At 45.5% G+C, this 53,207-nt stretch carries 38 protein-coding genes and 1 pseudogene (1 of these 39 only partly in view); 33 read left to right on the top strand and 6 right to left on the bottom strand.

Features of this window, described 5'->3' with window-relative positions; all coding sequences use genetic code 11:
• Together L6I86_RS25000 and L6I86_RS24995 are read left to right on the top strand one after the other, a co-directional pair.
• Nucleotides 1–957, top strand: a 957-nt coding sequence (locus L6I86_RS25000; protein WP_276574893.1) for an exosporium glycoprotein BclB-related protein, incomplete at its 5' end; no start/stop codon positions are given.
• A gap of 294 nt (nucleotides 958–1,251) precedes the next feature.
• Nucleotides 1,252–2,820 carry an exosporium glycoprotein BclB-related protein gene (locus L6I86_RS24995; protein WP_236291119.1) on the top strand — a complete coding sequence of 523 codons (1,569 nt, stop codon included), beginning with the start codon at nucleotides 1,252–1,254 and terminating at the stop codon, nucleotides 2,818–2,820.
• Nucleotides 2,821–2,952: 132 nt separating this feature from the next.
• Here the strand turns inward: L6I86_RS24995 and L6I86_RS24990 are convergent, their stop codons facing one another.
• Nucleotides 2,953–4,677, bottom strand: a complete 1,725-nt coding sequence (locus L6I86_RS24990) for a sigma-54 interaction domain-containing protein (protein ID WP_236291118.1) — start codon at nucleotides 4,675–4,677, stop codon at nucleotides 2,953–2,955.
• A 232-nt stretch (nucleotides 4,678–4,909) separates the two neighbouring features.
• Here L6I86_RS24990 and L6I86_RS24985 point away from each other — a divergent pair, with 232 nt between their 5' ends.
• Complete coding sequence (locus L6I86_RS24985) at nucleotides 4,910–5,824, top strand: proline dehydrogenase family protein (RefSeq protein WP_236291117.1); 915 nt, start codon at nucleotides 4,910–4,912, stop codon at nucleotides 5,822–5,824.
• 59 nt (nucleotides 5,825–5,883) lie between these two features.
• Nucleotides 5,884–7,455 (top strand): L-glutamate gamma-semialdehyde dehydrogenase, encoded by a 1,572-nt coding sequence (gene pruA / locus L6I86_RS24980; RefSeq protein WP_236291116.1) that lies wholly within the window; start codon nucleotides 5,884–5,886, stop codon nucleotides 7,453–7,455.
• 266 nt (nucleotides 7,456–7,721) lie between these two features.
• Here the strand turns inward: pruA and L6I86_RS24975 are convergent, their stop codons facing one another.
• The gene (locus tag L6I86_RS24975) at nucleotides 7,722–8,831 is read right to left on the bottom strand and encodes a CotH kinase family protein (RefSeq protein ID WP_236291115.1); all 1,110 of its coding nucleotides are present in this window, start codon (nucleotides 8,829–8,831) and stop codon (nucleotides 7,722–7,724) included.
• A 156-nt stretch (nucleotides 8,832–8,987) separates the two neighbouring features.
• On the opposite strand from L6I86_RS24975, the gene L6I86_RS24970 reads away from it, so the two are divergent.
• The 13 genes from L6I86_RS24970 (at nucleotide 8,988) to murI (ending at nucleotide 27,079) form a co-directional block, all read left to right on the top strand.
• On the top strand, nucleotides 8,988–10,235 hold the full coding sequence (locus L6I86_RS24970; protein WP_236291114.1) for a collagen-like protein: 1,248 nt from the start codon (nucleotides 8,988–8,990) through the stop codon (nucleotides 10,233–10,235).
• Nucleotides 10,236–10,409: 174 nt separating this feature from the next.
• On the top strand, nucleotides 10,410–11,498 hold the full coding sequence (locus L6I86_RS24965) for a lactonase family protein (RefSeq protein WP_236291113.1): 1,089 nt from the start codon (nucleotides 10,410–10,412) through the stop codon (nucleotides 11,496–11,498).
• Complete coding sequence (locus L6I86_RS24960; protein WP_236291112.1) at nucleotides 11,495–11,809, top strand: MGMT family protein; 315 nt, start codon at nucleotides 11,495–11,497, stop codon at nucleotides 11,807–11,809. The genes L6I86_RS24965 and L6I86_RS24960 overlap by 4 nt, the downstream gene beginning before the upstream one ends.
• A 263-nt stretch (nucleotides 11,810–12,072) precedes the next feature.
• Entirely contained in the window at nucleotides 12,073–13,824 is a 1,752-nt protein-coding gene (locus L6I86_RS24955; protein ID WP_236291111.1) for a sensor histidine kinase, read from the top strand.
• Nucleotide 13,825: 1 nt separating this feature from the next.
• Nucleotides 13,826–15,433, top strand: coding sequence for a response regulator (locus tag L6I86_RS24950; RefSeq protein ID WP_236291110.1), 1,608 nt, complete (start codon nucleotides 13,826–13,828; stop codon nucleotides 15,431–15,433).
• Between the two features lie 112 nt (nucleotides 15,434–15,545).
• Nucleotides 15,546–16,967 (top strand): ABC transporter substrate-binding protein, encoded by a 1,422-nt coding sequence (locus L6I86_RS24945; protein ID WP_236291109.1) that lies wholly within the window; start codon nucleotides 15,546–15,548, stop codon nucleotides 16,965–16,967.
• Nucleotides 16,968–17,053: 86 nt separating this feature from the next.
• Complete coding sequence (locus L6I86_RS24940; protein WP_056610057.1) at nucleotides 17,054–17,956, top strand: carbohydrate ABC transporter permease; 903 nt, start codon at nucleotides 17,054–17,056, stop codon at nucleotides 17,954–17,956.
• 14 nt (nucleotides 17,957–17,970) lie between these two features.
• Nucleotides 17,971–18,870, top strand: coding sequence for a carbohydrate ABC transporter permease (locus L6I86_RS24935; protein ID WP_236291108.1), 900 nt, complete (start codon nucleotides 17,971–17,973; stop codon nucleotides 18,868–18,870).
• Between the two features lie 24 nt (nucleotides 18,871–18,894).
• Nucleotides 18,895–20,832: an alginate lyase family protein gene (locus tag L6I86_RS24930; protein WP_236291107.1), complete on the top strand. Its 1,938-nt coding sequence runs from the start codon at nucleotides 18,895–18,897 to the stop codon at nucleotides 20,830–20,832.
• Nucleotides 20,833–20,929: 97 nt separating this feature from the next.
• Nucleotides 20,930–24,607: a 3-keto-alpha-glucoside-1,2-lyase-like domain-containing protein gene (locus tag L6I86_RS24925; protein WP_236291106.1), complete on the top strand. Its 3,678-nt coding sequence runs from the start codon at nucleotides 20,930–20,932 to the stop codon at nucleotides 24,605–24,607.
• 240 nt (nucleotides 24,608–24,847) lie between these two features.
• A complete protein-coding gene (locus tag L6I86_RS24920) occupies nucleotides 24,848–25,378 on the top strand; it encodes an ATP-dependent Clp protease proteolytic subunit (RefSeq protein WP_056610039.1) in 531 nt (176 codons plus the stop codon).
• 126 nt (nucleotides 25,379–25,504) lie between these two features.
• Nucleotides 25,505–26,275, top strand: a complete 771-nt coding sequence (locus L6I86_RS24915; protein WP_236291105.1) for a Cof-type HAD-IIB family hydrolase — start codon at nucleotides 25,505–25,507, stop codon at nucleotides 26,273–26,275.
• Nucleotides 26,276–26,305: 30 nt separating this feature from the next.
• Entirely contained in the window at nucleotides 26,306–27,079 is a 774-nt protein-coding gene (gene murI / locus L6I86_RS24910) for a glutamate racemase (protein WP_236291104.1), read from the top strand.
• 57 nt (nucleotides 27,080–27,136) lie between these two features.
• Here murI and greA read toward each other — a convergent pair whose 3' ends face one another.
• Together greA and L6I86_RS24900 are read right to left on the bottom strand one after the other, a co-directional pair.
• Nucleotides 27,137–27,607, bottom strand: coding sequence for a transcription elongation factor GreA (gene greA / locus L6I86_RS24905; RefSeq protein ID WP_171635061.1), 471 nt, complete (start codon nucleotides 27,605–27,607; stop codon nucleotides 27,137–27,139).
• A 98-nt stretch (nucleotides 27,608–27,705) separates the two neighbouring features.
• The gene (locus L6I86_RS24900; RefSeq protein ID WP_236291103.1) at nucleotides 27,706–28,488 is read right to left on the bottom strand and encodes an SDR family NAD(P)-dependent oxidoreductase; all 783 of its coding nucleotides are present in this window, start codon (nucleotides 28,486–28,488) and stop codon (nucleotides 27,706–27,708) included.
• A 200-nt stretch (nucleotides 28,489–28,688) separates the two neighbouring features.
• Between L6I86_RS24900 and L6I86_RS24895 the strand changes: the two genes are divergently transcribed.
• A complete protein-coding gene (locus tag L6I86_RS24895; RefSeq protein ID WP_236291102.1) occupies nucleotides 28,689–30,440 on the top strand; it encodes a sensor histidine kinase in 1,752 nt (583 codons plus the stop codon).
• A gap of 54 nt (nucleotides 30,441–30,494) precedes the next feature.
• Here the strand turns inward: L6I86_RS24895 and L6I86_RS24890 are convergent, their stop codons facing one another.
• Nucleotides 30,495–31,016, bottom strand: a complete 522-nt coding sequence (locus L6I86_RS24890; RefSeq protein WP_236291101.1) for a metal-dependent hydrolase — start codon at nucleotides 31,014–31,016, stop codon at nucleotides 30,495–30,497.
• 228 nt (nucleotides 31,017–31,244) lie between these two features.
• On the opposite strand from L6I86_RS24890, the gene L6I86_RS24885 reads away from it, so the two are divergent.
• From L6I86_RS24885 to cysI, 12 genes are all read left to right on the top strand, one after another.
• Entirely contained in the window at nucleotides 31,245–33,950 is a 2,706-nt protein-coding gene (locus L6I86_RS24885) for an alpha-L-rhamnosidase (RefSeq protein WP_236291100.1), read from the top strand.
• A 51-nt stretch (nucleotides 33,951–34,001) separates the two neighbouring features.
• The gene (locus L6I86_RS24880) at nucleotides 34,002–34,271 is read left to right on the top strand and encodes a late competence development ComFB family protein (RefSeq protein ID WP_056610014.1); all 270 of its coding nucleotides are present in this window, start codon (nucleotides 34,002–34,004) and stop codon (nucleotides 34,269–34,271) included.
• 193 nt (nucleotides 34,272–34,464) lie between these two features.
• On the top strand, nucleotides 34,465–34,875 hold the full coding sequence (locus L6I86_RS24875) for a hypothetical protein (RefSeq protein WP_236291099.1): 411 nt from the start codon (nucleotides 34,465–34,467) through the stop codon (nucleotides 34,873–34,875).
• A 249-nt stretch (nucleotides 34,876–35,124) separates the two neighbouring features.
• Nucleotides 35,125–35,292, top strand: coding sequence for a hypothetical protein (locus L6I86_RS24870; RefSeq protein WP_157256816.1), 168 nt, complete (start codon nucleotides 35,125–35,127; stop codon nucleotides 35,290–35,292).
• Nucleotides 35,285–35,455, top strand: coding sequence for a sporulation histidine kinase inhibitor Sda (gene sda, locus L6I86_RS24865; RefSeq protein ID WP_082595238.1), 171 nt, complete (start codon nucleotides 35,285–35,287; stop codon nucleotides 35,453–35,455). The genes L6I86_RS24870 and sda overlap by 8 nt, the downstream gene beginning before the upstream one ends.
• A 118-nt stretch (nucleotides 35,456–35,573) precedes the next feature.
• The gene (locus tag L6I86_RS24860; protein ID WP_236291098.1) at nucleotides 35,574–37,376 is read left to right on the top strand and encodes a sensor histidine kinase; all 1,803 of its coding nucleotides are present in this window, start codon (nucleotides 35,574–35,576) and stop codon (nucleotides 37,374–37,376) included.
• A gap of 6 nt (nucleotides 37,377–37,382) precedes the next feature.
• Nucleotides 37,383–38,972, top strand: a complete 1,590-nt coding sequence (locus L6I86_RS24855) for a response regulator (protein ID WP_236291097.1) — start codon at nucleotides 37,383–37,385, stop codon at nucleotides 38,970–38,972.
• A gap of 126 nt (nucleotides 38,973–39,098) precedes the next feature.
• The gene (locus L6I86_RS24850) at nucleotides 39,099–40,436 is read left to right on the top strand and encodes an ABC transporter substrate-binding protein (RefSeq protein ID WP_236291096.1); all 1,338 of its coding nucleotides are present in this window, start codon (nucleotides 39,099–39,101) and stop codon (nucleotides 40,434–40,436) included.
• Between the two features lie 81 nt (nucleotides 40,437–40,517).
• Nucleotides 40,518–41,396: a carbohydrate ABC transporter permease gene (locus L6I86_RS24845; RefSeq protein WP_236291095.1), complete on the top strand. Its 879-nt coding sequence runs from the start codon at nucleotides 40,518–40,520 to the stop codon at nucleotides 41,394–41,396.
• 54 nt (nucleotides 41,397–41,450) lie between these two features.
• On the top strand, nucleotides 41,451–42,293 hold the full coding sequence (locus L6I86_RS24840) for a carbohydrate ABC transporter permease (RefSeq protein WP_236291094.1): 843 nt from the start codon (nucleotides 41,451–41,453) through the stop codon (nucleotides 42,291–42,293).
• A gap of 209 nt (nucleotides 42,294–42,502) precedes the next feature.
• Nucleotides 42,503–44,329, top strand: a complete 1,827-nt coding sequence (locus L6I86_RS24835) for an assimilatory sulfite reductase (NADPH) flavoprotein subunit (RefSeq protein ID WP_236291093.1) — start codon at nucleotides 42,503–42,505, stop codon at nucleotides 44,327–44,329.
• Nucleotides 44,330–44,367: 38 nt separating this feature from the next.
• A complete protein-coding gene (gene cysI, locus L6I86_RS24830) occupies nucleotides 44,368–46,089 on the top strand; it encodes an assimilatory sulfite reductase (NADPH) hemoprotein subunit (protein WP_236291092.1) in 1,722 nt (573 codons plus the stop codon).
• A gap of 585 nt (nucleotides 46,090–46,674) precedes the next feature.
• On the opposite strand, the gene L6I86_RS24825 is transcribed toward cysI, so the two are convergent.
• Nucleotides 46,675–47,871 (bottom strand): Stk1 family PASTA domain-containing Ser/Thr kinase, encoded by a 1,197-nt coding sequence (locus L6I86_RS24825; RefSeq protein ID WP_236291091.1) that lies wholly within the window; start codon nucleotides 47,869–47,871, stop codon nucleotides 46,675–46,677.
• Nucleotides 47,872–48,107: 236 nt separating this feature from the next.
• Here L6I86_RS24825 and L6I86_RS24820 point away from each other — a divergent pair, with 236 nt between their 5' ends.
• The 3 genes and pseudogenes from L6I86_RS24820 to L6I86_RS24810 all read left to right on the top strand — a co-directional run.
• Nucleotides 48,108–50,252 carry a methyl-accepting chemotaxis protein gene (locus L6I86_RS24820; protein WP_236291090.1) on the top strand — a complete coding sequence of 715 codons (2,145 nt, stop codon included), beginning with the start codon at nucleotides 48,108–48,110 and terminating at the stop codon, nucleotides 50,250–50,252.
• A gap of 189 nt (nucleotides 50,253–50,441) precedes the next feature.
• Nucleotides 50,442–52,088 carry a hydroxysqualene dehydroxylase gene (locus tag L6I86_RS24815; RefSeq protein ID WP_236291089.1) on the top strand — a complete coding sequence of 549 codons (1,647 nt, stop codon included), beginning with the start codon at nucleotides 50,442–50,444 and terminating at the stop codon, nucleotides 52,086–52,088.
• Between the two features lie 35 nt (nucleotides 52,089–52,123).
• Nucleotides 52,124–53,207: pseudogene (locus L6I86_RS24810) on the top strand (ATP-binding protein) (its annotated part continues 3,608 nt past the right edge of the window); the annotation flags it as partial.

Below are 53,207 nucleotides of genomic sequence, written 5' to 3'. Positions count from 1 at the left end.
GGTGTAGCTGGAGCAGTTGGAGCAACAGGAGCAACGGGTGCAGATGGAGTAGCTGGAGCAACAGGAGCGACAGGAGCAACAGGTGTAGCTGGAGCAGTTGGAGCAACAGGAGCAACGGGTGCAGATGGAGTAGCTGGAGCAACCGGAGCAACAGGTGCAACAGGTGTTGTTGGAGCAACAGGAGCAACGGGTGCAACAGGAGCAGTTGGAGCAGTTGGAGCAACAGGAGCAACGGGTGCAACAGGTGTAGTTGGAGCAGTTGGAGCAACAGGAGCAACGGGTGCAACAGGAGCAGTTGGAGAAGTTGGTGCAACCGGAGCGACTGGAGCAACAGGTGTAGTTGGAGCTATTGGAGCAACAGGAGCAACGGGAGCAACAGGAGCAGTTGGTGCAACAGGAGCGACTGGAGTAGGCGGTGCAACAGGAGCAACAGGAATACCAGGGGCATCAGCGATTATTCCTTTTGCATCTGGCGTACCAGTACCATTAACAGCAGCTTTATTAAATACGGTTGGAACACAAGGATTAATTGGTTTTGGTGACAGTGGAACAGTTGCATCACTCTTTGGCGGACCAATCAGTATTGCCGGTGGACCGGGTCTGCTGCAAAACTTAGCATTTTCGATTCCGCGTTCTGGTATTTTAACTGCCATTTCAGCTTACTTTAGTGTAACAGCAGGAATAACTTTATCAGGAACAGTCACGATTACAGCTAGAGTGTATACTTCTCCAACACCAGATAATACTTTTACTGAGGTAGCAAGTGTATCATTGACTCCTGCTTTAACTGGACTTTTAACCTTGGGTCAAATTACTGCCGTAACAGCAACATTACCGAATATTGTTGTTACTGCTGGAACTCGGGTATTAGTAGTCTTTTCTGCAACTACAACTTCTATATTAGACGTTGCAGCAGTGATTGCTGGTTATGCTAGTGCTGGATTATCAATTAACTAATTCGATTAAAATAGTAGAGTAATTGTTTGAACCACTTAGCTCTTCTTTACTTATAAACTCTCATTCGTATATCGATTGATTGCATATAAGTAAGAAGAGCTTTTTTATGATCGATTTTTAAGATAAGAATGCATGATGATATACAGTTGCCTTTTGTTGCTTCTATTGAAGAAACATTTTTCCTATACATATAGTCATATGCATATTTTGGAATGGACAACCATCTATTGCCAAAAAGTACAGACAAACCTCTGGGATAATCCGTATGATGAAGCATCACAGGAGGTGTTGTAGTTGAGTCTCTTAGTTGGCAAAAAGAAAAGTACCACGACAGTGAAAAAACGTGTAATTATTAAAAAAAGTGGGGCGAAGCTCCATAAAGTAAGTGGATGCGGCTGCCATAAACGTAAGAAAAAAGTGAAGAAACACTGTCACAAAATTGTATTTGTAAAAATCAAGCGGAAATGCTGTAAAAAAGGCCCAAAAGGAGATCGCGGTCCACGCGGCTTTAGAGGTTTCACAGGAGCAGCAGGAGCAGCAGGGGCAGTAGGAGCGGCTGGTGCAACAGGGGCAACCGGGGCAACCGGAGAAGCAGGAGCACACGGTGCAACTGGAGTAATTGGAGCAACAGGAGCAACAGGAGCAACAGGGCCAAAAGGGCCAAAAGGCAAAAAAGGCGACGATGGCGATAGAGGTAAAAGAGGCCATACAGGCCCAACAGGTCCTAAAGGGGATCATGGACACCATGGACCAGCAGGAGCTACTGGAGCAACAGGACCATACGGGATTGGGGGCATTGGACCAACTGGGGCACCAGGAGCAGCGGGAGCAATGGGGCCAATAGGGCCAATGGGTCCAATGGGTCCAATGGGGCCGTTAGGTCCGATGGGTCCGATGGGTCCAATGGGGCCGTTAGGTCCGATGGGTCCGATGGGACCAACGGGTGCAGGAGCAACGGGTCCAATGGGACCAATGGGTCCGATGGGACCAACGGGTGCAGGAGCAACGGGTCCAATGGGACCAATGGGTCCGATGGGACCAACGGGTCCAGGGGTAGGAGAAACTGGAGCGACGGGAGCAACAGGTGCGCCAGGGACAGCTGGAGCAGTAGGAGCAACAGGAGCAACGGGTGCAGCAGGAGTTGCAGGAACAGTAGGAGCAACAGGAGCAGCAGGAGCAGTAGGGGCAACAGGAGCAACAGGAGCAGCAGGAACCGTAGGGGCAACAGGAGCAACAGGAGCAGCAGGAACAGTAGGAGCAACAGGAGCAGCAGGAGCAGTAGGGGCAACAGGAGCCACGGGAGCAGCAGGAGCAGCAGGAACAGTGGGAGCAACAGGAGCCACGGGAGCAGCTGGACCGGGATCCATTATTCCATTTGCATCAGGTATTCCAGTAGCATTAGCTTCTGTTTTAGGTGGGTTACTCAGCACAGGCGGCCTTATCGGATTCGGAAGTTCAATCGATAATGTTGTTGTTGGTGGAGCAACTATTAATCTCTCAGCCAGCGGAGGACTTCTGGACTTTGCATTCTCGGTGCCTCGTGCTGGGACAGTCACATCCTTATCTGCATTCTTCAGTGTCACGCTTGGCGTCACGTTGTTAAGCCCAGTGACTGTTACGGCCACCTTGTATAGAGCACCTGCTGGCAGTAATATCTTCTCGCCGACAGCTGCTGTAGTTCCGTTAACCCCGCCATTAAGCGGCTTGGTTACCATAGGTACTACTAGAAATGCTATTCTTCCATTTGCTGTAACAGTTGCAGCACAAGATCGCCTCTTAATGGTATTTTCCCTGGATACAGGAGGTCTGGATCTTCTGGAAACTGTTGTCGGCTTTGCGAGTGCCGGTATTACAATCAACTAAAGTTTATATAATCGTATCGTCATACGTAATTCAAAACCGAGCTCATTTTAACTACCATTCATTACCTAGTCTATTACTAGGGTTGAATGGTAGTAACTTGAGCTTTTCTTTTTCGTGTTCTAGGTACTCGGCTTACTCCAGATCAAATTCTTTCATCTTATTATAAAGTGTTCCGCGAGAAATCCCGAGAAGTTTGGCTGCTGCGCTTTTATTACCCGCGGTTTTGGCTAAAGCTTCCACAATTAATGTGATTTCATCCACTTCAGTGACGTTAAACTGAATACTATTGGATTCTACATCCTGAATTAGACTTGGTTGCTGCTCTTGTAAAGCAGGTGGTAAATGTTCAAGCGTGATCATCTCATCTTCATTTAAAATAATGCACCGCTCTATGATATTTTTCAATTCTTGAATGTTGCCAGGCCAATTGTATTGGGACAACGCTAGAATCACTTCTGGCGACAGACTAGGTGCTGGTTTCTGGTAATGCATTGAAAATTGCTTCAGATACATATGAACCATCGCCGGGATATCTTCGTTTCGTTCGCGCAAAGGCGGGATTCGGATAGAAACAACATTCAGCGCATAGTAAAGATCAGTTCTGAATTCATGGGAAGCAACCTTGCTAGCAAGATCCTGCGTAGTTGCAATAATAATGCGAGTTCTTACACTGATAGGTTGATTACCGCCAGAACGGACAAGCATTTGTTTCGTGATGTATCGATAGAGTTTGGCTTGAAGCTCCAGTGACATTTTCTCAATTTCGTTAATAAATAGTGTGCCCTCTTTGGCTAATTCTAATTTGCCGGGTTGACCACTTTCGTTTCCACTGAATGCCCCGCCTTGATAGCCGAACAATTCCGTCTCCAAAATGCCAGCAGGTACAATGCCGCAATGAACAGTTATAAAAGGCTGAACCCTTCGCGAGCTTGATTGATGAATAATTTGGGCGAGTTGCTCCTTCCCAACACCTGATTCTCCGATGAGCAGGACGGGGGAATCCGTAGCCGCGACTTTTTTGGCCCATTGAATAACTTTGCCGATGGCAGGCCCCTTTCCTTTGATAAGGGCAAAAGGGTCATCTTGCGACGCTTCATTCGGAAGCCCAACGGACTCGACTGTTGTTAATTGTTCGTTTAGTCGCACCAATTGGGTAATATCTTGTTCAGTTGCAATCCCGCCGATAATCGTGCCTGCGGCATCTTTGATCGGTGATGCATTAATGAGTACATGTGTGTCAGGTCTTGGGCGGTGATATGTATTGCGAATGAGTCTGCCTTCATCTAACATTTTCAAAACCATTAAGGTTTCCACATCGAAATGTTCACCTATGCGCTTGCCAACTATGTCTTCACGCGGCAGCCCATAGAGCTCTTCTGCGACAGGGTTCCAACAAATCACGGCACCATCCCGATTAACAACGGTGACGGCGTCAGTCACAGTATCTGCGAGAGCAGCGAAGTAGGCGTACCACTTCTGCCCTTCATTCATCACGTATGCGGCATATGCACCTAGGGGGACATAGCCTAGAATAGAATCTTGTTGTTCATTGGTGCAAAGAAAGGAGCGAGTTTCTCTACGTTTAAGCTTCTGAATGTGGTCGGGGTCTTGGAGCTCCTTCAATGAGAAACTTGGAACGTTAAAATAGTTCATGTTTACAAGATGTGCAAGCATCGTCGATGCTTCAAAAGCTTTCAATAACTCTGCATCCTCTGGTGTAAATAATGCTACGGCACCTTCTTGTTGGACGATTACGGCGGTTCCTTTTTGAATAATAGAAATGAGCTCCGTAAATGTCGTCTCTATTGGAAGTGTTTGAATCTGTGTGTTTAATGGAAAGTGTTCAGGAATGAACATGTTAACCCTCTTTTATCCGCCTTATTTGGTTTTAATTTACCATGAAAAGGTAGGTGATTCAACACAACTTGGCTCTATGATGAATATTGTACAGATATGAAAGGAATTAGAGGTGTGTTGTACAAGTTTTAAATTATTTTTAAACATACAGTGTTCAAAAATGAAAATAAAGTGTATAATTCGATTATAAATTAAACACAAGTGTACAATTTCTTCTTGGAGGCAACCACAAATGGAACTCATGATGCGTAATATGTTTCAATCCCTAGGCAAAAGTCGCGCAGCCAATCGCTTAGCGAAGAAATATGGACTCCGATTTGGCGCAGCACGCTTTGTAGCTGGTGAGACGATTCAGCAATCGATCAATGCCGTGCGTGGTTTGAATCAAGATGGCCGCGTGGCGACGTTGGACCATTTGGGCGAGTTTGTTTTTAGCGAGGAAGAAGCGTTAGAATCGGCTGCAATGTGCATCCAAACCCTCGACGCGATTGCGGAGTCGGGCGTTCGCTCCAATTTATCCTTGAAGATGACTTCCTTAGGATTAGATATTAGCAGAGAGCTTTGCGTAAGCAGCATGAAACGGATTTTGGATCGTGCGCGGATGCATGGGAATTTTGTTCGTATCGATATGGAGGATTATGCGCATTGTCAGGTTTCGCTTGATATTTACCGCGAGCTTCGTCAAGAATACGACAATGTCGGGATCGTGATTCAGGCTTATCTGTTCCGCACTCTGAAGGATATTGATGATTTACATGAGCTTGGCGCGAATTTGCGGTTGGTGAAGGGAGCTTATAAGGAGTCTCCTGAGGTTGCTTTTCCAGAGAAAAGTGCTGTCGATGAGAATTACAAAGTCATTATTCAGAAGCATCTGTTGAATGGACATTATACAGCTGTCGCTAGTCATGATGAGGCGATTATTAATTTCACGAAACAATTCGTGAGTGAGAATAACATCGGGAAAGATCAGTTCGAGTTCCAAATGCTTTATGGAATCTGTGAAGATTTGCAAAAGCAACTCGTGAAAGAAGGCTACCGTGTCCGCATTTACGTGCCATATGGCGTGGATTGGTTCGGTTATTTCATGAGAAGATTAGCAGAGCGTCCAGCCAATGTCTGGTTTGTGCTTAAAAATATGTTCAAATAAAGTTCAAATAACCGAGTAAACAAATAAATAGCTTTCTATCCAGAGAGGAGCCATTATACATGACTACATTATCAACGAAGGTAATTCCATACGCGAATGAACCGTTTACTAATTTTGCACTAGAGGACAATTTGAAGGCGATGCAAGATGCTATTGCGAAGGTGAAGGGCGAGCTTGGGCGTGAGTACCCGCTATATATTGGATCTGAGAAGGTCATGACGGAAGCAAAGATTACATCAATTAATCCAGGCAATGTGGATGAAGTGATTGGGTACGTGAGTAAGGCTGATCAGGCTTTGGCTGAAAAAGCAATGAACACCGCACTCGAAACGTTCGAGTCCTGGAAGAAGGTTCCCGCTAGAGAGCGCGCGGAATATTTATTCAAAGCGGCGGCACTTATGCGTGCTCGTAAGCATGAATTCTCAGCACTGATGATCCTTGAGTCTGGTAAAAACTACGTCGAAGCGGATGTCGATACCGCGGAAGCGATTGATTTCATCGAGTTCTATGCGCGTGAAATGATCCGTTTGAGCGAGATCAATGAGTCACAGCCTTTGGTACGCATTCCTGGTGAGAACAACCAGATTTCTTATATCCCGCTTGGTGTTGGCGTTGTGATTCCGCCGTGGAATTTCCCGCTTGCAATTTGTGTAGGAATGACGGTTTCTGCGGTTGTTTCCGGGAATACGGTATTGCTGAAGCCAGCTTCTACGACACCAGTTATCGCACATAAATTTGTTGCTTTGATGGAGGAAGTAGGTCTGCCAGCAGGCGTGATCAACTTCATTCCGGGCAGTGGTGCTGAGGTTGGCGACTATTTGACGACGCATCCGAAAACACGTTTTATCTCTTTCACTGGTTCGAAAGAAATTGGCTTACGCATTAACCGTTTGGCTGCTGATGTGGCTCCGGGTCAAATTTGGATTAAGCGAGTCATCGCTGAAATGGGTGGAAAAGACGGCATCGTCGTCGACGAAACGGCGGATCTGGATGCAGCTGCAGCTGCGATTGTAGCTTCGGCTTTTGGCTTCCAAGGTCAGAAATGCTCCGCAGGTTCGCGCGCAATCATCGTAGAGTCGGTTTACGATGAAGTGGTTGAGAAAGTTGTCGCTTACACGAACAGACTACAAAGCGGTCTGCCGGAGTTGAACTTCGCGGCAGGTCCAGTGATTGATAAAGCATCGTATGAGCGGATTTTGGACTACATCGAAGTTGGCAAAAGCGAAGGCACGCTGCTAGTTGGCGGCGGCAAAGCCGAAGGTAATGGCTATTACATTCAGCCAACTGTGTTCGGTGATGTGAGCGGCAAGGCGCGTTTGATGCAGGAGGAGATCTTCGGGCCAGTGCTCGCGATTGCGAAAGCCGCGAATTGGCAGGAAGCGATTGCGATGTACAACGATACGGAGTTCGGGTTGACAGGGTCGTACTTCTCCACGGACGAAGATCGCATCGCAGAAGCCTTAGAGACCGTTCATTGCGGTAACTTGTATATCAACCGCAAATGTACAGGAGCACTTGTCGGCGTACACCCCTTCGGCGGGTTCAACATGTCGGGTACCGACTCCAAGGCTGGCGGCTACGACTATTTGATGTTGCTGACGCAAGCGAAGTTGACTTCGCGTAAGGTGTAGGTTTAATTGCTTACTGAAAAGCAGGCGACAATATGTATAGGCGGCCCCACTTCGATGAAGTGGGGTTTTTATGTTGTAGCGAGCCCAGCAAAGCTGAGCACAACTAAATTTATGAAATGTAATTCGAGGTAAGAGCCAAGTTACTTCGTAGCTAACAGGCAACTGGTGGAGAGATCCTAAGGTTGAAGTCTACGCTCGTCCGAAATGTGGACGATCTGGTCATCCTTAGATGAACCACATAGAAAACTTGAAGAGCTTTGCTTATCTTACTTTTTGTGGGCTTGGAATAATTCTATACTCTCCATCAAAAATGTCCTCCGCTTCTCGATAAAAGAAAGAATGAATCCTCGCTCGCTTAAAAATATTCCCTCGCCGTCTCTTTTATTAGGATCGAGATGGATAAATGGATGAAGCAATTGTTGCAGTGAAATAATTTCAGGCTCCAGTGCAATCTCTGTAAAATGCTCACGAAAAATAGCATGCAAAAGACTACAATATGATAAGCGAAATGAAGATACATCCAAGATACGCGCAGTGAGTGAATTAAACCCCTCAATCGGAAGATACGTATGCTTCAGTAAGCGTCCGTTCACATTTCTCCCCCAGGTTGCGTCGTAATCCCACGGAATGATAGTAAACCGTTCTGTTTCTCTATTGCGGTATAAAGCGTAATTATGAATAAAACCATCGAAGTTTTGAGTGCATACGGCTCCCGCTAACCACCGAAGGTAACTATCGACATCCAACAGCTTTTCAATTGCGGCTTCAAATTGAGCGACTGGGGTCGTGTTGATTTTATAAATAAACGTACGTAAATCCGCATCGTCTGCAGCCGTTCCGCACTTTCTCATATACCCTTCTTCAAGGGAGTCTTTAACTTCAGAGGTTTTAGGATTAAGAAGAGAGAAATTGGCATTCGAATTTATGGCGTAATAAATCGGCCCGTCCGGCAATTCTCTTGTTTGTAAAAAACGATTATCTACAGATTCAAGCTTCAAATATATACCGGCAAATTGTTCATTGATAGACAGTAGCACATGGTAGGATTGTGGGGATAGGGTACCGATACGGTTAAAAAAGTCAAAGGAAAGTTTGTTTCGTATGAGTGAGGGGTCTGCATATTCGGCATTGAGATGAAATTCTCGTTCTCCCTTGTAATCCGTTGGTGAAATGAACTTGACCTGGAACGATTTTTTTGGGAATTTACGGGTATGTGAGCCACGGTAGGCCAGCTTTATTTGATATTCATCTTGATCAAGACGAAGGACTGCCGGGATCCATAGCTCTAAGTAGATGTTCTTGTTTAATTTTTCGAGCTGCTCGGGAATTGCAGTAATGTGAAAATGTGGGATAGAAAGATGATCATTGATGCTCATTCTGCCACCTCTTGTAAGTAGTATTTTTACATAATATAGTATTAAGATTTCATGCGATATGTCACTCTACTAGGGGAATGCTTGTTTTCTCATCTAGCCCTCGCAAAATATATTCTAGCTCATAAACTATTAAAATAATGGGAAGAGGTGGAATATTTGGAGCGATTAAATAAAGAAGAACTTAAACAAATCCTCGATTCGATTGAACCTGAGCTACAAAGTTATATGAGTAAAAATCCGAAAAAATCGAGTTCACATTGTTGTTGTACGACAACGTCTACGACAACGTCCACATCATCAAAGTGTTGCAAGAGAGGGCCTAGAGGGAAGAAGGGACATAGAGGGAAGAGAGGAGCTACTGGAGCAACAGGAGCAACAGGAACAGCTGGAGCAGCTGGAGCAACAGGACAAGCTGGAGCAGCTGGAGTAACTGGAGCAACCGGAGTAGCTGGAGCAACAGGAGTAACTGGACCGACAGGTGCAACCGGAGCAACGGGAGCAACTGGTGACACAGGAGCGACCGGAGCGACGGGGCCAGCAGGTGGACCACAGGGACCAACTGGAGCAACAGGACCAACCGGAGCAGCAGGTGCAACCGGAGCTGCAGGAGGAACAGGAGCAGCTGGAGCAACGGGAGAAGCTGGAGCAACCGGAGCAACCGGAGCAGTAGGAGCGACAGGAGCAGCAGGAGCAACTGGAGGAACCGGAGCAACAGGAGCAATAGGAGTAACTGGTGCAACTGGAGGAACAGGAGCAGTTGGTGCAACTGGAGGAACAGGAGCAGTTGGTGCAACCGGAGGAACAGGAGCAACTGGAGCAATAGGAGTAACTGGACCGACTGGAGCAACCGGAGGAACAGGAGCAACAGGAGCAACTGGGGCGACTGGAGCAAGAGGAGCAACCGGAGCGACACCAGTCAATTTTACAAAAGTTCTTAATTTTGGTGGAAATAATGCAGGATTTCAACGTTTAGCAGGGTCGCCTGGAGCGCTTTCTAATAGGGTACCTTATGTCGATGCTGCGAATGGAAGCATAGTTGCTTTTTCTGGAGCAATAGATGTAAACAACTTACCTGCTGGAGTGTATCTTTTCCAAATATGTTTTGATGTTATTAATACTGCAGGGGCACCGTTAGCAGCTAACATCATATCTACAATTACTCTAACAACTACGGCTGTTCTTACTGGAACCATCATTTTCTCAATTAGACCTACAGATGTAGGAGCGCAGCCCGTGCGTATTTCCAATGGTGCTCCATATGCAGTCACTCCAAATGCCACAGTAACATGGACCAGCAATATAGCTGGTAACCCTGTCACAAGAAATGATGCAATTTCAGTATTCCTAAATATGAACGTTTCACAAAATGCCGTTTACTCTGTGTATATTTCATCTGCTGTTTAAGGATCGGGTATTTTTACTCATGTCAGAAAACATTCGAATTATGGGGATCAATTTAAACAGGTATGCTCATCCCAATCTCACTTCTCCAACTCCACAGTTAATCAAATAGTTGCCCACAAGGGGCAGATTTGAGATAATGCTCATAGTGAAATTAGATGAATGGGAGTGACATCCGTGGACAAGCACCAACAAACGAAACAAACTTTAGCCTTTATTGGATCTTACGCCGATGCGAAGAATCCGGGGGTTTATACGGCACAATTTGATGCAGAAACAGGTAGCTTAGCGCTTACCCATAACGTAACGGGTCTCCAAAATCCAACCTTTCTAGCTGTCGATGCAGCAAATTGGCGATTATACGCACTTGGTGAAGGTGTTGGTGCGGAGGGTCAGAAATGTGGAGCAGCTAGTGCCTACACCATCCAGCCTGAAACTGGTGAATTAGCGCTACTAAATCAGGAAAACACGCTGCCTGCGACAACATGCCACATCCAGCTAGACAACATGAATCAAGTCATAATGGTTACGAGCTATCATGGTGGCATGGTTGGCTTATCTCCAATTTTAGCCAATGGCCAGCTTGGGACTTCTTCGGACATTCAACAACATCATGGTGCGAGCCTACTTCCCGTACAGGATCGGCCGCGAGCGCATTCCGTTTTCGTTGATCGTGCAAATCGTTTCATAGGTGCATGTGATTTAGGCCTTGATAAAATAATCTTATACAAACTCGATCTCGCCGCTAAGCGTCTCATTCCGCATGGCGAAGTGTCTGTCACGCCTGGTTCGGGGCCGCGCCATTTTGCCTTCCACCCATCCTACAAGTACGGGTATGTGATTAATGAGCTCGGTTCCACGGTTACAGCATTCAGCTATGATGAAGAGCAAGGTAAACTAACAGAAATCCAGACGATTCCAACCCTGCCAGCCTCCTACGATGGCGAAAATGGGTGCGCAGACATCCACGTCTCACCTGACGGACGCTACCTTTATGGTTCCAATCGCGGACACGATAGCATCGTAGTTTATGCCATTGACAAACAAACAGGAAAGCTCTCCGTTGTGGAACATGCACCAACCCTAGGGAAGCACCCGCGAAACTTTGGGATTTCGCCTGATGGGCGTTTTGTTCTAGTCGCGAATAAAGATTCTGACAATATCGTTAGCTTTGCACGCGATGAGACAACTGGGAAACTAGTCCCAACTGGCAGTGTACTTGAGATGTCACAGCCTGTATGCATCAAGTTCCTTCCGGTACAATGACACCTTTCACGGAGAGAGTTCTCGAAGTTATCCGATCCATTCCCGAAGGAAAAGTGATGACGTATGGACAAATTGCACGGCAAGCCGGAAGTCCAAGAGCAGCTAGGCAAGTTGTACGAATTCTGCATGCCATGAGCAAAAAATATCGTCTCCCCTGGCACAGAGTCCTCAATGTTCGTGGAGAAATCGCGATCCAAGATGATGAGGGTGCGCAGTTGCAGCGGTTTTTGCTAGAATCTGAAGGCGTTCATGTTTCGGAAGTTCAAACGGTTTCTCTAGCAGACTATCAACTTCAACTTGTTGAGGAATGAGTAGAGTTTTTTGACTAACAGCAATTAGGCTTAATCCGAGTATACTTATGTAAAATAATGTTAAGTTCGTCGTGATGCACACGCCGCTTTCTTCATGGTTTCTGAGGAGATATTCCTTTCAGAGAACGTGATGAGAGCGGCTTTTTGTTTTTGTCAGTAAATGGAGAGGCATTACGCGAGTGGTTACAAGAACACCCAAGGAAAATTCTGTATCCCCCTTGAAAGCGTTTGCGATACAATGTGAGCATGGGGGGTGCACGTTCATGAAGACCATGCTGTATAAACTTACGCTGAAGAAGCGCATGTGGGTGTCGTTCGTTCTGCTGATTGCCATCTCGATCGCGGCGACAGGGGGACTGTCTTTTTATATTAGTGCTCGCGTCATCGAGCGGAACACGTTCCAGCTCAGCCAGGATAATCTAAACACCTCTGCACGTGTGCTGGATGAAAAAGCGAAGCAGATTCTCGTGTCGGTGTTGAATATTATGATTTCGCAGCCGTTTGTCCAGATGTCGAAGGATTCTGCCGCTGGCAAGAAAGATGGCTACTACGGGCACATGACGGCGATGAACTCGGCGTTCACGCAAGCGAAGCTGGCGGAGCCATCGATCGAATCCATTTTTATCGCGACGCCGATTGGGGAGTTTTATTCCGCCAGCTACTATCGGAATCAAGGATACTCGTTCTATGATTCGCCGCTGTACGAGAAGGCGCAACTAACCAAAGAACCCTTTTGGATCGAAGGGCATGAAGATCTTCTTTTTCAAGGAAAAGATCGTGTTATCTCGTTAGTTATGAAATCGATTAGCGATAGTCCGAACATGTATTTCGTTGTGAATTTGAACGAGAAGGCGATCCAAGGCATGCTGTCTGACCGGCACACAGAAAAGGAAGATCAGAATTTGTTTCTTGTGAATCGGAATGCTGCAAGCGTGCTATTGAATCAGCCGAATCTGCCTAAGAGTTATGACAAAGCTTTTCTAGAGAAACATATTGGGACGAGCTTAAGGGGGCATTTCGAGGTAGGGATCACAGAGCAATATGACCTAATTAACTACGCGACTTTGCAATTCAATCCGGACTGGCTGCTGCTCAGCGTCCAATCGAGATCTGATCTGCTCAAGGATTTGAGCTGGATTCAATGGGCGACCGGCATCATTATGCTCGTCTGCATCATTATGGCGGTACTGGTGTCGAATGTACTTTCGGCGATTTTGCTGAAGCCGCTGTATCATCTGCAAATGCTGATGAGTAAGGTGGGGCGCAATGATTTGTCTGTTCGATTCCAGAGCCATTATCAAGATGAGGTCAGTCAGGTAGGCCACAAATTTAACAGCATGCTGCTGGAAATTAATGAACTCATCGATGAAGTGAAGGACGCTGAGCGTGAGAAGAGAAAATCCGAAGCCAAGGCGTTGCAGGCACAGATTTCCCCTCATTTTTTATATAACACACTCAATACGATTATTTGGAAAATGGAAACTGGCGAGCTGGACAACTCGAAGTCGATGGTCATCGCCTTATCCCAACTCTTTCAATTGGGCCTTAATCATGGCGAAGAATGGACGACGGTCGAGAAAGAACTACTTCATGTGCGGCAGTATTTGACGATACAACAGCTGTGCTATGAGGAGCTTTTTGACTTTGAAATTGTGGTAAGCAGTGATACCAGCCAAACACTTCCCATTATGAAAATCATGCTCCAACCCTTGGTTGAGAATAGTTTACTTCACGGGTTTGAGCATATGGAATCTGGCGGCAAGATTCGTATCGAACTTACATCCGATAATCAACAACTGCATATTGTTGTTGAAGATAACGGTTCCGGCATGGATGCAGAAAAGCTGCAACTGAGCCTGAATCATCCTATCACAGAGAAGAAAGGCTATGCGATGCGGAATGTCTTCAACCGCTTGCAGCTGTACTATGGTGGCGAGGCAACGATGGTTCTCTCGAGTGAACCTTTTGAAGCGACAAAGGTGTATATAACGATTCCGATCAAGGGGGAAGTCTAACATGAGTAGGGCTGATATAACACTTTGTGTCATTGATGATATAAGAAGTGTCGTTCGAGGGATCGCTGATTTGATCCAAATCGACACACATGGTGTGCAGGTAGTGGGGACAGCAGGCAATGGAGAGGACGGCTTGCAGATGGTCTTAGAGCTCAGGCCAGATATCGTGTTAACGGATATTCGGATGCCGCGCATGGATGGTTTGGAGATGACGAAAGCGATCACAGCGGTGATGCCCAATTGCAAAGTAATCCTGCTCAGCGGCTATACTGATTTCGAATATGCGCAACAGGCTCTTCGTCTAGGTGCGTTTGATTTTATAGCGAAGCCGTTCCTGAAAACGGCGATTGAAGCGGTTGTGCAGAAAGCGAAAGAGCAAATTGAGCTGGATCGGGTCCATTTTGCCAAACAAAGCGAAATGGAACGCCAAATTAAAGAAAGCATGCCGCTGCTGCGTCAAGAATATTTGCATCTGTTGCTGCGTTACAACGCCAATGAAGCTAGACTGAAGGAGCGTTGGGACTATTTGAAGCTCGATCTAAATCGGGAGCGCCTCATCATTATGTGCATTGAAATCGATGGCTTTGCAAAGCAAGTGGATACGCATGGCATTCATGACGTTGAACTGGCTCGTTTTGCGGTCAAAAACATCCTCGAAGAAACACTCGCTTCTGTCACGAAATCCATTGTATTCCGGGAACAATTGAGCGGCTTTATTTGTCTGCTGAATGTGCCAACTCACATGGATATCGTTACGTTGGCTGAACAGTGTCGCGAGCATATGCTGAACTACTCACGCTACACGATCTCTATCGGTGTCGGACTTGAGGCCAGTACGATTCACGAGCTGCCCCAATCTTATCAGCAGGCAACCGAAGCCATGTCCCACAATTTCTATACAGGCGGGAATAGTGTTTTCTTCTATGAAGACATTCAGCATCATGCTGTTACACGTTCTAGACATAGTGCCGAGCAAGAAAAAGAGTTGTTCAATTACTTACGCATGGGCAATAAAGAGAGAGCACTGCCTCTTCTGCAGAGCATTGTACATAGCTATTCGGGGGTACAACCTAGCGATGTGATGAATGTGTGCTATGAGCTAGGGCTGCTTATGTATCGCATTTTCGCTGAGAAGATTACGATGCCAAGTGGGATGGATGAGCTGACAGCGAAGCTGGATCTTCTGAAAAAGGGAGAGCGCATGACGCTGCGTGAGTTAAATGAACTGCTCGATCAATTGGTTACAGCAGGTTGCGACGCTTTGCAGAAGCAGCGTGAGCTGGAAGCGGATTCGGTCATCGCCCAGGCGATTCACTATATGAGAGAGAATTTGGACAAGAATGTAACGGTCACTGATTTAGCAAAGCATGTGTATTTGAGCGGCAGTTATTTTGCGAATCTGTTCAAAAAGGTGACAGGAACGACGCTCATCAACTACATGAACGGACTACGAATCGAGAAGGCGAAGGAGATGCTCCTTGATGATAAGCAGGTGCAAGAAGTTGCGATTCATCTGGGTTACGAGGATCGATCCTACTTCACTGACGTGTTCAAGAGACATGTCGGGATGACACCGACGGAGTTCAAGCAAATCTATAAACCGTCCTAATACAATCATATTTTCCTAGTGAATAGTGGTTTTACCCTCCTCACAGCTAGAGTGAATTCGCTTACACTTTAGAAGTAAACACATGGGAAAAGAAAAGGGAGGCCAACCATTTATGCGTAAGAAACCGTTTCATCTCGCTGCATCCGCAGCTCTGCTAGTCACCTTATCTGCTTGCGGGAGCAGCCATACAGCGGATACATCTGCAAGCCCAGCAGCTACAGCTGCAGCAACAGCAGCGGCAAGTTCCGCAGCGCCAGCAGCAGCCACCGGCCCCAAAACAAAGCTAACTTACTGGACGAACGACCGTGGTGCATCGGATCATATCAAAGCGGAAATCGCGAAGTATAATGCCGAGAATAAGGACAATATCGAAGTAGAAGTCACGATCATGGCTGACAACTATGAGCAATCTTTGGATGTCGCTTTTGCTAGTAATCAAGCACCTGATATTATCAAGACATCAGGCTCTAATTTTGCCCCGTTCATCAAGAAAGGCTACTTAGAACCATTAGACACCTACATGACCCCTGAATTCAAAAACCGTTTCAAGAACCTCATCATCGACGACGGGAACCGTGTGGATAATAAAATTTACTCTTTACCGAACTATGGTATCACTTGGCGCCTTATTTATAACGTCGATCTTTTCCAAAAAGCGGGTATTACTGCACCGCCGAAAACGATCAATGAGATGGTCGAAACAGCCAAGAAGCTTACCGTTGCTGGGAAGGATATTGGTGCTTATGGCTTCGCAGGTAATTTCAAAAATAACGGCGGCTTTGGCCGTTCCGCTTCACCGATTGTTGCGCTGAGCACAGGAATCCTGGATGGCTTTAACTTCAAAACAGGCAAATTTGACTTCGCCAGTCAAATCCCAATGCTTGAGGCTCTGCGCAAAATGAAGCAGGATGGCAGTATGATTCCTGGTTTTGAACTACTTGATATCGACCCGCTCCGTGCACAATTTGCGGAAGGTAAAATCGGCATGTACATCAACCATGCGAGTGAGCCAGGTGTATACAAGAACCAATTCCCTGCCAAAATCAAATGGAGTGCGGCCCCGCTTCCTACGGTAGATGGCACAATCAATGGCGCTTCGCCATTCTCAAATGCGACGGTATGGCTCACGATGAGTGCGAAATCGGCGAACAAAGCGAAGGCGTGGAAATTCATCGAAACGATGTACGGTCCAGAAGTGTTGAAAACCTACCAAGAGGATAGTGTAGGGATCTCCGCTGTACCAGATGTGCTCGCTGTTGCGAAGAAACCAGGATTCGCGAATATGGACTTGTTCCTACCTAACAAATATGACGCCTTGTTCCCAGTTGTCCCAGCAGTGACGCCAGAAGGTAAAAATTTAGGCGATGAAGCCTTGCGATACATCCTAGAGGGCGGCGATGTGAATAAAATAACGACAGATTTGTCGGCACGCTATAACACCGCTTTGGATAAAGCTAGGCAAACAGGTACGACCAAGAATCAACCAATGCCTGACTTTGATGCCAAAAATCTGCAAGGCAGTTTAGTTAAATAAGATCACGCTAGGAGAGGAAGCTATCCGCCTGAAACCGTGTGTTTGAAGCGGGTAGCTCTTTTTCTCAAGTAGAAAGGAGCCTTGCAATGATGAAACGTAAGCATGCGCTTGCCCCTTATATCCTTACATTTCCGAGTCTTTTTCTGACCTTGGTACTAAGCATTTACCCGTTAGGGTGGGCCATGCGCTATATGTTTTACAGCTATCCTGGCTATGGGGCTAAGACATTCAATGGATTAGATAATTTCAGAAGACTGTATGAAGATGAGACTTATTGGCAATCTGTTATCAATACCTTGGTGTATGCTGGGGGCAAAATCATTCTAACCTTACCCATCGCCTTAGTGCTTGCCGTGATACTTAATGGGGCATTGCGTGGACGTCATCTGTTTCGTGCGATTTATTTTCTACCAACAGTCATTAGTACAGCTGTCATGTCTGTCGTCTTCTACGTTATTTTCAATTCGTATAATGGGATTCTCAATCAATATCTTGTGAAATACGGTATTATCCATTCGAATATCGATTGGCTGGGAACGAAGTTCGCCATGCTCACGATGATCATCATCGCCGTTTGGGGTGCCATCGGGAATTACATGCTGCTATTCCTCGCCGGATTGCAAAATATACCGCAGGACGTCTACGAAAGTGCCGCCATTGACGGGGCGAATGGTTGGAAGAAATTTATTTACATCACTGTCCCTATGTTAGGCCCCGTGCTGCAAATGATCGTACTACTCGCCATAACAGCAGCATTGAAAGGCTATGAGAGCATCATGGTGTTGACCGAAGGCGGGCCCATTGGCAAAACAGAAGTCATGTATCTCTACGTGTATAAGCTCTTCTTCCCCGTATCGTCGGCCGGCGGTGCTGTACAGCAGCAAATCGGTTACGGCAGTGCAGTTGGTTTCGTATCCGCGCTGATAGTAGGCGTTGTAACGTTAGGGTACTTCTACTTATCTAAACGCTTGAATCAGATTAACGAATAGGAGGTGAGGCATACATGCAGACGGTTCCAACTCGCATAACGAATAACAAAACAACCTCGCTACCCTCCTATATCTCACTGTTAATTGCGAAACTAGCGGGTAAGCTCATACTCTGGGCATTTCTGCTTCTAATTGTGGTGTTTACCTTATTTCCGGTCATCATGGCTGTGCTTGGTTCTTTCAAAACAAATGCAGAAGTAACCACAGGTGCAACGTTCTGGCCATCCGTCTGGCAGTTCTCTAATTACGTGAAAGCGTGGAAGGGAGCAAATTTCGCTCATTTTACGATGAATAGCTTGTTCGTTAGTCTTGCAACCACGATAGGTAGTCTACTTGTAGCTTCGTTAGCTGCTTATGCGGTGGATCGACAGGAGTTTACGGGTAAAAAAGTCTATGTGGCGCTGCTTGCGTCCACGATGTTCATCTCGATCGGCGCTGTTGTACTGCGCCCGCAATTCGAATTGATGGTGCATTTGAATCTGCACAAGTCCTTATGGGGCGTTGTGATCATTCTGATCAGTGGTCATGCAGCTACCTTCTTTACGCTGCTTGGTTTCTTTAAAGGGATTCCGCGAGATCTAGATGAAGCAGCGAAGATTGACGGCTGCAGTGTTTATGGCATTTACTGGCGGATTATCCTGCCGCTATTGGCGCCTGGGCTAGGCGTTGCTGGGTTATTCGTTTTCCGCAATGCGTGGAACGAATACATTTTGCCCTTGGTATTCACGATGACGAAGCCAACGCTTCAAACGTTGACCGTAGGGCTAGCCAGCTTGCGCTATGGCACCTCAGCCGCTGCGGAGACGCACATTATGCTTGCTGGTGCGTGTATGTCGATTTTGCCGATACTCGTCGTGTATATCCTTGCGAACAAATCGTTCATTAGTGTCACAGCGGGTTCGGTCAAAGGATAATTCGTATGAGTAAAGGAGGCAATGATGCAATTTTATCTGACCAATGTGGAGCTGCGTGAAGCGGCAGGGACGTTTAAAGCGTATTTTCCTCTACGTATGAAACAAATTTTGGAGCAAGCCGACCATTCCTGTGGGGGACAGTTCAAGCTTCCTTATACGATGGCTGCAGGAGAGTGGATTAATCACGGTTTACGACCTGATTGGTTGTTCAATCCTACGGAGGACTTGGAGTATACATGGATTCTCAATCGACATTGGCATCTGCGCGAATTGGGAATTGCGTATTTATTAACAGATGATGAACGGTATGTGGAGGCTTATAAGCGGCATATCACGAGTTGGATCGAGCAGAATCCAAAGCCAGCTTCACTAACATACGAGCAAATGGTGTATTTCCAACGGCCTGGTCCATGGCGGTTACTCGAAGTGGGATTGCGTGTGCAGTCCTGGGTATGGGGATATATGTTGATGAGCCATAGTGCGTTGATGGATGGGGATTTTGAAAAAAAGTGGCGAGACAGCTTGGCCGAACAGGCGACGTTTTTGTCGAGGTATCTGGGAGAAACCTCGATCAATCATGCCACCATGCATATGCAAGGGTTGTTCATGGTTGGCACGTTCCTTGCTGATCATGCGGAGGCGCCATATTGGCGCCAGCTTGCGCAAGAGCGGCTTACGCTTTGTCTGCACGATCAGATTCGTGTGGATGGGATTCAAAATGAGCTGACACCGCATTACCATACGGCCAGCTTGGATATGTTTGGAACGCCGTTTCTACTGGCGAAGCAGACGGGGCATCCTTTTCCTAACAGCTATCTGCAAAAGCTGAAATCGATGGTGGCTTTTAGCATAGCGACGATTCGGCCAGATGGTAAGGCTGTCGCGCTATCCGATTCGGATAGCGGTGCACATGTGCGAGCGAAAGTCGGCTTTATAGGCGCAATTTGTGAGGATGAAGCCATCTGCCAGCAAGGCGAGATCAGTGAAGATCTGCTCTGGCTGTTAGGAAGCGAGAAGTTCGTGTATTGGACGGAGCGGATGGGAGGAACGGAGAAGGAAATTCGGTCAACCGTTGCCTTTCCCGATTCGGGATATTACGTGATGCAAGATGCGCAGCAGTATGTGTTCTTTGACGCAGCACCGCTAGGCGGGGCACATGGTCATGCGGATGCTTTGCATTTCGAATGGATGCATAGAGGGCGCTTAATCTTTGGAGATTCAGGCCGATACACGTACCAAGAAGGCGAATGGCGGCGGTATTTCAAAGGAACTTCGGCACACAACACGATCACGGTTGATGGACAGGATCAAACGCCGTACCTATCGACGCAGCAATGGGGAGAACCGGAAGCGACTGTTGAACTACATCGCTGGTTGTCTTGCGAGGCCTATGATTTCATTGATGCTTCGCATCATGGCTATGCGCGATTGAGCGAGCCAGTTGCGCATCGGAGATGGCTGTTGATGGGGAGATCGCTGCCATTCCTCCTTGTAGTAGATGAGTTGGATGGCGTAGGTACGCATGAGATCGAACAGATGTTTCATTTGTCCGATAAAGCTAGGGTGATGGATTGGAGCTATCGGATTGATGGGGGCTTGGAAGCGTCGATTTCATACGAGGAGGAGCTTGGGAAGACATCGAGTTGCCGGATGTACTGGGCTGGGAGTGCAGGGGCTCAGGCGTCTCTTGCTGCGAAAGAGGGGTGGAGATCCGACCATTACGGCACAAAGAAAGTAATCCCGGTCATAGCTTACCGTCAATCTTTTACGCAAAGAGCGGTTATCGCGACATTATGTTTACCAGAGAGTGAGACGAATGAAAGTAAGGCGTGGCAGGTGACGCTTTTGAAGGTAAATGAGATGGAAGGTCGTACGGAGATTCAGATTCTGTTAACAGGATCTGTCGATAGTCAGGTAGCCATAATGGTGGATCAGCGAGGTGTTTCGATAGAGGAGAATTGAGAAATAAGGGATGTGAATGAGAGGAGGGGATGAATAGCGAAGACTTTGTAAGCGCTTACCATTTATTATGGATCGCTCATTTGAAGGAGGACGTTAGATGCGAATACCGTGGAGTTTAGGCAAAATGAATCTAAGGATCGTCTTGGTGTTATTCACTTCGTTACTGATAAGTACACTTTTTGCAGTGACAAACAGCGCACATGCCGATACGAGTCGGGAGCAGGTTTCATTGAATGGGGTATGGGACTTTTACCCAAATGGGGGATCGACCCGCTTCGATATTACGGTCCCTTCCTATTGGGATTCATCTGCTGGTTTTGGGTACCCTACCTCTTGGAATACACTGAATTATGGCGTATATAAACGGAATTTCACGGTGCCCTCATCCATGACAGGGAAGGAAATTTTCCTTGACCTCGAGAATATCGGCCCGCTGTCCAAGGTGTTCGTAAACGGCACACAACTAGCGACAGAAACAGATGGTTACTTGATGACGAGACTGCCGTATAAGCTGGATATCACACCTCTGGCTATCGTTGGGGGGACGAATACGTTAGAAGTACGCGTGTGGGGTTACTATGCGCTGCCCGCCGATGCCAAGGATGCAAGTGGTAAATCCCTATATCCCATTGGTGTGGACAATCAGAGTTGGGGGCAAGGTCGCGGAATTAACGATGACGTAGCGTTAGTGGCGTATCCCAAAGTATTTGTTTCAGATACATTCGTCATCACGGATTTGAAAAATAACACGTCACCTTCCGACGACGAAATTACGGTGAAAACGACGGTGACGAACGCGACAGCGATCAGCCAAACGGTCACAGTCACAAATAGTGCTCAGCTCGTTGGAGGTAGTACAGAGAAAACTTTCTCTGACCAAACCGTGACGGTGGCAGCCAATAGTTCGCAAACGGTGACATGGTCCGCTGTACCTTGGACGAATGCGAAATATTGGTGGACGCACGACCCTAAGCTGTACAATTTGAACACGAGTCTTACTCAAGGTGTGGTCACGATCGACAGCTTGGCAACACGATTTGGATTCAGACAATTTGCTGTAAATACGAATTACTATCAGCTCAATGGTATCAAAACGAATCTCCGCGGAGATGCGCTGCAATTCAACTGGGCAACGGGTAGTGGACATGGCGCAGCATATAGCTCATCGCAATCGTATGCGAACGCGAGCATTGCCGAGGTTAAACTAACCATGGATGAATGGAAAACCACCTACAATGTTGCACGAACGCACATTCACGGAGGGATCAAGCAAGTATACGACTATGCGGATGAAATCGGCTTACTTCTCATTGATGAGACGCCTTACTGGCAGTATCACAGTGTGCATAGTTATACAACTGATGCGATGGATCACATTACGAAATGGGTTAAACAATGGGTGAATGCGAGGAAGAATCATGCAAGTATTGTGATCTGGAGCGGTGGAAATGAAAATTGGAGTTCAACGAGCAACAATACGACAATTCTGCATCCAACCATTGCAGCGGCAATCACATCGATTGATACATCGAAACCAATTATTCAGGATGACTTTACAACGGCAGATCAAGAGAATCATCACTATACGGGCGGATATCAAATAGGCTGGTTAAACAATAGCACGATGTACGGACTGTACACGAATAATAGTACGAAGCCGAAAGGCGAAGGGGAAGCCTACACACCTTCGGGTGGATGGCCGACGCTCAATGCGAATGGAACGTATAATTCAACGTTGGCTAAGGATATTGTGAACGATAATCTCGTTTCACAGGCGGTTTGGCATCGTGCGGCAGATCGGATGACCAGAGCAATGCGGTATGCGGGCTTTGCGGATATTCGCTATTATGCGAATTGGATCTATGCCTATGAAGTAACGGAGGATACTTTGTATCCTACGTGGTCAGATATGACGGCACCAGGATTGAAGCCGGTCGCGATTAATCGACCTGTTTTTAACGCGTATGATTCAGCGAGACCAGCCTTTATCAAATCAGATTCGTATGAGTACACCCATAATACGTACTCACCTGTTGCTGCTTTTGATAAGGATGGGGATAAGAATAATTTGATCGGGGCTTCACCTCTTATATTTTCGGGAGGTACGGCTACAACTCGAACAATAATTGTGTATAACGATGAGCAGCAGGACGGAACGAGCGTGGATGTGAATTGGGAAGCGGGATATGTGAATCCCGTGAATGGCACTTATACGAGTTTCCAAATAGGTACATTTAATGTCTCGGTGCCGTATGGCAACAAAGTGGAGCAAGCGATTTCGTTTACGCCGCCTACAGGTGTTTCAGCGCAATGGCTGCAATTGAAATTAACGGCGAAGAAGGGCACGATCACGAAGTTCCAAGAAACGAATCGGCTTGGCGCATTGGGGAGTATCCCAGCTGCGAAGATAGAGGTACCAGCTAGCATCAACGTTGGTGTTAAGAATGTGACGAACAGTTCTCAAAAGCACAAATTGAAGATCGTCAATAAAGGCGGCGGTTTAAGCACGAATTGGACGGTTAGCGGTCATGGCGATTGGCTTGGGCTTACACAATCCTCAGGGAATTTGCGTGGGGAGCGGGAGATCTATTTTACGATTAATACGGTCGGTTTGGCGCCAAATTCAAGTTACTCCAAGACTTTGACGTTCAGTGAAGACGGTGGTACATCGGATACGGTTACGATTAGTTTTCAAACAGATGGTAATCCGGGTACGACAAGCACCAGTTCGGTCACACTTCTGAGTGATGATTTCGAATCTGGCTCAGCAGCAGGGTGGTCGACAACAAGCGGAACGTGGGGCGTCATCACAGATGGTACAAAGGTATACAACCAAACGAATACCACGGTTGGTGGAGCTGCTGCTTTTATTGGTGACAGTACTTGGCAGCATTACAGCGTCTCAGCGAGGCTCAAAGCGGATGCCTTCGATGCAGGGAATTACGCGGGGATTGGTGTTGTTGCACGCTATGTGGATAGTAGTAATTATTACGCATTCATGTACTACAAGCTGACGAATACGCTGAAAATCACGAAGCTGGCTGCCGGTGTCGCAAGTGATGTTGTGACGATGCCTTATTCGCTCAGTACAGGCACTTGGTATGACTTCAAAGCTGTTGTCAACGGGTCCACACTGGAGTTGTGGGTGAATGGGACGAAGCAGTTGACGGGGACGGATACAGCGCTTACTTCAGGCAAAATCGGCATGTACGCTCATCGGGCAAATGCCAAATTTGATAATGTGAGCGTGGCGCCTATTTTCGGGGATGATTATGAGTCAGGATCAGCCTCAAGCTGGGCAACAACAGGAGGCACATGGAGCGTTGTGACGGATGGTACGAAGGTATTTAACCAGTCGAACAATGCGGCTGCTAGTGTCAATGCGTATTCCGGACTGGGCACTTGGCAGAACTATACGGTTGCGGCAAAAGTCAAAGCTGACAGCTTCGATGCCGGCAATCTAGCTGGACTTGGTCTCATCGCACGACGCGTGGATGCGAACAATTACTATACATTCATGTACTATAAATCCACGAATAGTCTGAAGATCCTCAAAGTCGTCGGCGGTACGCCTACCGACCTCGTCACCGTGCCATTCACGTTCACCTTGGGGACCTGGTATGACTTCAAAGCTGTGGTAAATGGCAGCACACTAGAATTATGGGTGAACGGAACGAAACTGCTGACAACGACGGATACGAGTTTCACCTCGGGGCAAATTGGTCTTTATTCGCATCGGGCGAGCAGTAAATTCGATAATGTGAATATGTACTAAGAGTAGCTAGGAGAGCCGCTTCACTCCCGTTGGGAGTGGAGCGGTTCTATTTGTATATACACATGGTAGTTGGTAAGAAGAATTTGCTTATTAAGTGACTGGGTTTATCTGAGTTAGTGGTTTGTAGAAAGTAGGTTGTTAAACGCCCAAAAATCTGAAAACAGCACGCAAAGAGTTACAAAGTTTCCAAACCGAGAATAGACTACTGTAATACAAGGCCATACGGACAGGAGGCATGTTATGAGTGACAGAACCCTTTATCTATTCGATGGCATCAATAAGACCTCTGTAAAACTGATTGTTGAGCAAATTATGAAGCTTAATCAATTTGATGACGACAAAGATAAGAAGGAAAAGGATTATAAACGCCTGCCGATCGACCTGATCATAAATAGTAACGGAGGCAGTGTATACGATGGCTTTGGTCTTATTAATGTGATTGAGAACAGTAAAACACCGGTTCACACCTATGTGTACGGACTAGCAGCAAGTATGAGTTTGCTGATTGCAGTTAGCGGGCACAAAAGGCACGCAGGTCGACTGAGTACCTTTATGTATCATTCCGTTTCCACACATATTGATGGTCATTTGGAGCATTTGAAGAATCGCGTGGATGAAACGCAGAGGCTGCAGAACATCTATGATGAATGTATTTTGTCCAAAACGAATCTGCAAGCGGAGGAGCTGGCTCGTGTGAAGGAGCATCAACGGAACTGGTATATGAGTCCAGAAGAGGCGTTAACCTATGGCATCATTGATACGATCATTTAGGCAAAGTGGGAGAGAAGCCCAAGGGATTCTCTTTTTTCTTTGTTTTTTCTGGGCATTTGGTGTTTAATTGAGAGATAGAGACATGGGGCGGCAACAACTGCTTCCGAATGCAAAGGAGAACCTACTGTGTACAAAATTGTATTTTTTGATATTGATGGTACGTTAATTAATGAGGACAAGCAGGTGCCAGAAAGCACCGTAAAGGCGATTCACGATTTGAAAAAGAGCGGGATCGAACCCGTTATTGCAACCGGACGAGCACCTTATTTCATCAAGCCACTAGCGGAATTACTTGGCATAGATTCCTATGTGTGCTTGAATGGCGGATATGCCGTCTACAAAGGCGAGCCTCTCTACCACCGCGTAATCGCTAAGAGTGCGATCGAAGCTCTAGTTGAGCTAGCTGCTGCTCATCAGCATTCGCTCGTATTCGAGGGTCAGCATGCATTTGCAACAGATGCGCAGGATCACCCATTTGTACAAAGCTCTGTCTCCTCGTTAAAAGTTGATTTGCCAAGTTATGATCCGCATTTCTGGAAAACGAACGATATTTATCAAATTTTCCTGCACTGTGAGGCCAAAGATGAACATTTGTACGAGGGCTTGCTTTCAGATTTTAAGCTTATTCGTTGGCACGAACATGCGATGGATGTGTTGCCTGCAGGTGGTTCCAAGGCCCAAGGCATAGCGGCGATGCTAGAGTTGGTCGGTTTGAAGCCGGAGGATGCGGTGGCCTTTGGTGACGGTTTGAATGATATGGAGATGCTTTCTTATGTCGGCTTCGGCATCGCAATGGGTAATTCACATAAGGATTTACTGCCATACGCTGATCATGTGACGACACATGTGGATGAAGAAGGCGTACGTAATGGTCTAGTTACAGCAGGACTACTATAAGACAGAACGCTAATAAATAGGGTGAATAGGATGAAAATTGCTTTTTTTGATTCAGGTCTAGGTGGAATCACAGTGCTGAACGAAGCCATGAAGCGAATGCCTCAGGAAGATTTCGTTTATTTTGCTGATACCGCGCATGTTCCCTATGGTATGAAGTCGAAAGATGAGGTTCTAACCTTCGTCAAGCAATCCGTTGATACCATAATTCAAGAAGAAGTTAAGGCGCTTGTCATCGCCTGTAATACAGCTACAAGTATCGCGATCTCAGAGTTGCGGAGAATCCACCATATTCCTATTATTGGGATGGAGCCAGCGGTGAAGCCAGCGGTAGAGATGAATCGTTCTTCAGGCAAAAGGGTGCTCGTATTCGCCACAAAGCTTACACTTCAGGAGGCGAAATATAGAGAACTCGTATCCCGTATCGATGATATGGGAATGGTAGATTCTGTACCGCTTCCGGAGTTGGTCCAATTTTGTGAAAATCTCATGATGGATGGCCCGCAGATCGTTGATTATTTTAAAACCAAATTAGCTCCATTTGATCTTAGTAATTTCGGAACGGTTGTACTCGGTTGTACACATTATCCTTTTTATCGTGGGGTTTTGAGTCAAATCCTACCGAACCACATTCAAATTGTAGATGGAAGTATAGGGACTGTGAATCACTTAATGCAAGTGTTGCAGGACAGCAACCAACTGCCGGGTACGGGGAACGGACATGTGAAATGGATGTGTTCCAGCTTAGATGACGCCTACATAAAGAAGATGGAAAAGGCGCTTGCTTTCCTTCAAGCGGTAAAATAAAAAGAAGCAGCTCATAACTAGAACTTCTAGTTACGAACTGCTTTTTCTTATTAAGAGCTATATGCGAATCTCTAGAAGCTCGTAGCTTATAATGCCCATGGGTGCATTCACACTAATGACATCGCCTACCGACTTATTCATGAGGGAGATGCCAAGCGGACTTTCATACGAAATTTTATTTTCGTTGACATTGGCTTCTTGAGAACCAACAATCTTGTACTCGATTTTTTCGGCGAATTCCACGTCATTCAATACGACGGTTGAGCCAACTTGTACCTTGGATGTACCCGTGTTCTTCACAACTTTGGCCTTCTTGAGCATCCGTTCAATCGTGAGAACGCGTGTTTCCATGAACGACTGGTCGTTCTTGGCAGAATGATATTCGCTGTTTTCCTTAAGGTCACCGTAGGAGATAGCCAATTTGATACGTTCTGCTAATTCCTTACGCTTCACTGTTTTCAAATCTTCAAGTTCAAGCTCTAAACTGCGTAAACCCTCAGGGGTCAAAATGATTTCATCATTGGACAAAAGTAAAGCACCTCGTTTCATTCGATATTAGCTATACTACTAAAGTCTATGAGACAAGTAAAGCAATCGGCATAAGGAATTATTTGTGATGATCCCAATTAGGACGATTTATGCTGCATGGATTTGCGAATGGAAGCCCCAAACATTTTAAGGATTGTTTGTCTCGGGAGGATTCGTGCGAGTAGTGCAGTGAAGGCATTATTGCCTCCATCAAGGACGAAAGATGAACGTTTGCCAAGTGCTTTCAATGCCGTTTCGACAACTTGTTCAGGTGTCCGCTTGCTCTTTGTTTCAACTTCCTTGGCCGTATCGAAGAACTTCGTATCTGTAGGACCTGGACACAAGGCGAGAAGCTGGATACCCTTGTGACGATATTCTTCCCATAAGGATTCGGTAAAAGAAAGGACGAAAGCTTTGGTTGCACTGTACACGGAGCAATACGGGAACGGGAAGAACGCTAATAATGAGGCTACATTGATGATGGCGCCTTCGCCTTTTTGAACCATGGCAGGCAAATAGAAATGAGTTAGATCCACAACAGCGGCAATGTTTAATGTGATCTGTTGTTGATATTTGTCAGTGGAATGGGCTAGAAACTCGCCGCTTAAACCAAAGCCAGCATTGTTAATGAGCAGGCCTACATGCCGACCAAGCTGCTCAGTTTGCTTGAATACTTCAGCCGACGCATTCGCACTTGTTAAGTCAATGGCGATCACGTCCACTTCAATCGCGTATGTACGGGACAACTCGTTGGCTAGTTCATCTAGTTTGGCTTTGGATCGGGCTACTAGAATGAGCGGATGTCCTTTGGCAGCCAATTTACGTGCGAAGGCTTCACCTATTCCCGAGGATGCACCTGTAATTAAAGCAGTAGCTGACATATGAAAATTCCTCCCGCAATTTTATAATATAACCAAAAAAAGGTGAGAATACCTTTTAATTGATAGACAACAAATTCTTCAGCTACTATACTAACATAACGTGGCAGTGATTTCTGCGCTATTTGTCGAAATTTTATCGCGATTTTTTTTGCGCAGAATTGTAATGTCCAGCATACAAAATGAGAAAGTGTGACAACTTCATGAGAATAAACAGAAGAGTTATTTATATTACTTTTATAATTGTTATTTTGTTATTAATTACGAACAATAGCTCCTATTATTGGTATGCGAAATCCATCTTAACGCAGGAAATGTCAGAGCAGATGGCAACGACAGCGAATCAAATTCGAACGTCGATTGAACAGTCGGAAGCGGGAGCATTCTTCGTGGAAGATATGATTGGGGAACAATTACGATCGGCAGCTATCTTTGCCAAAACGAAGCTGGATCCCGATATCGACAAGGTAACGAATGAACAGCTAATTCCCCTTGCTGCGGAAGCAGGTGTAGATGGATTTTCACTCATGAAGCGCAGCGGAATCGGCGATGATATCATGGTTGGTAAATCCTCTGATCCCAATGAACTTACGCTCACAAGCACAATTACGTTTGGGTATTGGTTTACCGCTTTTGACCAATTGATGAAATATCACAATGTTACGATAACTGAAGGGCAAAAACTACCTAATTTCTGGGCGGGGATTTATGAAGTGCCTGCTTCAGGCACGAGCGATGTCAGTAAATTTGGTTACTATTATGATGGTGAAACGAATTATATCATTTGTGTGTTTGTAAATGCAGGTAAAATTAAGAAGTTCAAGGATATTATTGGTGCGGATACGATTGTCAAAAAAACACTGACATCCAATCCGGATATTATAGAAATTTCCGGATTAAACGGGATCACATTCGGTACGAAGCCGAAGGAATATACGAGACCGAATGGCGTTATGTATGTTTCCATGTATGACCGTCCTGTGCTTTTCGGTACACATAATATCGTTCATGTGAATGATTTCACGAATTTCAAACGTGCTATACAGGACGAAAAACCAGTGAGTGTGGTTGAAAGCTATAAGGGAAATCCGATTCTAAAGACATTTGTGCATGTGCCAATTAAAGAGAGAGTAACAGATGTTCAGCGAGAAATACCTTATGTGATAACCATTGTTTCGGACTACCAGTCTATACAGAAGACGTTAAATGACCAACTTATCCGTGTTGCTCTGATCATTGTTCTGTTTACCGTATTCAGTTGTCTTCTTGTATTTCTTGTATTCCGATTCAATACGAAGTCGCGTGAAACAGCAGTTCAGTCCACACAAGAAATGTATATTCAAAATGTAGACCTTATGTTTGCAACGATTCGTAGTCAGCGCCATGATTTCCTGAATCATGTTCAAACCCTCTATGCCTTATTGACCAATGGGGAAAAAGAAGATCAAATGCGCTATATGGAGGAATTAATCGAGGAAATTAATGAAGTCAATGATATTATTCGAATTGGACAGCCAGCTATCGCTGCATTGATTCAATCGAAAATAACACTTGCGATGCGCACCAAAGTATCTTTCAGTTATGAATTCATAGGTCTGGATGGATTATCCCTTGGTGTGAAATCGGTTGATCTCGTGAAAATTATCGGTAATCTCATTGATAATGCCTTTGATGAAGCGAATAAATTTCCAGCAGAAGAGCGAGAAGTGTCTGTGAAAGGCTGGAAGGAATCAAACGATGTGAAGATTTCTGTGAAGAATCGGGTGAATCCATCGTTTAATCTGGAAGATGACACGGATTTGTTCGCGATCGGCTATAGCACCAAGTTAGAAGGTGGTCATCAAGGTCTCGGTTTGCCAGTGGTTAAGGAACGTGTTGAGTACTATCGAGGAACGATTGAAGTTACGCTGGAGGAAGGCTTTATTTGTTTTCAGCTATCGATTCCCATGCAATAGCAGAAATGAGAAAAATCGCGATTTGGTCAGCCAAATCAGCGATTTTTTTTGGTTTCATTTTGTAAATGAATAAGGCAGATAGGGCAACACATAGTTCCAAAATGGAAGTACAAGACAGACAACGAGTAGAACCCAACGGAATACAGTTTCACTCGCGGAGCCGGTGTCGATTGCAATCCATTTGGGGAGCAGTCGGATTTTGAGCGTGATCGGCCAGAAGAGCTGGACACCACGATCATTCAGTAGGTCGATTAAGGGATGGGAAGCGTACGCAAGGATGAATACCCAGAAATATAAAGGCGGCAGAGGTAAGCATATCATCGCGAGCAGCGCCATAAAAAGCAAAGAATGCGTCAATGTTCGATGTTTGATTTTTAAAACATGAAGCAAGGCAGACAAAGGGAAGAGAACTTTGGCCATGGTGGAACCTGGTTTATCTACATCGGCTAAGGTGCCTGCCAAACAACCGAGTAATAAAGAACCTGCAGCATCCCATGTAAAGAAACTGATGTCGCCTTGAATAAGTACGATTTCGGCTGCAATCATTCCAGCGACACTGTGTGTTTTTTGTAGCATAATAAGCGCCTTCCTATCTATAAGTTCATATAACTTTATACTATTCGAGTTATACATGGAAATTAAGGGTATCGCAATACAAAAGAGATATTGTCGTGTTTGACCTATATAAATGTCTGAATACACCTTATAAACAAGAGGGTGAATACTCTACAATAAGTCATAAAGGTGTAATAAATAAGGAAGCACAACTCACACGACAGCCCGTGTATCTAGGAGGAGAAACCCATGAGTTTCATTCGTATTTCAGCTTTGCTTTGTGAATATCAAGTTAATCCAATCGGATTGGATACGGCTGGGCCACGCTTTACTTGGCAGCTCGAAGCTGACACTAACGCTACCGTGCAATCAGCATATCAGATTCAGGTGAGTATGCATCCTAGTGATTTTGAACCAGCGAGTTTGGTTTGGGATACGGCCCGTATCGCTTCAGATCAATCTGTGCTTGTTGCCTATGCAGGACTTGCGCTGCAGCCGCGGACTCGGTATTTCTATCGCGTGAAGGTATGGAACCAATCCGGTTTGGCTTCGCCATGGAGTGAAATCGCTTACTGGGAAATGGGACAGCTTCAAGCAGCGGATTGGCAAGCGGAATGGATTACGCCAGATCCTTCACATATAGATGCAGATGCAGAAGAAGCCTACTACCTCCGGAAGACCTTCCGTGTAAGCGGACAGATTCGCAAAGCGACGATTTATGCGACAAGTCATGGTGTATATGAACTAGAGCTCAATGGTTCGCGGGTTGGCGATTGGGAGTTAACACCAGGCTGGACCAGCTACACGCATCGTCTGCAAGTTCAGAGCTACGATGTTACGAGCAGTTTGGTCTCAGGGACTGAGCACACCATTGGTGCGGTACTGGCGAACGGTTGGTACAAAGGGAATCTGGCATGGACACACCAGCGGAATGTTTTTGGAAGCGTACGGGCACTGCTCATGCAAATGCATATCGTTTATGAGGACGGTACCGAAGAGATTATCGTCAGCGATTCCTCCTGGCGAGCATCACTTGGGCCAGTCCGTATGTCAGAGCTATATCATGGCGAAATTTATGATGCTGGTTTGGAGCTCACGGGTTGGAGTCTACCGAGTTATGATGACCAAGATTGGGCTCCGAGTATTGAACTCGGCTATGGCAAAGAAACACTAGTTATGCAAGAGAATGAACCCTCCAGAGTGACGGAGGAACTGAAGCCTATCGCTGTCATTGAAACTCCATCAGGGGAAACAGTGCTTGATTTTGGGCAAAATATGGTAGGGAAAATTCGGATGCGATTAACGCTGCCCGCTGGTTCACGCATTGAGCTGCTGCATGCGGAAGTGCTTGATGCACAAGGGGATTTCTATACTGGCAATCTGAGGTCGGCGAAGCAATCGGTTACCTACGTGTGTAATGGAGTAGGAGAAGAGTCGTATGCACCGCATTTCTCCTTCCAAGGCTTCCGTTATGTCAAAGTTATAGGCTGGCCACAGGATATTGCTTTCGATGCTACGTGCTTTACAGGGCAGGTTATCCACACCGATATGATAGCGAAAGGGACGTTTGAATGTTCTCATGAACTTCTGAATCAACTGCAGCGCAATATCGTGTGGGGACAGCGCGGGAATTTCCTCGATGTGCCAACGGATTGTCCGCAGCGTGATGAGAGGTTGGGCTGGACAGGGGATGCTCAGGTGTTCATTCGTACAGCGTCTTTCAACTATGACGTAGCACTCTTTTTCAGTAAGTGGTTGCGCGATTTGAAAGCGGACCAACGCGAGGATGGAGGCGTGCCTTTCGTGATCCCGCATGTGCTGTATGAGAAAGATCATTCCTCGGCAGCTTGGGGAGATGCGGCGGTGATATGTCCATGGACACTCTATCAGGTTTATGGGGATCAACGTGTATTGGAAGAACAGTATGACAGTATGAAAGGTTGGATTAACTATATCCGTCAGCAAGGTGAGAACGAATACCTGTGGCAAACCGGCTTCCACTTCGGCGACTGGCTCGGACTGGATGCCAAAGAGGGCAGTTATGTCGGGGCAACGCCCAAAGATCTAATCGCAACTTGCTTCTATGCGTATTCGACTTCGCTTTTTGTCAAAACAGCAGAAGTTCTAGGACGCGAAGCGGATGTCGTTGAATACACAGCGCTATATGAGCGTATTGTTGAAGCTTTTACAGCCGAGTTTGTGACACCAAGCGGCCGATTAGCAGGACACACGCAGACTGCTCATGTGCTTCCCTTGATGTTCGGACTTGTGCAGGGAAGCACACGGGAACGCTTAGCAGCGACCCTTGCTCAGTATGTCAAAGAGCAAAATTACCATCTCACGACAGGCTTCGTCGGCACACCATATCTATGTCATGTGCTAACAGAGAATGGCTATCATGATGTAGCAGTAAAGCTTGTTCTACAAGAGGACTATCCATCTTGGCTGTACACGATTCATAAAGGGGCTACCACGATTTGGGAACATTGGGATGGCATCAAACCGGACGGTACGTTCTGGAGCGATAATATGAATTCTTATAATCACTACGCATACGGTGCAATTGGCGATTGGTTATATCGGAAAGTAGCAGGCTTAGATTCCGATGATGGGCAGCCAGGGTACAAACGCATGAGCTTCCGACCTCGGACAGATTCAGGTCTTACGTATGCCAAAGCATCTCTCATCACGAATTATGGGGAGGTTCGAAGTGAATGGTCCGTTGAAGAATCGGGGGACATTCGTTACACGTTCCAGCTCCCGCCAAACACTAGCGGAGAGGTCATCTTAGCTGAATCGACTCTCTCGGAAGTGACATGTGATGGTCAAAAGCTAGAGTCCATCTCGGGCATTCAAGGGGCTCGGGAAGAGGAAGGCAATGTAAGAATTGAGCTCGGCTCAGGAGTCTATCGATTTCAAATACAGCGTACAAACTCCCTATCTTTGTCATTCTAAGTTTATCGAGTATAATAGACGTAACAAAGGTTCTTAGAGGGAGAGTTACAGATGGCTGTCATCAACGCAATGGAAACCGTGGTTAAGCAGTTGTTCGAAGAATTCCGGAAGAACTATGAATTGAAGTGTGATTGTTTAACGTGCCAAGATGATATATTGGCAATCGCGCTGAACAAGCTTCCACCACGTTATACTTCCAGTGACAAGGGACATCTATTTGTAAAAGGTGAATTCACGAATCAACAGTTGCGCTCTGACGTCATGCGAGAATTAATGGAAGCTTCAAGCATTGTTGAACATCATCAGCATCATCGCGAGTAAATGCAAGTTTGGCATACGCCGCTATCTCCGTTCAGACGGAGGTGGCGGCGTTTTTGATTTTGGGGCGATTTAGATGGGCTTATTGGGACTAATTAAGCTTTCATGATGCGGACGATGAGATTAATTCGGCAAATTCGGACTATTCGGTGATGCGGCAGTAAATGGACCTGAGCGAGCCTGTGGGGAAATCAGAATGAGTAGATCCAATCGACTAGTTGAGCGCGGCATGCGGGGTGTGGAGTTCCGTAAGTCGAATAAATCGACTAACGGGAGCACGATGTGTGCTGTGGAGGTGCGTAAGTCGAATAAATCGACTAACGGGAGCACGATGTGTGCTGTGGAGTTCCGTAATTCGAATAAATCGACTTACGGGAGCACGATATGTGCTATGGAGGTGCGTAAGTCGAATAAATCGACTTGCGGGAGCGCGATGTGTGCATTGGAGTTGCGTAAGTCGAATAAATCGACCTACAGGAGCTTGATGTATGCTGTGGAGTTGCGTAAGTCGAATAAATCGACTTGCGGGAGCACGATGTGTGCTATGGAGGTGCGTAAGTCGAATAAATCGACTTACACGAGCGCGAGAGGGGCATTTGGAGAATAATTCGCTCCGCCATCTCCCGCACTTTCCAGCGCAAGACTCACGTACTATCTCGACATAGTTCTTACGCACTATCATGCTCAAACCCGCACCACAAACCATTTATCGCGCCTCCCTGAATGCAAACAAAATTACATAATATAGAAAAAAAAGATGTAAGAGATGCAAAAATAAATGCGCTGTTTTTTCACGCACTTCAAGCTAAGATAGAAATAGGAATTTCCAAATAAATGAAAATTAGGAGGGGTTCATGTGAAATCAGAGCAGTTTAATGGCATTTTTGATTCGGTGTTAACGGATGTTGTACAACAATCTTATGGCAATATATGCTTGCCCTCCGATGAACAAATCCAACAATCGATGAAGAAAATGATGTCGATGCTAGAAGAAAACCCGAAATGGTTGTTGCACAATGAATGATCGCGATAATTTGAAAGCCATCTCCAATGACACGCTTGTTGATGCCTATATAAATGCAAGCCGTATGAAGCTGAGTAAGGAATTTCTCATGTTTTTACTTCTTGAAATTCAAGCTAGACAGATAAGTTTATTCCGAGAAAATAGTTTGGAAAGCACCAGCTAATGTTCACACTATGTGGTGAGTTTAAAAAAAGGTATGAATCCTTTACAATGTAACGGACAGGAAACTCCTGACGTTGCATTGTAAAGGATTTTTTGTTTTCGCTAAAGGGAGGGCATTCATGCATATACTTCAGAAGTTGATTCCTACATCACACTGGTTTCGCAACCAACGCATTCGATATAAAATCATTCTCATTTATTTTCCATTGATCTTCGTGCCTTTATTTGTGCTGGGGTTCGTTTCGAACCAAGTGTATACGAACGCCATCGTCAAAAAAACGATCAAAAACGTGTCGGACAACTCCTCCCTCATCATTACCCGCATCACAGGCATGTTAACGAACGTGGAAAGCTGCGCGAATATGTTGACCATCAATCTCAATAAGGTGATCGTAGAAGATCCCCAATCCTTAGCCGCACCAGAAACTAGCCTGCAAATGTACACGCAAATCACGAATCAGCTGAGCTTTGCCTTGCTCGTTTTCCCCGATGTGCAGTCAGCGGCATTCATTGATACGAATAATCGGATCTATGGCTCGAATGTTCTTATGGAGCGTAATCGCGACTGGATCACAACTAGTCCCCTGTTAAAGCAAATTGATGCATCGAGCGGGAATAACATTTGGTTCCCCATGCAGCGCAGAGATTATTTAACCAATGGCTCGCAAGAAACGGTGATGACGTTAGGCAAGCGGATTGTAAACATCTACACCGGGCAGAAGCTTGGCCTGCTTGTACTCAATATCAAGGAGAGCTCTTTATCCGCCATTTATCAGAAAATCGGTTCGATCCAAGATGGCAGTTATTTTATCGTGGATGATGAAGGGGTTGTTATCTCTTCGCAGCATCCAGAGGATGTCCTCCAAGAAGTGGCAAATTCCGAGATGAAGCGTTGGATCACATCAAGTAAGCATGCGTCCGAACCGACTTCCTTCAAATATGAGAAAACGCTCGTTGTCAGCTCCGATGTACCTAGCTTTGGTTGGAAATTAATATCGAAGGCGCCTCTTGCATCCTTAACGGCAGATACGCACAAAATTACGCTGCTTATCGTGCTGCTGGGTATTGTCTGCCTCTTTTTTGCCCTTCTTGGCGCAGGAATGCTCTCCCAATTGATTGCCAAGCCCATTATGGGGCTCACGAAATACATGAAGAAGGTCAAGGAAGGCAGCTTAGATATCGAATTCCAAGTAAATTCTGAAGATGAAATCGGGATGCTGTCTTCTGGCTTTAATGCGATGATTCGGCGGATTCAAGAGCTTTTGACCAACATTAATTGGGAGCAAAAGAAGAAGCGGGAATACGAGCTTGCCCTGATTCAAGCGCAGATTAAGCCGCATTTCCTCTATAATACGTTAGATGTCATTTATACGCTTTCGGAAATGGGACGAACCCGCGATGTGCAGCGGACGACGAAAGCACTGGCGGATTTCTATCGCGCTGCGTTAAGTAAAGGCCGCGAAACCATCACAATTGAAGAAGAAATTCGCAACGTGAAGGACTATTTAGCTATTCAACGGATCCGATATTCCGATGTATTTACCTATGAATTTGATATTCATAACGAAGTGCTAATCGGTCAAATTCCGAAACTGACCATACAGCCGCTTATCGAAAACGCGATTTATCACGGGCTCAAAACAAAAGGGAGTCTTGGACTTCTCAAGGTAACAGGCGAAATTGTAGATGCCAAAATAAAAATCATCGTCGCCGATGATGGCGTAGGCATGGACGCAGATCGGCTCAAGGCCATTGTGAAAAAGACGGAATCTCCTCAAGAGGCCGTGGGATATGGCTTCAAAAATGTGAACGACCGTATCCAATTGTACTATGGAGATGAATATGGCTTACAAATTACAAGTGAACAAGGACAAGGCACGGAAGTTACACTATGGTTGCCTTTTCAAAGTGACGAGGAGTAGATGAGCATGCAGAAAATAGTAATCGTCGATGATGAATCGATTTTCCGAGAATATTTGCGTTCAGCATTAGACTGGGAGGCCTATGGCTTTGAACTTTGTGCCGAAGCGAAGAACGGGATCGAAGCCCTCGAGCAAGTTCAATTGCATCAGCCTGATATAGCGCTTGTAGATATAACAATGCCTTTCATGGATGGTTTGACCCTTACTGAGCAATTGAAGGAGCACTATCCAGCAACGAGCGTGGTCCTCATCACAGGACATAATGAATTTGATTATGCGCGCAAGGCGCTGAAACTCGGTGTGGAGGACTATATCCTCAAGCCGTTCTCCAAGGATGAACTCATCTTGACGCTGCTTAAGCTGCAGAAGGAGCATGAGAAAGCACGGGAAGAACGATCCACCCTCAAGGAAAATCAACAATTGATGAAAGAAAGCTACTTGAACCATTTGCTTAGCAGTGACTATCATCATTCTCCAGAGGAAACAACGCAGAAACTCCAACAACTCGGGGAGTCTTTCGCCTCCTCCTTGTTTGTCGTTGCGTGCATTGAAATTGACCATATGGATGTCAAATGGAATCAAGTGAGCGAGCGCTTACTGTGGAAATATGCAGTTACGAACATTCTCAATGAAGCGTTAGAGGAAACGGGGCATCACCTTATTTTCAACGGGGCAGAAGGGCGGATTATTTGTCTAGTCGAGCATCAAGGAGGGAAGGAACTCGAGGTTCCTGCGTTAGAGGGATATGAGAAGCTAATTTTTCTGATCAAAAAGTATTTGAAATTCACGATCACCATTGGTGTTGGTCGGAGTCAGTCTGGCTACGGCGGAATTCGAACTTCTTACTTAGAAGCGTTAGAGGCTTTACAAAACAAATTCGTCTTAGGAAATGATCGCGTCATTGCGTACGGTTCCAGTGTGCTTGATTCTGGTAAGCAGGCACTCTACCCGACGGAAGTTAACGAGGAGCTGCTCGTACTCTTGCGCATGCATAATACGGAGAAAGTAGAAGATAAGCTGGAAGAAGTTTTCCAATCTATTCGGGAGCAGCGGTTGTCTTTGGAATATACCTATGTGATATCCATGGGACTCATCTCAGTTTGTTTATCCTATGTCACGGAGATGGGGCATCCCATTGAGGATTGCTTTGGCGAAGCCTTTTACCCCTATAGTGAAATCAAGAGGTTGGGTTCAATCGAGAGCACATCGACATGGATCAAGGAGCTATTCGCGAAGGCGATTCAATATACGAACAAGCACAAGAAGACGAGATCCTCGAAAATTGCCCAATCAGCCAAAGAGTATATCGAGGGGCAATATATGGATTCGGAGCTCCAATTGGATCAGATTGCCCAGCAGGTGTTCATTAACCCAAGCTATTTGCGGGCGATATTTAAGAAGGAAATCGGCATGACGGTAACGGATTATGTGACGCATGTTCGTATGCATAAAGCGAAGGAGTTACTTGGCAAGGGAAACATACGATTGGCAGATATTGCGGAGCAGATTGGTGTCAATGACCCTAGCTATTTTAGCAAAAGCTTCAAGAAATTCTTCGGGTATTCGCCAAGTGAGTATGAGAATAATCGCATATAACGACTGCACACGAATGTGCGGATTTTACAAGAAGCCCTCAGTTATTCCATTATCACTGTGGGTTTTTGCCTCTATACTGAGGATGTAAAGAGGAGAAACGCACAAGAATTATTGGGAGGTCTACACATGAAAAAGATGGCAGTTACTCTCGTAAGCTTACTCGCGGCGACTAGCCTAGCAGCTTGCGGTTCCACAGAATCACCGAAAGAAACAACCAGCGCGGCCCCGGCGGCAACAGCTGCAGCAACAACAGCACCTGCTAAGGCGGATGCAAAGCCAGTAAAACTTAGAATATATGCCCAATATGCAGATGAAGATACGAAAACACCTTATGACTATGCGGTAGCTGAATTGAAAAAGGAAATGCCGAATGTCGAGCTAGAGCTAGATATCCAAGCACAAGATGATGGACAGAAGTTGAAGACTTATGCAGCGACGGGGAATCTTCCGGACATTTTCCAAGCAGGTTTAGACATTATCGACACGTTCAAAAAATCCAATAACATCCTAATGTTGGATGAGTACGTAACGAAGTTTGGTTTCAAGGACAAAATGCAGCCGAGCGCAATGAACACACTCGTGACGGATGATGGTCACACGTACGCGTTCCCGTATGCAGGGAACGAAGTTGCCCTGTTGTACTACAACAAAGATTTGTTCCAACAAAACGGCGTGAAAGTGCCAACAACGTATGATGAAATGATGACAGCTGTTAAAACGTTCAATGCAAAAGGTGTGACACCGCTTTCCATTTTTGCCAAAGAGAAATGGCCTTGCGTAGCGCTGTATGACATGTTCGTAACACGTGCTGATCCAGGCGGTATTAACAAGTTGGATAAAGGTACGGCGAAAGCAGAAGACGCGGCTTACAAAACAGCTGCTGATAAAATTATCGAGCTTGTGAAAGCAGGCATGCTGCCAAAAGGCGCAACCAACTTAAACTATGACCAAGCCGCGGCACTTTACCATGAAGGTAAAGCAGCAATGTTCATCAACGGTCAATGGGAAATTGAAGCAGCGACCAAAGCACTTGGTGACAAAGCCGGCTACATGTACTTGCCAGCAGCTGACGCAGCAGCCTATGAAAAAGGTAAAACAGCCTTCAGTGGCAGCGGTGGTCCAGGTGGATATGCGGTATCCGCAAACACGAAGGATAAAGAGCTAGCAGCGAAAGTTGCATCCTTTATTTCCTTGAAATATGCCGAGTACAAGTTCACGAACCGCAGCAACCCGATCGTAGCAACCAAAGTGGATAAGCCGATTGTGAAGCAGTTCCCTCCAATGATGGATCAGCTTTCCAAGGATATTCCGAAAATCACAAGCACAACCGCTTTCTCATGGGGCTTGTCCAATCCGAAGTTCAAAGCAGCACTTGAAGATGCAACTCAAAACCTAATGACAGGTAATTATACGTCTGATCAATTCGTCAAAGATTTGAATAAAGCAGCAGTAACAGCCAAATAAATGTGATTCTATGACAAGGAGACTCACCCTGGAATGCTCAAACCCAGAGTGAGTCTTCTACTTTACAAGGGAAGTGATGACATGCGCAAATTCATGGGAAATAAAGTAGCGATTATGCTGTTCACGCTGCCTGCTCTCCTTTTGTATACAGTGATCGTGTTTTATCCGATTTTACAAACCTTTTACCGCAGTACCTTCGAATGGGATGGTTTGAGTGAAGGCACGTTTATCTTTCTAGATAATTACACGCGATTGTTTCAAGATAGTATTTTCTATACATCCCTTTATAATGGTCTTGTGTTTGCAGCCATCCTAGCCGTTGTGCAAATTGGGATTGGGTCTGTACTCGCTTTTGCCGTAGCAGAGGGCTTCAAAGGGAGTAAGATTCTACGTATTTCCTACTTCATTCCAGTTGTGCTTTCGATTACCGTCGTCTGCCAGCTCTGGTTGGCGATGTATAACAGTGAGTATGGTTTGATCAACAAAGTATTCGAAGCACTAGGAATCTCGTACCGTCAAGACTGGCTGACGAACAGCAAAACAGCGATCTTCGCGATTGCCTTCGTCAATGCTTGGCAGTACATGGGGTACCAGTTCGCTCTGCTTCTTGCGGCTGTGAAGTCCGTGCCAGAACAGTACTTAGAGGCTGCCCGTATCGACGGTGCTTCCAAATTCAAAGCACATATGAAAATTACGATTCCGATGCTGGCTGAGACATACAAATTTTGCTTAGTCCTCGCGATTACAGGTGGGTTGAACGCTTTTGCTAACATGTTTATCATGACAGGCGGCGGGCCAGGTAACTCCACCTACACGTTGACGTATCTGATGTACCGTTCCGCTTTCCGTGTTGGCGAATTCGGCTATGGCAGTGCGGCTGCAGCGTTCCTTGTTATTGAATGTTTGATCGTAACCTTAGCGATTAATAAACTTATCGCACGTGAACGTATTACCTTTTAAACTAATGCTTACGAAGCCAGTTTTCTTACGAAAACTTTAAGGAGGATGTTAAAGATGAACGGCCTACTCAAATTGCGCAAAAAAAATCCGCTCCTTGGCATTCTTTTATGGGTGTATGCGGGGTTGTCGGTGTATCCGTTATTGTGGATGATTTTCTATTCACTGAAAAATAATAATGAAATTTTCGTTACGAATCCTTTCGGGATTCCCACACATTTTCGCTTTGAAAATTATGTGGATGCTTGGTCCAAATTTAATGTGCCGCAGTACTTTAGCAACAGCTTGCTCGTGGCAGCCTGTACGGTCGTAGGGACGATTGTGCTCTCTGTAACGTTTTCCTATGCAGTAGCTCGCATGCAATGGCGTTTCAAAGAGGTGGCAAGAATCTATGTAGTCATCGGGATGTTCATTCCGGTACAAGTCATCATGATCCCATTGGCTATTCTTGTTCGTGATTTCCACTTAGCTAACACGTATGGTGCACTCATCGTTCCTTATATTGCATTTAATATTTCGTTCTCTAGCATGGTGTTTTATGGCTTTTTCCGTTCTATTCCTGTTGAACTAGAAGAATCCGCGTGTATGGATGGAGCTAGTATTTACCGAACGTTTTATACTATTATTTTACCAATTATTAAACCGGCAATGGCGACGATGGTCATTTTCGTTTTCTTATCCTCTTGGAATGAATTCACGATGGCACTCATTTTAATTACCAAAGAATCGCTGAAAACCTTACCGCTTGGATTACTCTTCTTCCAAGGTCAGTTTACGACAAACTGGGGGGCAATGGGGGCAGCGATGACAATAGCAAGCTTGCCAACGGTCTTGGTTTATATCCTATTCAGTGAGCAAGTTGAGAAGGCGATGACCGTAGGGTCAGCAGTGAAAGGTTAATATTGGATAAAAATGTTGAAATGACCCCATTTTGGGGTCATTTTTTGCATGAAAAGTGCTCATTTAACCATATATCAATTCCCCTTATAAGTCTCATAAGATGATTCTAATTGACCTACGGTGCGCACTATGATAGTTTTCAATGGAGAGTAAAAAATAGTGCGAATAATAGCAAAGCTTATCAATACATGCTGATGAGGTGGATTTTGTTGGAACTTCAAGTCTTAAACAGTCCTTTTAACCAAGAGCAAGTTGAATTGCTCAACCGCGTCCTACCAACGTTGACGGATACTCAACGTATTTGGTTGAGTGGCTATCTAACAGCTCAACAAGGTTCGACAAATTCTGCGGCAGCACCTGTTACTACCGTGCCGACCGCTGTAGCTAATCAACCTGTCATTTCCAAAGAAGTAACTGTACTATTCGGATCCCAAACAGGTAATTCTCATGGATTAGCTAAAAAGCTAGCGAAGAAGCTAGAAGAGCAATCGTTCCAAGTAACGCTTTCCTCGATGAGTGACTTCAAACCGAACAATTTGAAAAAGGTCCAAAACCTTCTTATGATCGTTAGTACGCATGGCGAAGGCGATCCACCGGATAATGCGATCTCATTCTACGAATTCCTTCATAGCAAAAGAGCACCTCAATTAGAAGAACTTCGTTATTCCGTTCTTTCCTTGGGTGATACTTCGTATGAATTCTTCTGTCAAACAGGTAAAGATTTTGATAAGCGTTTGCAGGAGCTTGGTGCCAAATCATTAACTGAGCGTGTTGATTGTGATGTTGACTTTGATGAGCCGGCAGCGGCTTGGGTTTCAGGTGTGTTGGGTGCTCTGAACGCTGCATCGGCTAGTGCTGTTGTTGGTGGTTCAACTACTGCGGCTGGAAGTGCCCCTTCCACGGAGTCGGAATACTCCAGAACGAACCCGTTCCAAGCGGAAGTGCTTGAGAATTTGAACTTAAATGGCCGCGGCTCCGATCGTGAAACGCGCCATGTGGAAATCTCCTTAGAGGGATCCAATCTGCAATATGAACCAGGTGACAGCTTGGGTGTATTCCCAGAGAATCATCCGCGTCTAGTTACTGAATTGATTCAAGCTATGGATTGGAATGCAAGTACGCCTGTTGCTGTAAACAAAAATGGGGAAGAGCGTCCGTTGCAAGAAGCACTTACTCGTTACTATGAAATCACTACATTGACGAAGCCTTTGTTAGAGCAAGTTGCCAAGCTTTCTTCAAACGAGAAGCTTCAAGCGCTTGTTGCTGCTGGCAATGAAGCTGAGTTGAAATCGTACATCGCTGGCCGCGATTTATTAGATTTAGTGCAAGACTTCTCCCTACAAGGTGTGTCTGCTAGTCAATTCGTAGCCGTGCTTCGTAAACTGCCTGCTCGTTTGTATTCCATTGCTAGCTCATCCAAAGCTTCACCAGATGAAGTGCACATCACTGTACGTGCGGTTCGTTATGAAGCGAATGGTCGTAATCGTTATGGAGTTTGTTCCGTTCACTTGGCAGAGCGTGCACAGTCAGGTGCAGCGTTGCCGGTTTACATTCAGAGCAACCCGAATTTCAAGCTTCCTGAGAACCCAGAAACGCCAATTATTATGATTGGACCTGGTACTGGTGTAGCGCCATTCCGTTCTTTCCTTGCAGAGAGAGAAGAGACGGGTGCAGATGGTAAAACGTGGTTATTCTATGGAGATCAACACTTCGCTACAGATTTCTTGTATCAAGTTGAATGGCAGCGTTGGTTGAAAGACGGCGTTCTAACGAAACTAGACGTAGCGTTCTCTCGTGATACGGATCAAAAAGTATACGTGCAGAATCGTATGTTGGAGAAAAGTCGCGAGCTGTATCAATGGCTGCAAGAAGGCGCTGTTGTCTATATTTGCGGTGACGAGAAGAAGATGGCACACGATGTGAATGCTGCGCTGCTCACGATTCTTGAGCAAGAAGGCGGATTAAATAACGAAGAAGCCGTGCAATATTTGGCTAATATGCAACAGCAAAAACGTTATCAACGGGATGTTTATTAAAACGGGATCCCCGCGATCGCGAGAGGAGAAAGCTCAAGATGTCAGAAAATAATTTACTATCGAAGAATAGTGCGCCGCATAGTGATGTTGAACAAATTAAAATCCGCAGTAATTATTTACGCGGAAGTCTAGAAGAAACGCTTGAAAATCGCATCACCGGTTCCATCCCCGAGGATGACAACCGCTTGATGAAATTCCATGGCAGCTATATGCAAGACGATCGTGACTTGCGTAATGAACGTGCGAAGCAGAAGCTTGAGCCTGCCTATCAGTTCATGCTGCGCGTACGTGCTGCAGGCGGTATTGTAACCTCTGACCAATGGTTGATGATGGATCGTGTTGCTCAGAAGTATGCGAATGGCACCATTCGTCTTACAACACGTCAATCCTTTCAATTGCATGGCGTGATTAAATGGAACATGAAGAAAACGATTCAAGAAGTTAACGCATCTATGCTAAGCACGCTTGCTGCATGTGGCGACGTGAATCGTAACGTGATGTGTAACCCGAACCCCTACCAATCCGAAATTCACGGCGAGGTATATGAGTGGGCGAATCGCATCTCAAACCACTTGGATCCTCGTACGAGAGCGTATCATGAGATTTGGTTAGACGGTGAGAAAATCGTCGATAGCCGCGACGCAGAAGAGCAAGAGCCGATTTACGGACCTGTGTATTTACCGCGTAAGTTCAAAATCGGTATCGCAGTTCCACCATCCAACGATGTAGATGTATATTCACAGGATCTTGGTTACATCGCGGTTATTGAAGATGGTCGTTTGGTGGGCTTTAACGTATCCGTCGGTGGCGGTATGGGGATGTCTCACGGAGATGTCAAAACGTATCCGCAAGTTGGTCAAGTGATCGGCTTCATTAAGCCGGAGCAGGCTGTTGATCTAGCTGAGAAAACAGTCATGATCCAACGCGATTACGGGGATCGTTCCGTTCGTAAGCATGCTCGTTTCAAATACACAATCGATGATCGCGGTATTGAGTGGTTCGTGAATGAACTACAAACGCGTCTAGGTTGGAACCTTGAGCCAGCTCGCGCCTTCCATTTTGAATCCAACGGAGATCGTTATGGTTGGGTGAAGGGCAGCAATGGCAAGTGGCATTTCACCATGTTCATTCAGAACGGCCGCGTAATGGATGATGGAGACTATCGCCTGATGACAGGCCTTCGTGAAATTGCAAAGATCCACAGTGGTGATTTCCGACTTACGTCGAATCAGAACTTGATCATCGGCAACGTCAGCGCTCAGAAAAAGAAGAAAATCGAAGAACTGATCAAAGATCACGGCATTACGGATGGTCTACACTACTCCGCATTGCGTAGAAACTCGATGGCGTGTGTTGCGTTCCCGACTTGCGGACTCGCAATGGCGGAATCGGAGCGTTACCTGCCTTCTTTGATTACGAAAGTAGAGTCCATCCTTGAAGGTGTTGGCCTTCGTGAACAGGAAATTACGATTCGGATGACAGGTTGCCCGAATGGTTGCGCACGACCAATGCTTGCTGAACTTGCGTTCATCGGTAAGGCTGCAGGCAAGTACAACATGTACCTTGGTGGCGGATTTGCAGGAAACCGCTTGAATAAATTATACAAAGAAAATATCGGTGAATCCGAGATTCTGGATTCCTTGCAAACGATCATTCCTCATTATGCCAAAGAGCGTCAACATGAAGAACACTTCGGTGACTTCGTTATCCGCGCTGGCTATGTGAAAGAAGTTCGTTCAGGTCAAGATTTCCACGCTTAAAATGAAAAGAGCAGTTCGAGTCGTTCGCGACTAGAACTGCTTTTTTTGTGCTGCGGCGGGGGAGTGATCCGCAACTCGGCGAAAACACCTATTTTCCAAATAGTGGAACGATGTTCCGTTCGTATAAGGACGTAAACCAAAGATGCTACAGGTGGTATTGAGGTTGATGTAGTTTGCTATGTATTCTGCTGTCAGGCAACCCGAAGAGTCTCTCTTCCTATCTCAGCTCTTGAATACGAAATAGATGGAAAATCTCCATGTATTTCTTTCGATTTCTCGTCGAAAGGGGAGATAACTGGAAAAACCCCAGCTATTTCGGTCGTTTCCTGCAAAACTAACGGAAACCCGAAAATTAGCTGGAGTTTATCCATCTAAATATAGAATACAACTGATTTAAACGAAATTAGCTGTATATTTTCCAGCTGAAATTGAGCCTAGAGCTCGGAATGGAGCTGGGCAATCTGGCTTACGTAATGAAACGGGGCAAGGTGAGTGGAGTGCCTCTCCCTGTCACCGTACAGCGCTCCCTGTCACCTATCTCTCACCTGTCCCCGCTCTCAGTGACTCATTCCCTTACCTATCTCCTCACTGTGCCCCCTTACTCACCCAAAACGTTACATTATTCCCAACCAAGCCCTTGGTTCCTGCTTTTGGTTCTTGTTTCGTTACGATACCTTTGGCTTGGGTGCTTGTTTCAATGACGAAGTTGTAGTGGAGTCCCGCAGCTAGCGCGAGCTGTTCCGCATCCGCTTGTGTCTTGCCTACCAGATTAGGTACTTCAGTTTCCTCGGTAGCTTCATTCATACTCGTTAGCTTAGCATTTGGTGTGGCGCTTGGGCTTACAGTTGCTATTGGTGTACTTGTTGGCGTAGGAGAGATGATGACGACGGTTTGAACAACCTTTGGCTCCGGCCACAGATACCAAACAGAGATAATCCCTATCACGAGAGCTGAAACGGACCCTAGCGCAATCCATTTAGCCGAACGAGTAGATCGGGTATGGCTCTCATATTGTGCAGTTGGCAGTACTTCTGTTGTCTCCTCAGAGATCAGCTCATCTTGTTTTATACTTTTGTTGTTAGGGTTGCTAGGGACAGAAGGAGGTAAACTCCGCAGTCCGAATATGAGTGAGGATAACGAAGATTGCCCATGACATATAAATTTGATGAGGCGAATCAAAGCTAATTTCTGCTCTGTCGTCGCACTTGGAATCGAAGCACGTTCCAGACTCGTATGCATAACCTCGAATGTATCGGAAATCGTTTCGCTCCCCGTAAGCAGCTGAATCATTAAGCGGCAGAGGCCAACGGCTCCTTGCTCTTGATGTTCATCTACCTCCCAATAGTTGATGACGGAAAGTTTATTCTGATCGGTTAACCATAAATTATCTGGACGTACGGAAAAGCCTGTAATCTTGTCTTCCATAGCATCTAACAGGGAAACCCCTAAGTCGCTAATAATCGCGACAACAGCGGCATAGGTCCATTTGCGTTTGAACATGGTATGGGCAAACAGCGAACCACTTTTGGCTTGTAAAATAATGGTGACGGCATCCTGGGCGATAGATGTATCCAACATGTGATGAAATCCATCGTGAATAAACGCGGCTTTATCCTGAAGTGAGCTTATGTAATCGACACCGAGTTGATTGTGACGAAGCGCTTTACGATACAGTAATACTTTGCGAGTCAGAAATACATCATCACCATAATGGAGAGTTCCATGAGGGAAAGAGACGATTTGTGTACTTGGCACGTATCGTGTACCTATTCGATCGGGCATGGAATAACCATCCTCTCTGGCGTGTATGATTGGTTTACCTTTATTATAAAGGATTCGAAGGCAGATAGGAATTTAGGAGTACTCGTTATAAAAAATCACATAATTAAGTGAAAAATTTGTGGAATTTTATCAAAATAGTTCGAATTGCCTGTATTTTGATAGGATTCGTTGTAAGATGGGTCCATAAATTAAGTATCGTGTCAGGATAGTTGACGCATATGGAGGCGCAGATCAGGATGAAAGATAACCGAATGAGTACTAATTTGACTTCAACGTTGTTTAAGCCTGCCATTTACTTATTGAATAAACTTAGGTACCCGCATAAATTTTTCCTTATAGGTTGTGTATTCATCATTCCGATTACGCTGTTAGCCGAACAATTATTAGCTGGGACAACGCAAAATATGCGTGGAGCTAAACGCGAAATGTCTGGGATATCTGTTCAACGTGAATTGGGTGAATTGTTGATCCGATTGGATCAGTTCGGACAAAGTTTACCTTCGACAGACGGTGTTCAACCACCTGAGAAGACAGATTTGAAACAAGTGCAAGTACAAATTGATCGTACCATGTTGTGGTTGAAAGCGGAAGTGGAGCGTGCCAATACATCATTACTGGAAGAAAAATTTGTTTCAGCTATCTTGGACCAGTGGCAATCAATTTCTTCAAGTATAGATGGGTTAAGTCAGAAATACTATGAACTTCAACATGAGCAAATGGAACAACAGGTGATCCAACTCATACAATCGGTTGAACAGCAGGCAAAGCTGGATTTGGATCCTGAGGAAAGCACGAGTGCCCTCATAGACTTTACTGTACATCTTTTTCCTGCATTTTGGAATAATCTTGAGAAAATTGAGCGAAAAGGCATCGAAGTTGCTGCTCGTCGGTCTATCAAAAACCCGGAGGAACAAGAGGAATTAATCCATCTAAGTGGTGAAGGACAGTCTATTTTAACAGAGATTCAATCGGTTGGTGAACAGTTGCATAAGCTAAATCCTGAGACTGCCTCCATGAGTCTTGCCTTGCATGAAAAGAGCGTATCGTCTGCGCTTGCAACATTCGGAGCATTGAACGAGAAGCTAGTCAACACGGGTGTTATTCAAATTACAGCGAATGAATTCGCGGCTACATCACGAACTTCCAAAGAGGCAGCAATTGCTCTGTATACGCACCAGATTAGCTTGTTAATCGAATTACTCCAACAACGTGTGGATGCTTATACGAAAAGTTTAGTGATTGACGCACTTATTGTACTGGGTGTACTGCTTCTAGCTGCGTATTTATTCATGGCTTTTTATATATCTGTGAAAAAGGGAATTGACGAGCTGGCTCGAGCTTCACAGCTGCTTGTTGAAGGGGATATGACAGTCCGTGTCCAATCCCACTCTAAGGATGAATTTAGCGGCGTAGTAAATGCCTTTAATCACATGGCAGATAGCTTTACAGATGTTATTCGCCAGAGTCGACTTGTCGTTCAGCGAGCATTCGACTCATCGAAGCAGCTTCAATTGAATGTGAAGGATACCTCTGCTGATTCGAAGGCCATTCAGTCCATCATGACCAATATGGCGCAAGGCTCGGAAGTCTTGATGAAAGGCTCAGAGGAAACCTCATTTGCGATGAACGAGGTGGCTGCTGGGGTTCAGCGCATTGCAGAAACCTCCTCATTCGTTGCTGAGGCGGCCAACGAAGCTGCGCTCGAAGCAAGACACGGCTTTGAAGATATGAACTTAGCTGTACATCAAATGACTTCAATCAAAATGAAAGTATCTGAAACGGCAACCACGATCTCGGAGTTTGTTGATTTATCTACGCAGATTGATCGAATGCTTGATGTGATCACGGATATTTCCGAGCAAACTCGGCTTCTGGCCTTGAATGCTTCCATTGAAGCGGCGAGAGCAGGTGATCAGGGTAGGGGATTCCAGGTGGTCGCTACAGAGGTAAGGAAGTTAGCCGATCAATCAAGCGAATCTGCCAAGAACATTGTTCAGTTGATTGCGAAAGTGAAGAGCAGCTCTAAATCTGTCGTAGAGAAAGCGCAATTGGAGATTGCCGAAGTAGAGAAGGGGAGCTTGCTAATTGCAAAGGTAGGCATCGTATTTGAATCGATCTTGCACGCTGTGAATCAGGTAGCGGAACAAATTCAGGAGGTATCAGCCGCTTCTGAGCAAATATCCGCGAGTACACAGCAAGTATCCGCCTCGATGGAGGGTAGTGTTCAGATTTCACGAAAAGCAACTTCTTACACACAAGATGTTACCTTGTCTCTACAGAAACAAGCAGCCTCGACCATGGAAGTCGAGCGCTCCTCAACAACATTGAATCACATTTCCGAGGAGCTACTACACACATTAACTCATTTTCAGCTTGATTAATACGAACATCATGAACCTTTCATTGCTGAGGAAAACAGCATTTGAAAGGTTTTGTTTTACTATGAGTCAGGTAGATTCATTTATAAATCTATTAAGTTTCTGCTCGGTTTTTCTATGATTCAAATGACCTAAATGATATGATATAAAGACCAGATAAATTTACATAAAACGCCAAAACGAGGGGGATTTGTGTTGAAAAAGGTCGCAATTTTAGGTGGCGGAGTCGCAGGTTTGAGTGCAGCTCATGAACTTATAGAAAGAGGTTACGAGGTTTCGGTATATGAGTTTAAGCATATACCTGGTGGAAAGGCCAGAAGTATGCCCTTTGTTGGCAGTGGTACTGCTGGTCGGAGAGATTTACCAGGTGAGCACGGTTTTCGCTTATTTCCACGATTCTATCGTCATGTAATCGATACCTTAAAGCGAATTCCCTACGAGAATGGAACGGTTTACGATAATTTAACAGAAGTGACGCGATTAGACATCGCTACCTATACGGCTCCGTTGTTGCCATTACTAGCGAAGATCGATTTTAGCCTAGATAACTTGTTAGTGTTGATTAAAGATCTCTTTGATAATGGTCTAGGGCTTACCATGGAAGATATGGAACAATATGGACGTAAGCTATGGCAGGTTATGACAAGCTGTGACAAGCGTATTCGTGAAGAATATAATCTAATAGATTGGTGGGAATTCATCGAGGCTGAACAGCAATCACCCGCTTTTCAGAAGATTTTTGCGGGTTTCACGAAAACTTTGGTGGCTTGTCAATCCAAAATTGCGAATACACAAACGGTAGGACCTGTAGCTGTTCAGATGACATTAGATATTACAACACCTGGCACGAGTTTTGTGAGATTATTGAATGGTCCAACCAATGACAAGTGGATCTATCCGTGGTTAACTTTTCTGCAGGATCAAGGATTGAACTATTATTTGGATACGAAGGTCGAGAGAATCAATTGTGTAAATGGACAAATTCAGAGTGCCACGATTTCACAAAATGGTGAGCAACTAGAAATAAAGGCTGACTACTATATCGCTGCGTTCCCAGTAGAGGTGATGGGTAAAATGATAACTAACGAAATGTTGGAAGCAGACCCTTCACTGCAAGGTGTGCAGAAGCTTGTTGATTCTGTTGCCTGGATGAATGGCATCCAGTATTACTTGAAGGAAGATGTTCCGATTACACATGGGCACGTGATTTACTTGGATGCCCCCTGGTCACTTACTTCTGTTTCACAGAAACAATTTTGGCCAGATGTAAATTTGAGTGAGTATGGTGATGGAACGGTGAAAGGTATATTGTCCGTTGACATCTCAGATTGGGATACGCCGGGTATCCTGTTTGGCAAAACGGCGAAACATTGTACAGCTGATGAAATTAAAGCTGAAGTTTGGGCTCAGATGAAGTTGAGTCTTAATGTGGATGGGGCAGTCATTTTGGAGGACTCGGTTCTGTACTCTTGGTTCTTGGATACGGATATACAATTCGACAATCCAGAGCATGCTTGCACGAACATGGAGCCGTTGCTAATTAATCGTGTAGGGACTTGGGATGATCGTCCAGAAGCTTTTACGGGTATACCAAATTTATTCCTTGCTGCGGATTATGTGCGTACCAATACGAATCTAGCGACTATGGAGGGGGCGAATGAGGCGGCGCGTAGAGCTGTCAATGCGATTTTGGAAAGAGATGGTTTAAAAGATGATCTTTGTAAAATTTGGGAGATGTATACCTTCGAATTAGGTCAAATCGATGTGTTGAAAATATATCATATTCATGATAAGAAACGGTTTGAAAAGGGGCTGCCATGGGATGGTAAGCTATTCTAATACCTATTCCTCGCAGTGAGAATTACTAGGGGGTAATGATGTTAATTTTACCGGAATATGAGATCCTCCAACAAATCTATCAAAGCGAACGGAATATATTGTACCGTGCTGTCCATAAGCAATCTGGCGAGAAAGTTATTATTAAGACATTGAACTCTGACTTTCCGATCACAGCGGATATCGCTAGATTGAAACGTGAGTATGAAATTGGCGCCTTGTTAGAAATTCCGGGCATAGTCAAACCACGCGCTTTGCCCAAGTTTCAAAATAGTGTGGCTCTGGTCATGGAGGACTTTGAAGGGGAAACACTTTCAACCTATTTCCCGCTATTTCAACAGTCGATCGAAGCTTTCCTGCAAGCAGCTATCCAATTGACCAAAATCATTGGCGAGGTTCACCAACGTTACATCATACATAAGGATATTAAACCGAGCAATATAATCATGAATCGGGAGAAACAGATTATGAAGCTAGGGGACTTCAGTATTTCTTCGGTTACAAGAGAACGACAAGAGATGTTGGATCCTTTATTACTGGAAGGCACATTAAGTTACATGTCTCCCGAACAAACAGGGCGAATGAATCGGATAATCGATTATCGCACGGACTATTATTCAGTTGGGGTCACATTCTATGAAATGATCACGGGCCGCCTACCTTTTCAGACGGAAGATCCATTGGAACTGCTGCATTGTCACTTTGCTGTTACGCCTATTCCACCTGATCGCGTGAGAATAGGTATCCCTAAAGCATTATCCGAGATCATTATGAAACTTCTTTCTAAAGATGCCGAGGATCGCTATCAAAGCGCTTACGGGATCATACAAGACCTTGAGCAAGTGTTGCTATCGATTCGTTCTGGTGAAGATTTGCACAATTTTAGAGTAGGCCACTATGATATGACGGATATGTTCCAAATTCCTCAAGGCTTATATGGCCGCAACTCTGAGATTAATAAACTGCTTCACGTATATACGAATGTCGTGCATGGCTCTGCTGAAGTGGTGTGGGTCACAGGTGACTCTGGATATGGCAAATCGTTTCTGATTGCCGAAGCGATGAAGACCATTATGAAGGATGTAGGATGGTTTTTATCTGGACGATTCGAACCTAATAAGC

The sequence above is a fragment of the Paenibacillus allorhizoplanae genome, assembly GCF_927798215.1.
In the GTDB taxonomy this organism is placed as follows: Bacteria; Bacillota; Bacilli; order Paenibacillales; family NBRC-103111; genus Paenibacillus_E; species Paenibacillus_E allorhizoplanae.
This window is presented reverse-complemented; position numbering and strand designations above follow the sequence as displayed.

What these genes read in the sequence shown, in the direction of transcription:
- L6I86_RS24990 (WP_236291118.1), bottom strand. Translation starts at nt 4,677, where the DNA reads ATGTTCATTCCTGAACACTTTCCATTAAACACACAGATTCAAACACTT.
- L6I86_RS24985 (WP_236291117.1), top strand. Translation starts at nt 4,910, where the DNA reads ATGGAACTCATGATGCGTAATATGTTTCAATCCCTAGGCAAAAGTCGC.
- pruA (WP_236291116.1), top strand. Translation starts at nt 5,884, where the DNA reads ATGACTACATTATCAACGAAGGTAATTCCATACGCGAATGAACCGTTT.
- L6I86_RS24975 (WP_236291115.1), bottom strand. Translation starts at nt 8,831, where the DNA reads ATGAGCATCAATGATCATCTTTCTATCCCACATTTTCACATTACTGCA.
- L6I86_RS24960 (WP_236291112.1), top strand. Translation starts at nt 11,495, where the DNA reads ATGACACCTTTCACGGAGAGAGTTCTCGAAGTTATCCGATCCATTCCC.
- L6I86_RS24955 (WP_236291111.1), top strand. Translation starts at nt 12,073, where the DNA reads ATGAAGACCATGCTGTATAAACTTACGCTGAAGAAGCGCATGTGGGTG.
- L6I86_RS24950 (WP_236291110.1), top strand. Translation starts at nt 13,826, where the DNA reads ATGAGTAGGGCTGATATAACACTTTGTGTCATTGATGATATAAGAAGT.
- L6I86_RS24945 (WP_236291109.1), top strand. Translation starts at nt 15,546, where the DNA reads ATGCGTAAGAAACCGTTTCATCTCGCTGCATCCGCAGCTCTGCTAGTC.
- L6I86_RS24940 (WP_056610057.1), top strand. Translation starts at nt 17,054, where the DNA reads ATGATGAAACGTAAGCATGCGCTTGCCCCTTATATCCTTACATTTCCG.
- L6I86_RS24935 (WP_236291108.1), top strand. Translation starts at nt 17,971, where the DNA reads ATGCAGACGGTTCCAACTCGCATAACGAATAACAAAACAACCTCGCTA.
- L6I86_RS24930 (WP_236291107.1), top strand. Translation starts at nt 18,895, where the DNA reads ATGCAATTTTATCTGACCAATGTGGAGCTGCGTGAAGCGGCAGGGACG.
- L6I86_RS24925 (WP_236291106.1), top strand. Translation starts at nt 20,930, where the DNA reads ATGCGAATACCGTGGAGTTTAGGCAAAATGAATCTAAGGATCGTCTTG.
- L6I86_RS24920 (WP_056610039.1), top strand. Translation starts at nt 24,848, where the DNA reads ATGAGTGACAGAACCCTTTATCTATTCGATGGCATCAATAAGACCTCT.
- murI (WP_236291104.1), top strand. Translation starts at nt 26,306, where the DNA reads ATGAAAATTGCTTTTTTTGATTCAGGTCTAGGTGGAATCACAGTGCTG.
- L6I86_RS24900 (WP_236291103.1), bottom strand. Translation starts at nt 28,488, where the DNA reads ATGTCAGCTACTGCTTTAATTACAGGTGCATCCTCGGGAATAGGTGAA.
- L6I86_RS24895 (WP_236291102.1), top strand. Translation starts at nt 28,689, where the DNA reads ATGAGAATAAACAGAAGAGTTATTTATATTACTTTTATAATTGTTATT.
- L6I86_RS24890 (WP_236291101.1), bottom strand. Translation starts at nt 31,016, where the DNA reads ATGCTACAAAAAACACACAGTGTCGCTGGAATGATTGCAGCCGAAATC.
- L6I86_RS24885 (WP_236291100.1), top strand. Translation starts at nt 31,245, where the DNA reads ATGAGTTTCATTCGTATTTCAGCTTTGCTTTGTGAATATCAAGTTAAT.
- L6I86_RS24880 (WP_056610014.1), top strand. Translation starts at nt 34,002, where the DNA reads ATGGCTGTCATCAACGCAATGGAAACCGTGGTTAAGCAGTTGTTCGAA.
- L6I86_RS24875 (WP_236291099.1), top strand. Translation starts at nt 34,465, where the DNA reads ATGAGTAGATCCAATCGACTAGTTGAGCGCGGCATGCGGGGTGTGGAG.
- sda (WP_082595238.1), top strand. Translation starts at nt 35,285, where the DNA reads ATGAATGATCGCGATAATTTGAAAGCCATCTCCAATGACACGCTTGTT.
- L6I86_RS24860 (WP_236291098.1), top strand. Translation starts at nt 35,574, where the DNA reads ATGCATATACTTCAGAAGTTGATTCCTACATCACACTGGTTTCGCAAC.
- L6I86_RS24855 (WP_236291097.1), top strand. Translation starts at nt 37,383, where the DNA reads ATGCAGAAAATAGTAATCGTCGATGATGAATCGATTTTCCGAGAATAT.
- L6I86_RS24850 (WP_236291096.1), top strand. Translation starts at nt 39,099, where the DNA reads ATGAAAAAGATGGCAGTTACTCTCGTAAGCTTACTCGCGGCGACTAGC.
- L6I86_RS24845 (WP_236291095.1), top strand. Translation starts at nt 40,518, where the DNA reads ATGCGCAAATTCATGGGAAATAAAGTAGCGATTATGCTGTTCACGCTG.
- L6I86_RS24840 (WP_236291094.1), top strand. Translation starts at nt 41,451, where the DNA reads ATGAACGGCCTACTCAAATTGCGCAAAAAAAATCCGCTCCTTGGCATT.
- cysI (WP_236291092.1), top strand. Translation starts at nt 44,368, where the DNA reads ATGTCAGAAAATAATTTACTATCGAAGAATAGTGCGCCGCATAGTGAT.
- L6I86_RS24825 (WP_236291091.1), bottom strand. Translation starts at nt 47,871, where the DNA reads ATGCCCGATCGAATAGGTACACGATACGTGCCAAGTACACAAATCGTC.
- L6I86_RS24820 (WP_236291090.1), top strand. Translation starts at nt 48,108, where the DNA reads ATGAAAGATAACCGAATGAGTACTAATTTGACTTCAACGTTGTTTAAG.